The sequence below is a fragment of the Pseudomonas carassii genome (assembly GCF_036324045.1).
Taxonomy (GTDB): domain Bacteria; phylum Pseudomonadota; class Gammaproteobacteria; order Pseudomonadales; family Pseudomonadaceae; genus Aquipseudomonas; species Aquipseudomonas peradeniyensis.
On record NZ_JAZDCT010000001.1, the window covers coordinates 1 to 57,671 of the forward strand.

Annotated in this window: 44 protein-coding genes (1 of these 44 running past the window's edge); 21 read left to right on the top strand and 23 right to left on the bottom strand. The window is 66.4% G+C overall.

What is annotated here, in order from left to right; genetic code table 11:
* Window positions 1-49 precede the first annotated feature (49 nt).
* The 4 genes from ligA to V0R62_RS00020 all read right to left on the bottom strand — a co-directional run bounded on the left by ligA (window position 50) and on the right by V0R62_RS00020 (window position 7,737).
* Complete coding sequence (gene ligA, locus V0R62_RS00005; protein ID WP_330102240.1) at window positions 50-2,392, bottom strand: NAD-dependent DNA ligase LigA; 2,343 nt, start codon at window positions 2,390-2,392, stop codon at window positions 50-52.
* A 100-nt stretch (window positions 2,393-2,492) separates the two neighbouring features.
* Entirely contained in the window at window positions 2,493-3,380 is an 888-nt protein-coding gene (gene zipA / locus V0R62_RS00010; RefSeq protein ID WP_330102241.1) for a cell division protein ZipA, read from the bottom strand.
* 205 nt (window positions 3,381-3,585) lie between these two features.
* A complete protein-coding gene (smc, locus tag V0R62_RS00015) occupies window positions 3,586-7,074 on the bottom strand; it encodes a chromosome segregation protein SMC (protein WP_330102242.1) in 3,489 nt (1,162 codons plus the stop codon).
* A 3-nt stretch (window positions 7,075-7,077) separates the two neighbouring features.
* Entirely contained in the window at window positions 7,078-7,737 is a 660-nt protein-coding gene (locus V0R62_RS00020) for a GntR family transcriptional regulator (RefSeq protein WP_050706590.1), read from the bottom strand.
* A gap of 272 nt (window positions 7,738-8,009) precedes the next feature.
* Here V0R62_RS00020 and xdhA point away from each other — a divergent pair, with 272 nt between their 5' ends.
* The 4 genes from xdhA (at window position 8,010) to guaD (ending at window position 14,168) form a co-directional block, all read left to right on the top strand.
* Window positions 8,010-9,464, top strand: coding sequence for a xanthine dehydrogenase small subunit (gene xdhA / locus V0R62_RS00025; protein ID WP_330102243.1), 1,455 nt, complete (start codon window positions 8,010-8,012; stop codon window positions 9,462-9,464).
* The gene (xdhB, locus tag V0R62_RS00030) at window positions 9,457-11,856 is read left to right on the top strand and encodes a xanthine dehydrogenase molybdopterin binding subunit (protein WP_330102244.1); all 2,400 of its coding nucleotides are present in this window, start codon (window positions 9,457-9,459) and stop codon (window positions 11,854-11,856) included. Before xdhA ends, xdhB begins: the two co-directional genes overlap by 8 nt.
* A gap of 151 nt (window positions 11,857-12,007) precedes the next feature.
* Entirely contained in the window at window positions 12,008-12,853 is an 846-nt protein-coding gene (xdhC, locus tag V0R62_RS00035) for a xanthine dehydrogenase accessory protein XdhC (RefSeq protein WP_330102245.1), read from the top strand.
* A gap of 10 nt (window positions 12,854-12,863) precedes the next feature.
* Window positions 12,864-14,168 carry a guanine deaminase gene (guaD, locus tag V0R62_RS00040; RefSeq protein ID WP_330102246.1) on the top strand — a complete coding sequence of 435 codons (1,305 nt, stop codon included), beginning with the start codon at window positions 12,864-12,866 and terminating at the stop codon, window positions 14,166-14,168.
* On the opposite strand, the gene aqpZ is transcribed toward guaD, so the two are convergent.
* Window positions 14,165-14,863: an aquaporin Z gene (gene aqpZ, locus V0R62_RS00045; protein ID WP_028692850.1), complete on the bottom strand. Its 699-nt coding sequence runs from the start codon at window positions 14,861-14,863 to the stop codon at window positions 14,165-14,167. The genes guaD and aqpZ overlap by 4 nt on opposite strands.
* A 149-nt stretch (window positions 14,864-15,012) precedes the next feature.
* Window positions 15,013-15,768, bottom strand: a complete 756-nt coding sequence (locus tag V0R62_RS00050) for a GntR family transcriptional regulator (RefSeq protein ID WP_330102247.1) — start codon at window positions 15,766-15,768, stop codon at window positions 15,013-15,015.
* 358 nt (window positions 15,769-16,126) lie between these two features.
* Here V0R62_RS00050 and V0R62_RS00055 point away from each other — a divergent pair, with 358 nt between their 5' ends.
* The 10 genes from V0R62_RS00055 (at window position 16,127) to V0R62_RS00100 (ending at window position 30,059) form a co-directional block, all read left to right on the top strand.
* Entirely contained in the window at window positions 16,127-17,476 is a 1,350-nt protein-coding gene (locus tag V0R62_RS00055; protein WP_330102248.1) for an NCS2 family permease, read from the top strand.
* A gap of 211 nt (window positions 17,477-17,687) precedes the next feature.
* Window positions 17,688-18,647: an AAA family ATPase gene (locus V0R62_RS00060; RefSeq protein ID WP_050706542.1), complete on the top strand. Its 960-nt coding sequence runs from the start codon at window positions 17,688-17,690 to the stop codon at window positions 18,645-18,647.
* A 4-nt stretch (window positions 18,648-18,651) separates the two neighbouring features.
* A complete protein-coding gene (locus V0R62_RS00065) occupies window positions 18,652-19,596 on the top strand; it encodes a DUF58 domain-containing protein (RefSeq protein ID WP_330102249.1) in 945 nt (314 codons plus the stop codon).
* Window positions 19,593-20,087 (top strand): DUF4381 domain-containing protein, encoded by a 495-nt coding sequence (locus V0R62_RS00070; protein ID WP_050706544.1) that lies wholly within the window; start codon window positions 19,593-19,595, stop codon window positions 20,085-20,087. The genes V0R62_RS00065 and V0R62_RS00070 overlap by 4 nt, the downstream gene beginning before the upstream one ends.
* Complete coding sequence (locus V0R62_RS00075; protein WP_186714801.1) at window positions 20,080-21,156, top strand: vWA domain-containing protein; 1,077 nt, start codon at window positions 20,080-20,082, stop codon at window positions 21,154-21,156. Before V0R62_RS00070 ends, V0R62_RS00075 begins: the two co-directional genes overlap by 8 nt.
* On the top strand, window positions 21,153-22,871 hold the full coding sequence (locus V0R62_RS00080; RefSeq protein ID WP_330102250.1) for a vWA domain-containing protein: 1,719 nt from the start codon (window positions 21,153-21,155) through the stop codon (window positions 22,869-22,871). The genes V0R62_RS00075 and V0R62_RS00080 overlap by 4 nt, the downstream gene beginning before the upstream one ends.
* Entirely contained in the window at window positions 22,868-24,493 is a 1,626-nt protein-coding gene (locus tag V0R62_RS00085; protein ID WP_330102251.1) for a BatD family protein, read from the top strand. The genes V0R62_RS00080 and V0R62_RS00085 overlap by 4 nt, the downstream gene beginning before the upstream one ends.
* 96 nt (window positions 24,494-24,589) lie before the next feature.
* Window positions 24,590-25,828 carry an exonuclease SbcCD subunit D C-terminal domain-containing protein gene (locus V0R62_RS00090; protein ID WP_096049703.1) on the top strand — a complete coding sequence of 413 codons (1,239 nt, stop codon included), beginning with the start codon at window positions 24,590-24,592 and terminating at the stop codon, window positions 25,826-25,828.
* The gene (locus V0R62_RS00095) at window positions 25,825-29,469 is read left to right on the top strand and encodes an SbcC/MukB-like Walker B domain-containing protein (protein ID WP_330102252.1); all 3,645 of its coding nucleotides are present in this window, start codon (window positions 25,825-25,827) and stop codon (window positions 29,467-29,469) included. Before V0R62_RS00090 ends, V0R62_RS00095 begins: the two co-directional genes overlap by 4 nt.
* Window positions 29,466-30,059: a glutathione S-transferase gene (locus V0R62_RS00100; RefSeq protein WP_330102253.1), complete on the top strand. Its 594-nt coding sequence runs from the start codon at window positions 29,466-29,468 to the stop codon at window positions 30,057-30,059. Before V0R62_RS00095 ends, V0R62_RS00100 begins: the two co-directional genes overlap by 4 nt.
* A 157-nt stretch (window positions 30,060-30,216) precedes the next feature.
* Here the strand turns inward: V0R62_RS00100 and V0R62_RS00105 are convergent, their stop codons facing one another.
* The 11 genes from V0R62_RS00105 to V0R62_RS00155 form a co-directional block, all read right to left on the bottom strand.
* Window positions 30,217-30,393 (bottom strand): hypothetical protein, encoded by a 177-nt coding sequence (locus tag V0R62_RS00105; protein ID WP_167388412.1) that lies wholly within the window; start codon window positions 30,391-30,393, stop codon window positions 30,217-30,219.
* A 251-nt stretch (window positions 30,394-30,644) separates the two neighbouring features.
* Complete coding sequence (locus V0R62_RS00110) at window positions 30,645-31,772, bottom strand: lactonase family protein (RefSeq protein ID WP_330102254.1); 1,128 nt, start codon at window positions 31,770-31,772, stop codon at window positions 30,645-30,647.
* Window positions 31,738-32,028 carry a DUF5629 family protein gene (locus tag V0R62_RS00115; protein WP_330102255.1) on the bottom strand — a complete coding sequence of 97 codons (291 nt, stop codon included), beginning with the start codon at window positions 32,026-32,028 and terminating at the stop codon, window positions 31,738-31,740. Before V0R62_RS00115 ends, V0R62_RS00110 begins: the two co-directional genes overlap by 35 nt.
* 108 nt (window positions 32,029-32,136) lie before the next feature.
* A complete protein-coding gene (locus V0R62_RS00120) occupies window positions 32,137-34,530 on the bottom strand; it encodes an efflux RND transporter permease subunit (RefSeq protein ID WP_110739072.1) in 2,394 nt (797 codons plus the stop codon).
* Complete coding sequence (locus tag V0R62_RS00125; protein ID WP_330102256.1) at window positions 34,527-35,543, bottom strand: WD40/YVTN/BNR-like repeat-containing protein; 1,017 nt, start codon at window positions 35,541-35,543, stop codon at window positions 34,527-34,529. The genes V0R62_RS00120 and V0R62_RS00125 overlap by 4 nt, the downstream gene beginning before the upstream one ends.
* A gap of 277 nt (window positions 35,544-35,820) precedes the next feature.
* Window positions 35,821-38,478: an aminopeptidase N gene (pepN, locus tag V0R62_RS00130; RefSeq protein ID WP_330102257.1), complete on the bottom strand. Its 2,658-nt coding sequence runs from the start codon at window positions 38,476-38,478 to the stop codon at window positions 35,821-35,823.
* 13 nt (window positions 38,479-38,491) lie between these two features.
* Window positions 38,492-39,322, bottom strand: a complete 831-nt coding sequence (locus V0R62_RS00135; RefSeq protein WP_330102258.1) for a DUF2797 domain-containing protein — start codon at window positions 39,320-39,322, stop codon at window positions 38,492-38,494.
* Complete coding sequence (locus V0R62_RS00140) at window positions 39,319-39,579, bottom strand: YeaC family protein (RefSeq protein WP_011532970.1); 261 nt, start codon at window positions 39,577-39,579, stop codon at window positions 39,319-39,321. Before V0R62_RS00140 ends, V0R62_RS00135 begins: the two co-directional genes overlap by 4 nt.
* A gap of 13 nt (window positions 39,580-39,592) precedes the next feature.
* Window positions 39,593-40,477: a rhomboid family intramembrane serine protease gene (locus V0R62_RS00145; RefSeq protein WP_330102259.1), complete on the bottom strand. Its 885-nt coding sequence runs from the start codon at window positions 40,475-40,477 to the stop codon at window positions 39,593-39,595.
* Window positions 40,474-41,445 carry a metallophosphoesterase gene (locus V0R62_RS00150; RefSeq protein WP_028692913.1) on the bottom strand — a complete coding sequence of 324 codons (972 nt, stop codon included), beginning with the start codon at window positions 41,443-41,445 and terminating at the stop codon, window positions 40,474-40,476. The genes V0R62_RS00145 and V0R62_RS00150 overlap by 4 nt, the downstream gene beginning before the upstream one ends.
* Window positions 41,445-42,335 carry an NAD(+) kinase gene (locus tag V0R62_RS00155; RefSeq protein WP_023632574.1) on the bottom strand — a complete coding sequence of 297 codons (891 nt, stop codon included), beginning with the start codon at window positions 42,333-42,335 and terminating at the stop codon, window positions 41,445-41,447. The genes V0R62_RS00150 and V0R62_RS00155 overlap by 1 nt, the downstream gene beginning before the upstream one ends.
* Window positions 42,336-42,379: 44 nt before the next feature.
* Here V0R62_RS00155 and V0R62_RS00160 point away from each other — a divergent pair, with 44 nt between their 5' ends.
* On the top strand, window positions 42,380-43,360 hold the full coding sequence (locus V0R62_RS00160) for a DUF1853 family protein (RefSeq protein ID WP_330102260.1): 981 nt from the start codon (window positions 42,380-42,382) through the stop codon (window positions 43,358-43,360).
* A 41-nt stretch (window positions 43,361-43,401) separates the two neighbouring features.
* Here the strand turns inward: V0R62_RS00160 and V0R62_RS00165 are convergent, their stop codons facing one another.
* Window positions 43,402-45,021 (bottom strand): WG repeat-containing protein, encoded by a 1,620-nt coding sequence (locus tag V0R62_RS00165; RefSeq protein WP_330102261.1) that lies wholly within the window; start codon window positions 45,019-45,021, stop codon window positions 43,402-43,404.
* Window positions 45,022-45,195: 174 nt separating this feature from the next.
* On the opposite strand from V0R62_RS00165, the gene V0R62_RS00170 reads away from it, so the two are divergent.
* Window positions 45,196-45,741 carry a cytochrome b gene (locus V0R62_RS00170; RefSeq protein WP_050704781.1) on the top strand — a complete coding sequence of 182 codons (546 nt, stop codon included), beginning with the start codon at window positions 45,196-45,198 and terminating at the stop codon, window positions 45,739-45,741.
* On the opposite strand, the gene V0R62_RS00175 is transcribed toward V0R62_RS00170, so the two are convergent.
* From V0R62_RS00175 to rlmKL, 4 genes are all read right to left on the bottom strand, one after another.
* The gene (locus V0R62_RS00175) at window positions 45,732-46,625 is read right to left on the bottom strand and encodes a 1-aminocyclopropane-1-carboxylate deaminase/D-cysteine desulfhydrase (RefSeq protein WP_330102262.1); all 894 of its coding nucleotides are present in this window, start codon (window positions 46,623-46,625) and stop codon (window positions 45,732-45,734) included. The two genes, V0R62_RS00170 and V0R62_RS00175, sit on opposite strands and share 10 nt — an antisense overlap.
* Window positions 46,626-46,634: 9 nt before the next feature.
* Window positions 46,635-46,832, bottom strand: a complete 198-nt coding sequence (locus V0R62_RS00180; RefSeq protein ID WP_330102263.1) for a hypothetical protein — start codon at window positions 46,830-46,832, stop codon at window positions 46,635-46,637.
* 733 nt (window positions 46,833-47,565) lie between these two features.
* Window positions 47,566-49,962 (bottom strand): sensor domain-containing diguanylate cyclase, encoded by a 2,397-nt coding sequence (locus V0R62_RS00185; protein ID WP_330102264.1) that lies wholly within the window; start codon window positions 49,960-49,962, stop codon window positions 47,566-47,568.
* A gap of 95 nt (window positions 49,963-50,057) precedes the next feature.
* Window positions 50,058-52,256: a bifunctional 23S rRNA (guanine(2069)-N(7))-methyltransferase RlmK/23S rRNA (guanine(2445)-N(2))-methyltransferase RlmL gene (gene rlmKL, locus V0R62_RS00190; RefSeq protein WP_330102265.1), complete on the bottom strand. Its 2,199-nt coding sequence runs from the start codon at window positions 52,254-52,256 to the stop codon at window positions 50,058-50,060.
* Window positions 52,257-52,806: 550 nt separating this feature from the next.
* Here rlmKL and rmf point away from each other — a divergent pair.
* Complete coding sequence (gene rmf, locus V0R62_RS00195) at window positions 52,807-53,031, top strand: ribosome modulation factor (RefSeq protein ID WP_186714826.1); 225 nt, start codon at window positions 52,807-52,809, stop codon at window positions 53,029-53,031.
* Between the two features lie 214 nt (window positions 53,032-53,245).
* Here the strand turns inward: rmf and V0R62_RS00200 are convergent, their stop codons facing one another.
* A complete protein-coding gene (locus V0R62_RS00200; protein WP_330102266.1) occupies window positions 53,246-54,271 on the bottom strand; it encodes a quinone-dependent dihydroorotate dehydrogenase in 1,026 nt (341 codons plus the stop codon).
* Window positions 54,272-54,337: 66 nt separating this feature from the next.
* On the opposite strand from V0R62_RS00200, the gene V0R62_RS00205 reads away from it, so the two are divergent.
* The 4 genes from V0R62_RS00205 to V0R62_RS00220 form a co-directional block, all read left to right on the top strand.
* Window positions 54,338-55,612 (top strand): CmpA/NrtA family ABC transporter substrate-binding protein, encoded by a 1,275-nt coding sequence (locus tag V0R62_RS00205; protein WP_408005611.1) that lies wholly within the window; start codon window positions 54,338-54,340, stop codon window positions 55,610-55,612.
* Window positions 55,613-55,622: 10 nt separating this feature from the next.
* A complete protein-coding gene (locus V0R62_RS00210; protein ID WP_330102268.1) occupies window positions 55,623-56,198 on the top strand; it encodes an ANTAR domain-containing response regulator in 576 nt (191 codons plus the stop codon).
* A gap of 204 nt (window positions 56,199-56,402) precedes the next feature.
* A complete protein-coding gene (locus V0R62_RS00215) occupies window positions 56,403-57,614 on the top strand; it encodes a nitrate/nitrite transporter (RefSeq protein WP_330102269.1) in 1,212 nt (403 codons plus the stop codon).
* A 9-nt stretch (window positions 57,615-57,623) separates the two neighbouring features.
* On the top strand, window positions 57,624-57,671 hold the start of the coding sequence (locus tag V0R62_RS00220; RefSeq protein ID WP_330102270.1) for a bifunctional protein-serine/threonine kinase/phosphatase. 1,611 nt of this gene lie beyond the right edge of the window; the window shows 48 of its 1,659 coding nt (coding positions 1-48); the start codon lies at window positions 57,624-57,626; the stop codon falls past the right edge of the window.

Here is a 57,671-nt window from a genome sequence, read left to right on the forward strand (position 1 = left end):
CAACCCCCCCGGGCGCCCCCCCCCCCGCCCCGCGATGAGGCCTGCGGGTTCAGACGCTGATACCACGCTCCGCCAGGAAGCCCACGAACGCCTCCTCGTCCATCACCGCGACACCCAGCTCCCCGGCCTTGGCCAGCTTGGAGCCGGCGCCGGGCCCAGCGACCACGCAGTGGGTCTTGCCCGACACGGAGCCCGCCACCTTGGCCCCCAGGCTTTCCAGCTTCTCCTTGGCGATATCGCGGCTCATACGCTCCAGGGTGCCGGTCAGCACCCAGGTCTGGCCGGCCAGCGGCAAGCCCTCGGCGGACTTCTTCTCGCACGACCAGTGCATGCCGAACTCCAACAACTGGGCCTCGATGGCACGGGCCAGCTGCTGGTTGGCCTCGACCTTGAAGAACTCGCGCACGCCTTCGGCCTGCTTGGTGTTCAGGGCTTGGCGCAAATCGATACCGTCAGCGGCGATGATCCGCTCCAGGGTGCCCAGCTTGTCCACCAGCTTCTCGGCGCCGGTCGGACCAACCGAGGGGATGTCGAGCTTGGCCAGCATCCCGGCCAACGTGGTACTGGCGGCGAACTCGGCGCCCAGCTCGCCCTCGTCCTGCAACTGCATGCCGCTGGCCAGCAACTGCGCGATGACCTCGCGGTTGTGCGCGTCCTCGAAGAAGTTGTGGATCTCGTGGGCGACCTCAAGACCGATGTCCGGCAGGTAGGTCAGCACCTGCGGCAATGCCACCTGCACCCGCGTCAGGCTGCCCAGGGAGCGGGCCAGCACCTTGGCGGTCTCCTCGCCGACATCGGGGATGCCCAGCGCATAGATGAAGCGCGCCAGGCTCGGGCGCTTGCTCGCCTCGATGGCGGCCAGCAACTTGTTGCTCGACACCTCGGCAAAGCCTTCCAGCGCCACCACCTGGTCGAAGGTCAGGTGGTAGAGATCGGCCGGCGAGCGGATCAGGTTCTCGTCGACCAGCTGCTCGACGCTCTTCTCGCCCAGGCCGTCGATGTCCATGGCCCGGCGCGACACATAATGAATGATCGCCTGCTTGAGCTGGGCGGCGCAGCTCAGGCGCCCCACGCAACGGTACACCGCGCCTTCGCTGGTGGTTTCCTTGCCCTTGCTGCGCTTGACCAGCTGGGTACGCTCGACCTGCGAGCCGCACACCGGGCACTGCGTGGGCACCTCAACCGGCCGGGCGTCCTGCGGGCGGCGCTCGAGCACCACCTGCATCACCTGCGGGATCACATCGCCAGCACGGCGAATGATCACCGTATCGCCGATGCGCAGGCCCAGACGGGCGATCTCGTCCATGTTGTGCAGGGTGGCGTTGGACACGGTCACGCCGGCCACCTTGACCGGCTTGAGCCGCGCCACCGGGGTCACCGCGCCGGTGCGCCCAACCTGGAACTCGACGTCGAGCACCTCGGTGAGCTCTTCCATGGCCGGGAACTTGTGGGCGATCGCCCAGCGCGGCTCACGGGCGCGGAAGCCCAGTTCACGCTGGGAGGCCAGGCTGTTGACCTTGAACACCACGCCATCGATCTCGTAGGGCAGGCCATTGCGGCGAGCGCCAATGTCGCGGTAGTAGGCCAGGCACTCCTCGATGCCGGCGGCATGGCGCAGCTCGCGGCTGATCGGCAGCCCCCAGGTCTTGAGCTTCTCGAGGATGCCGATATGGCTGTCGCCAAAGGCTTCTGACACCTGGCCTACCCCATAGCAGCAGAACTCCAGCGGGCGACTGGCGGTGATCTTCGAGTCCAGCTGGCGAAGGCTGCCGGCCGCAGCGTTGCGCGGGTTGGCGAAGGTCTTGCCGCCAGCCTCGGCCTGGGCGGCGTTGAGCCGGTCGAAGCCAGCCTTGCTCATGTACACCTCGCCGCGCACCTCCAGCACCGCCGGCCAGCCCTCACCCTGCAGCTTGAGTGGGATGTTGCGCACAGTGCGCACGTTGGTGCTGATGTCCTCGCCGGTGGTGCCATCACCGCGGGTGGCACCCTGCACCAACTGGCCATCACGGTACAGCAAGCTCACCGCCAGGCCGTCGAGTTTCGGCTCGCAGCTGTAGTCCACCGCCGCCTGATCGCCACCCGGCAGATCCAGGCCTTCCACCACGCGGCGGCCGAAATCGCGCAGGTCGTCCTCCTCGAAGGCGTTGCCCAGGCTGAGCATGGGCACTTCGTGACGGACCTGGCTGAACGCCGCCAGCGCTGCGCCACCAACGCGCTGGGTCGGCGAGTCCGGGGTCACCAGGTGCGGGTGCTCGGCCTCCAACGCCTTGAGCTCATTGAACAGGCGGTCGTATTCGGCATCGGGCACGCTGGGTTCGTCGAGCACGTAGTAGCGGTAGTTGTGCTGGTCGAGTTCGGCGCGCAGGGCATGGATTCGGGATTCGGCGTTCATGGGTCGTCTTCTCTTGCAAAGCAAAAGAGCAGCCCCTGGCTGCTCTTTTGCTTGTATCAGTGCGGCGCGGATCGAGGCTGGATCCGCCCGCTCGTAAACATCAGCGTTTCTGGGTCAGGGCGCGGCGCTCGAACTCGACGATACGCTGGCGGTAGTGCTCGATGGTCTGGGCAGTCAGCACGCTGCGCTGGTCGTCCTTGAGCTCACCGTTGAGCTCGTGGGCCAGCTTGCGGGCGGCGGCCACCATCACGTCGAAGGCCTGCTTGGGATGGCGCGGGCCGGGCAGACCGAGGAAGAAGCTCACCGCACGGGTGCTGAAGTGGTCGATGTCGTCCAGGTCGAACACGCCGGGTTTGACCGCGTTGGCCATGGAGAACAGCACTTCGCCGTGACCGGCCATGCTCTCGTGACGATGGAAGATGTCCATCTCGCCGAAGCGCAGGCCGCTTTCGAGGATGTTCTGCAGCAGTGCCGGGCCCTTGAAGCCACCCTCGTCACGGGAAATGACGCTGATCACCAGCACTTCCTCGGCCGGCGGCAGCTCCTTGGCCGGCGTGCTCGGCGCGGTGAAGCCGTTGGCGCGGGTGTTGTCGGCGGCGAAATCGTCGTCGCCACCCTCGAACAGGTCAGGCTCGCGGGGCTCGGCGGCCAGGTTCAGGTCACCCTGCTGCGGCTCGCTGTGGTTGCGCTTGCCGCGCTTGGCCTTGGCCGGCTTGGGTTCGCGCTCGCGCTCCCGTTCGCGCGCAGGGGCGCTCACCGACGGCAGGTCGGACTCGTCCAGCTCGGGCTCTTTGTGGGTTTCCAGCACACGCGCAGGGCCGAGCACCTCGGCGCTGCCTTCATCGTCCGGGGCGTTGGCGTAGCTACGGTCCAGACGGAACTTCAACTTGCCCTTGCCGCCGCGCATGCGGCGCCAGCCGTCGAAAAGAATACCGGCGATGACAATGATGCCGATGACGATCAGCCACTCGCGCAGACCGATTTCCATGTAATCCCGTGCCTCTATAAAAAATATGCTTGAAAACAAAGGCTTCAAAGGCCTTTAACACGTGGCGCCAACTCTATGTTCTGACAGGCGTTTTACCCACGCAAAAAATAAGTGACATTAAGCTAGCACGACCAAAGGCAACTTTACACCGTCTGTCGCGTCTGCTGAGGCATTTGCCTACATGTTCACACCCTTTCTTTACCCCTTACGCATCGACCATGGCCATCGCCTCTTCCACATCGACTGCTACAAGACGTGAACAGCCCGGCTCGTGCATGGTCACCCCCATCAACTGGTCGGCCATTTCCATGGCGATCTTGTTGTGGGTGATGTAGATGAACTGCACGGTCTCGCTCATTTCCTTGACCAGGCGGGCATACCGCCCGACGTTGGCGTCATCCAGCGGCGCGTCGACCTCGTCGAGCATGCAGAACGGCGCCGGGTTCAGCTTGAAGATGGCGAACACCAGGGCCAGGGCCGTCAGTGCCTTCTCGCCGCCGGACAGCAGATGGATGGTGCTGTTCTTCTTGCCCGGTGGACGCGCCATGATCGTCACCCCTGTATCGAGTAGATCTTCGCCCGTCAGTTCCAGATAAGCGCTGCCGCCACCGAAAACTTTTGGGAAAAGTGCCTGTAATCCGGCATTTATCTGATCAAAGGTATCCTTGAAGCGGTTGCGGGTTTCCTTGTCGATCTTGCGGATGACGTTTTCCAGGGTCTCCAGCGCCTCGACCAGATCGGCGTCCTGGGCATCCAGGTAACGCTTGCGCTCGGACTGCTGCTCGTATTCCTCGATGGCCGCCAGGTTGATCGCGCCCAGGCGCTGGATGCGCGCCTCGAGCTGCTCCAGCGCCTGCTCGGTACCCTGCTCGCTGGCGTCGGCCTGGAGCGTGGCGAGCACGCCCTGAAGATCGTAGCCGTCGGCGAGCAGTTGTTCCTGCAACGTCTTGCGCCGCACGTCCAGCCCCTGGGACTCCAGGCGCTGCTGCTCCAGTTGGCCGCGCAGCAGCTGCGACTGCTGCTCGGCCTGGGTGCGGCGCCGTTCGGCATCGCGCAGCTCGCGGTCGGCCTCGTCCATGTGCAGGCGCGCCTGGCGCATTTCCTCGTCGACGCTCATGCGTCGCTCCAGCAGCTCTTCGAGCTTGAGGCGCAATTCTTCCAGCGGTGCCTCGCCCTCTTCCAGGTTCAGGTTCAACTGTTCCTGGCGCTCGCTCAGGCGCGCGGCCTGCTGTTCCAGGCGTTCGAGGGCCTGGCGGGTCGAGTCGTGCTGGGCGCGCAGCGAACCCAGGCGCACGGCCAACTGGTGGGCGTGATCCTTGTGCTGGCGAGCTTCCTGGCGGATGCGGTCAAGGCCTTCGCGCAGGGTGTCGCGGCGCGCCATCAGCAGCTCGCGCTGCTCGGTGTCCTGGGCCATCAGTTCCAGGGCTTCCTGCAGCAGCAGGCGCGCCTCGCCCAGTTGCTCGTGCTCCAGGGCACGCTGCTCCTGAAGCTCGGCCAGTTCTTCCTGCAGGCGGCGGCGGCGCAGCTCCAACTGCTCGGCACGCGCGCGGCCGGCGGACAGGCGCGCCTTGAGCTCGCCATGTTGGCGGCTTTCGTCCTGGCTGCGTCGGCGCAGTTGCTCGCGCAGCTCTTCCAGGTCGAGCTGCTGCTCGCGCAGGCGTTGCAGCTGCTCGTCGAGCTGTTCGAGCAAGGCCTCCTGCTCCAGCTGCTCCTGGCCCAAGCGCTCGATCTCCTGGCCACGGGCCAGTACGCCACCCTGGGCCTCGCCACCGCGGCTGACCCGCAGGAAGTGCCGCCCGACCCAGTAGCCGTCGCGGCTGACCAGGCTCTGCCCAGCGCCCAGCGACGCCCGCCGGGCCAGGGCCTGCTCCAGGGTGTCCACCGGCATGACCTGGCCCAGCCAGGGCGACAGGTCGACGCGTCCTTCTACCTTGTCGAGCAGGCTGCCGGCGATGGCCGTGCCCTCTCCCCCCGCCATCAGCAGGCGCAGTTCACCCTGCTCCAGCGCGACGAACTCCAGGCCGGTGAAATCATCCAGCAGCACCGCCTGCAGATCGGCGCCCAGCACCGTTTCCACCGCCAGTTCCCAGCCGGGCTCGACCCGCAGCCCCTCGGCCAGCCGTGGGCGCTGTTCCAGGCCCTGGGCGCGCAGCCAGTCGGCGGCCCCGACACCGGGCTCCAGCGCGGCCTGCTGCAAGGCTTCGAGGGATGCCAGGCGTCCACCCAGGCGCTGCAGGTCACCCTGCTGCTGTTGCTGCGCCTGGGTGGCCTGCTGCATCTGCTCGCGCAACGCGTCCAACTGCTCGACCACCTGCCGCTCCTGCAGCTGGAGGTCTTCGAGCAGCAACTCGCTGCTGGCTACCTGCTCGTCCAGGTCGCTGGTCTCGGTATCCTGCGAATCGCCGCCGAGCTGGTCACGCTCTTCACCCAGCTTGCGCTGGCGCTCGGCCAGGCGTTCCAGGCTGGCCTCCAGCTGCGCCAGGCGCGCCTGCTGCACTTCTGCCTGGCGGCGCGGTTCGGCGGAGCGGGTGTTGAAGCTGTCCCACTGCTCCTGCCAGCCGTGCATGCCCTGCTCGGCCTCCTCCAGGGTCGCCGCGGCCTCCTCGGCCGAGGCCAGGGTCAGTTCCTGCTCGGGCTCCAGCATCGCCAGCTCTTCACCCAGGGTCGCCAGCAAGGTGCGGTCGTGCCCCAGATGCGATTCGGTTTCCAGGCGGCTGCGTTCGGCTTCCTTGAGGTCGTCCTGCAACTGGCGCAGGCGCTGCTGGCCGTGTTGGATGCTCTGCTCGACCCGGGCGATATCACCGGCCACCGAATAGAAGCGGCCCTGCACCTGGTTGAAGCGTTCGGACAGCTCATGATGGCCGTCGCGCAGGCGCTCGATGCTGGCATCGGCGTTGCGCTGCTCGGCCACCAGCGCCTCGAAGGCGATCTCCTGGTCGCCGATGACCGTCTCGCGCTGGCGCACCCGCTGGTCCAGGTCGCGCCAGCGCAGGGCCGCCAGGCGCGCCTTGAGCTGGCGCTCCTCGGCCTTGTACTCGCGGTACTTCTCGGCGGCCTGGGCCTGGCGGTGCAGGCGCTCGAGCTGGCGTTCCAGCTCTTCGCGCAGGTCAGTCAGGCGCGCCAGGTTCTCCTGGGTGCGGCGGATGCGGTTCTCGGTCTCGCGGCGGCGCTCCTTGTACTTGGAGATGCCTGCCGCCTCCTCGATGAAGTTGCGCAGCTCCTCGGGCTTGGCCTCGATCAGCTTGGAGATCATGCCCTGTTCGATGATCGAGTAGCTGCGCGGCCCCAGGCCCGTGCCGAGGAAGATATCGGTGATATCACGACGCCGGCACTTGGTGCCGTTGAGGTAATAGGTGTTCTGCCCGTCGCGGGTGACCTTGCGGCGGATCGAGATCTCGGCGTAGGCGGCGTACTCGCCGACCAGCGAGTTGTCGCTGTTGTCGAACACCAGCTCGATGCTGGCCTGGCTGACCGGCTTGCGGCTGGTGGAGCCGTTGAAGATGACATCGGTCATCGACTCGCCGCGCAGGTTCTTGGCCGAGCTTTCGCCCATCACCCAGCGCACCGCGTCGATGATGTTGGACTTGCCGCAGCCATTGGGGCCGACCACGGCCGCCATGTTACTGGGGAAGTTGACCGTGGTCGGGTCGACGAAGGACTTGAACCCGGCCAGGCGGATGCACTTCAGGCGCATCGATCAGACCCGCGCCAGCGCCGCCAGCACCAGTTCGCAACTGCGCTGGCAATAGGCGGTGAGCACCTCGCGGATGCGCGGCAGGTCGCGGGCGACCACGGCTTCGAGCAAGCGGGCGAACAGCTCGAGGTAATCGACCATGTTGGCCTGGCGCTGGTCCAGGGCCAGGTAGTAGGCGCGGCTCATGGCCGGCTGCAGGTTCTCGACGGTTTCCTGCAGGTATGGGTTGTTGGCGAACGGGTAGGCGGCGCGCATCACCGCGAAGCTGTCGCCGACGAAGGCCTTGATGTCCTTGGCAGCGTGGGCCTGCTTGAGGCGCTGCTGGATGTCCAGGAACGGGCGCAGGTCGCTGTCGCTGCGCCAATGCTGGGCAACGGCGTTGCCCAGCAGGATGTAGAACTCGCCCATCAGGGTGCACAGGCTGCGCACGCTGTTCTCGTCCAGCTCGGTCACATGGGCGCCGCGGCGCGGCAGGATCGCCACCAGGTGGCGGCGTTCGAGGATGAGCAGCGCCTCGCGCACCGAGCCGCGGCTGACGTTGAGGGCCTGGGTGACCTTCTGCTCCTGGATGCGCTCGCCGGGTGCGAGTTCGCCGCGGATGATCCGCTCGGCCAGGTAGTGGGCAATTTGCTCGGAGAGGCTGTCCGGCGCCTTGAACGTCATGGTTTTCCTTCGCGATCTGGGTAGCTGTGCACAAGGGCGCGATTGTAGCGCACTTGTCCCGTGCCCGCGCAGCGGCGCGACGCGCTTTGTGCGACTGGCGGGTCAACTTTCCCACTCGGCGCGAACTATGCTTGGGAAAAGGCTCGATGAAGCGGTTCGGAAGGCCTCTGGACAAAATCTTGACCTTTGAGTCAGAAAATTATTGACCTCAGGGTCAAGCGTTGCTTAGAGTCCGCCCGAACAACAATAAAACCATTGCGAGGCCCTCCCCCGTGATCCAGTTTCTCGTCAACCAGGAGCTGCGCAGCGAGCACGCCCTGGACCCGAACATGACGGTGCTGCAATACCTGCGCGAGCACCTGGGTAAACCCGGCACCAAGGAAGGCTGCGCCAGCGGCGACTGCGGCGCCTGCACCGTGGTCGTCGGCGAGCTCGTCGAGGACGACCAGGGCGGCGACGGTATCCGCTACCGCAGCCTCAACTCGTGCCTGACGTTCGTGTCCTCCCTGCACGGCAAGCAGCTGATCAGCGTCGAGGGCCTCAAGCACCAGGGCGAACTGCACAGCGTGCAGAAAGCCATGGCCGACTGCCATGGTTCGCAGTGCGGCTTCTGCACCCCCGGCTTCGTCATGTCGCTGTTCGCCCTGCAGAAGAACAGCGAGGGCCACGACCTGCACCAGGCCCAAGAGGCCTTGGCCGGCAACCTGTGCCGCTGCACCGGCTACCGGCCGATCCTGGCCGCCGCCGAGCAGAGCTGCGCCCAACCCTGTCGCGACCAGTTCGACGCCCAGCAGGCGCAGACCATCGCCCGCCTCAAGGCCATCGCCCCGCAACAGACCGGCGAACTCAACAGCGGCGACAAACGCTGCCTGGTGCCGCTGACCGTGGCCGACCTGGCCGACCTCTATAGCTCGCACCCCGAGGCGCGCCTGCTGGCCGGTGGCACCGACCTGGCGCTGGAGGTCACCCAGTTCCACCGCACCCTGCCGGTGATGATCTACGTCGGCCATGTCGCCGAGCTCAAGCGCATCGACAAGACCGCCACCCACCTGGAGATCGGCGCCGCCACTCCGCTGACCGACTGCTACACCGCGCTCAACGAGGAATACCCTGACTTCGGCGACCTGCTGCACCGCTTCGCCTCGCTGCAGATCCGCAACCAGGGCACCCTGGGCGGCAACATCGGCAACGCCTCGCCGATCGGCGACTCGCCGCCCCTGCTGATCGCCCTGGACGCGCAGATCGTCCTGCGCCAGGGCGAACGCCAGCGCACCCTGGCCCTGGAAGACTACTTCATCGACTACCGCATCACCGCGCGCCAGGACAGCGAGTTCATCGAGAAGATCATCGTGCCGCGCGCCAGCAACGACTGGACGTTCCGCGCCTATAAAGTGTCCAAGCGCCTGGACGACGATATCTCCGCCGTATGCGCGGCGTTCAACCTGAGCATCGAGAACGGCGTGGTCAGCGGCGTGCGCATCGCCTTCGGCGGCATGGCGGCGATTCCGAAACGCGCCCGCGCCTGCGAGGCCGCGCTGCGCGGCAAGCCGTGGACCCAGGCCAGCGTCGAGCGCGCCTGCCAGGCCCTGGCCGAGGACTTCACCCCGCTCAGCGACTTCCGCGCCAGCCGCGAGTACCGCCTGCTGACCGCGCAGAACCTGCTGCGCAAGTACTTCATCGAACTGCAAACGCCGCACATCGAAACCCGGGTGACCGCCTATGTCTAACCATCACGCCGTCAAGAGCCAGGCCGAGATGGCCGCACTGTTCAGCCAGGACCTGACCAGCGGGGTCGGCCGCAGCCTCAAGCACGACAGCGCCGACAAGCACGTGGCGGGCGAGGCGGTGTACATCGACGACCGCCTGGAATTCCCCAACCAGCTGCACGTCTATGCGCGCACCGCGGACCGCGCCCATGCGCGCATCCTGCGCATCGACACCACCCCCTGCTACCAGTTCGAAGGCGTACGTATCGCCATCACCCACGAGGACATCCCGGGGCTCAAGGACATCGGCCCGGTGGTGGCCGGCGACCCGCTGCTGGCCATCGACAAGGTCGAGTTCTTCGGCCAGCCAGTGCTCGCCGTGGCCGCCCGCGACCTGGACACCGCCCGTCGCGCCGCCATGGCCGCCATCGTCGAGTACGAAGACCTGGAACCGGTGCTCGATGTGGTCGAAGCGCTGCGCAAGAAACACTTCGTGCTCGACAGCCACACCCACAAGCGCGGTGACTCGGACGCAGCCCTGGCCAGCGCCCCGCACCGCATCCAGGGCAGCCTGCACATCGGCGGCCAGGAGCACTTCTACCTGGAAACCCAGATCAGCTCGGTGATGCCCAGCGAAGACGGCGGCATGATCGTCTACTGCTCCACGCAGAACCCCACCGAGGTGCAGAAGCTGGTCGCCGAGGTGCTCGACGTGCCGATGCACAAGATCGTCGTCGACATGCGCCGCATGGGCGGCGGCTTCGGCGGCAAGGAAACCCAGGCCGCCAGCCCCGCCTGCCTGTGCGCGGTGATCGCGCGCCTGACCGGCCAGCCGACCAAGATGCGCCTGCCCCGCGTCGAAGACATGATGATGACCGGCAAGCGCCATCCGTTCTACGTCGAGTACGACGTCGGCTTCGACGACAGCGGCCGCCTGCACGGCATCAACTTCGACCTGGCCGGCAACTGCGGCTACTCGCCCGACCTGTCCGGCTCGATCGTCGACCGCGCCATGTTCCACTCCGACAACGCCTACTACCTGGGCGACGCCACGGTGCACGGCCACCGCTGCAAGACCAACACCGCGTCCAACACCGCCTACCGCGGCTTCGGCGGCCCGCAAGGCATGGTTGCCATCGAACAGGTGATGGACCATATCGCCCGCCACCTGGCGCTCGACCCGCTGGCGGTGCGCAAGGCCAACTACTACGGCAAGACCGAGCGCAACGTTACCCACTACTACCAGACCGTCGAGCACAACATGCTCGAGGAGATGACCGCCGAGATCGAGGCGAGCAGCGACTACCACGAGCGCCGCGAATCGATCCGCCGCTTCAACGCCAACAGCCCGGTACTGAAAAAGGGCCTGGCGCTGACCCCGGTGAAATTCGGCATCTCGTTCACCGCCACCTTCCTCAACCAGGCCGGTGCCTTGATCCACATCTATACCGACGGCAGCATCCACCTCAACCACGGCGGCACCGAGATGGGCCAGGGCCTGAACACCAAGGTCGCGCAGGTGGTGGCCCAGGTGTTCCAGGTCGACTTCAACCGTATCCAGATCACCGCCACCAACACCGACAAGGTACCCAACACCTCACCGACCGCGGCCTCCAGCGGCGCCGACCTGAACGGCAAGGCGGCGCAGAACGCCGCCGAAATCCTCAAGAAGCGCCTGACCGAGTTCGCTGCCCGGCACTACAACGTCACCGAGGAAGACGTCGAGTTCCGCAACGGCCATGTGCGCGTGCGCGACCAGATCGTCAGCTTCGAGCAACTGGTGCAGCAGGCCTACTTCGCCCAGGTGTCGCTGTCGACCACCGGTTTCTACCGCACGCCGAAGATCTTCTACGACCGTTCCCAGGCCCGCGGCCGGCCGTTCTACTACTTCGCCTTCGGCGCGGCATGCGTGGAAGTGATCGTCGACACCCTGACCGGCGAGTACAAGATGCTGCGCGCCGACATCCTGCACGACGTCGGCGACTCGCTGAACCCGGCCATCGACATCGGCCAGGTCGAGGGCGGCTTCGTCCAGGGCATGGGCTGGCTGACCACCGAGGAGCTGGTGTGGAACGCCAAAGGCAAGCTGATGACCAACGGCCCGGCCAGTTACAAGATCCCGGCGGTGGCCGACATGCCGATCGACATGCGCGTCAAACTGGTGGAGAACCGCAAGAACCCCGAGGACACGGTGTTCCATTCCAAGGCCGTGGGCGAACCGCCGTTCATGCTCGGCATCGCCGCCTGGTGCGCGATCAAGGACGCGGTGGCGAGCATCGCCGACTACCGGGTGCAGCCGAACATCGACGCGCCATCGACGCCGGAGCGGGTGTTGTGGGGATGCGAGCAGATGCGCAAGGCGGTGGCAGCGCAGCAGCCTGTGGAGCCCGCATTGGAAACCGTCACCCACTGATAACGCGGGACCCTGTAGGAGCGGCCTTGTGTCGCGAATGGGGCGCGAAGCGGCCCCACGATCTGTGCCGCAATCAAGATTTCTGGGGCTGCTACGCAGCCCTTTCGCGACACAAGGCCGCTCCTACACGGGCACGAGGAGGATTCAAATCATGCACCAATGGATCAACGCCCTCGCCGACCATCAAGCCCGCGGCGAACCCTGCGTCCTGGTGACCATCATCGAGGAACGCGGCTCCACGCCACGCAATGCCGGCTCGAAAATGGTGGTCAGCGCCAGCGCGCTGTACGACACCATCGGCGGCGGCCACCTGGAGTTCAAGGCCCTGCACATCGCCCGGCAGATGCTCGATGAACACCGCAGCACCCCGCACCTGGAGCGCTTCAGCCTCGGCGCCAGCCTCGGCCAGTGCTGTGGCGGCGCCACCGTGCTGCTGTTCGAGCCGATGACCGGCGTGCAGGCCGAGATCGCCGTGTTCGGCGCGGGCCATGTCGGTCGCGCTCTGGTACCCTTGCTCGCCGCGCTGCCCTGCCGGGTGCGCTGGATCGACTCGCGCGAGCAGGAGTTCCCCGACGTCATCCCCAACGGGGTGAGCCGGATCGTCAGCGAAGAGCCGGTCGACGAAGTCGCCGACCTGCCCGCCGGCAGCTACTGCATCGTCATGACCCACAACCACCAGCTGGACCTGGAACTGACCGCCGCGATCCTCAAGCGCAACGATTTCACCTGGTTCGGCCTGATCGGCTCGAAGACCAAGCGGGTCAAGTTCGAGCACCGCCTGCGCGAGCGCGGTTTCGACGACGCGCTGATGGCGCGGATGCGCTGCCCGATGGGCCTGGCCGAGGTCAAGGGCAAGCTGCCGATCGAGATCGCCGTGTCCATCGCCGCCGAAATCATTGCCACCTACAACGCCTGCTTCGGCCAGCACGACGCTGCCGCCAACTCAGGCCCCATCGCCCAGTTGCTGCCGTCCTCGCGACGCAGCCAGACCCTTTGACGAGAGCCCCATGAGCGCAACCCGCAAAGCCTACCGAGCCGCCATCCTGCACAGCATCGCCGACCCCGCCGAGGTCGGCCTGGAGGCGTCCTGCGAATACTATGAAGACGGCCTGCTGGTGGTCGACGACGGTCGCATCAGCGCCCTGGGCCATGCCAGCGAGCTGCTGCCGACCCTCGATGCCGACATCCCGGTGCAGCATTACCCGGACGCCCTGATCACCCCGGGCTTCATCGATACCCACATCCACTTCCCGCAGACCGGCATGGTCGGCTCCTACGGCGAGCAACTGCTGGACTGGCTGAACACCTACACCTTCCCCTGCGAGAAGCAGTTCGCCGACAAGGCCCATGCCGACCAGGTGGCGAAGATCTTCCTCAAGGAACTGCTGCGCAACGGCACCACCACCGCCCTGGTGTTCGGCAGCGTGCATCCGGAGTCGGTCAATGCCCTGTTCGAGGAGGCCGAGCGCCTTGACCTGCGCATGATCGCCGGCAAGGTGATGATGGACCGCAACGCCCCCGACTACCTGACCGACACCGCCGAATCCAGCTACCGCGACAGCAAGGCGCTGATCGAACGCTGGCACGGCAAGGGCCGCCTGCACTACGCGGTCACCCCGCGTTTCGCGCCGACCAGCACGCCGGAGCAATTGAGCGTGGCCGGCCAGTTGCTCAAGGAGCACCCGGGCGTGTACATGCACACCCACCTGTCGGAGAACCTCAAGGAGATCGACTGGGTCAAGTCGCTGTTCCCCGAGCAGAAAGGCTACCTGGACGTCTACGACCACTTCGAGTTGCTCGGCGAGCGCTCGGTGTTCGCCCACGGCGTGCACCTGTGCGACGACGAATGCCAGCGCCTGGCCGAAACCGGCTCGGCCATCGCCTTCTGCCCGACCTCCAACCTGTTCCTCGGCAGCGGCCTGTTCAACCTGCCCCAGGCCGAGCGCTTCAAGGTCAATGTGGGCCTGGGCACCGACGTCGGCGCCGGCACCAGCTTCTCGCTGCTCAACACCCTGAACGAGGCGTACAAGGTGATGCAGCTGCAAGGCGCGCGCCTGCACCCGTACAAGTCGCTGTACCTGGCCACCCTCGGCGGCGCCCGCGCCCTGCGCCTGGACGATCGCATTGGCAGCCTGCGCCCAGGCAATGACGCCGACTTCGTGGTGCTCGACTACAAGGCCACCCCGCTGCTGGACTACCGTCTGCAGCAGTCGAAGAACATCGAGGAGACCTTGTTCGTGCTCACCACCCTGGGCGACGACCGCACCGTGCGTGAAACCTACGCCGCCGGGCGTTGCGTGCACCAGCGCTAAGGCTGTTTAGCCAGGCCTCGATAGAGCGCACCGCCGATCGCCGCGCCGATCAGCGGTGCCACCCAGAACAGCCACAACTGCTGCACGGCCCAGCCACCGACGAACAACGCCGGCCCCGTGCTGCGTGCCGGGTTCACCGAGGTATTGGTCACCGGGATCGAGATCAGGTGGATCAAGGTCAGCGCCAGGCCGATGGCGATCGGCGCGAACCCCGCTGGCGCCCGGGCATCCGTGGCGCCCATGATGATCACCAGGAACATCGCGGTCATCACCACTTCGCTGGCAAAACCCGCCGCCAAGGTATAGCCGCCGGGCGAGTGCTCGCCGTAGCCGTTGGACGCCAACCCGTTGGCCAGCTCGAAACCGGCCTTGCCACTGGCGATGAAGTAGATCACCGCCGCGGCGAGGATCGCGCCGATCACCTGGGCGATCACATAGGGCAGCAACTCTTTGGCCGGGAAGCGCCCGCCCACCACCAGGCCGAACGACACGGCGGGGTTGAGGTGACAACCGGAAATATGACCGATGGCAAAGGCCATGGTCAGGACCGTCAGGCCGAAGGCGAAGGCGACACCGAGGACACCGATGCCGACCGGAGAGCTTGCGGCCAGCACCGCGCTGCCGCACCCGCCGAGGACCAACCAGAACGTGCCGACCAACTCGGCACCCATGCGCACACCCAGGGACGAACTCATGGATCATTCCTCAAGTAATTGGACGCAACGACTGCGCAAGCCCAACTGCCTGATGAAGGTTTGCTGAAGAGAAATCTAGCAGAGCTTTGGCCAGTGGCCAGAAACGACAAAGGGCCGCGAAGCGGCCCCTTGTTCATCCAGGCAAACGATCAACCCTTGGCGGTGGCCTTGGGCTTTTTCAGCAGGTGCGAGAACACCGCGTGCAGATCGTCCGAGGCGCTCTCCTCGTCGAGGTTGAGCTTGCTGTCGATATGGTCCATGTGGTGCATCATCAGGCTTACCGCCTGTTCGGCGTCACGGGCCTCGATGGCGTCGATCAGCTGCATGTGCTCATCGTACGAGCAGTGCGAGCGGTTGCCGCTCTCGTACTGGGCGATGATCAGCGAGGTCTGCGACACCAGGCTGCGCTGGAAGCTCACCAGCGGCGCGTTGCCCGCGGCCTCGGCCAGCTTGAGGTGGAACTCGCCGGACAGGCGGATACCGGCGCCGCGATCACCGCGGGAGAAGCTGTCGCGCTCCTCGCGGACCATCTGGCGCAGTTCGTTGAGCTGCTCGACGGTGGCGTGCTGCACGGCCAGTTCGGTAATGGCGCGCTCGACCATGCGCCGGGAGAAGAATACCTGGCGCGCCTCTTCCACCGTCGGGCTGGCCACCACCGCGCCACGGTTCGGCCGCAGCAGCACCACGCTTTCATGGGCCAGGCGCGACAACGCGCGGCGGATGATGGTGCGGCTGACGCCAAAGATCTCGCCCAATGCTTCCTCGCTCAACTTGGTGCCCGGGGCCAGACGCTGCTCGAGGATCGCCTCGAAGATGTGCGCGTAGACGATGTCGTCCTGGGTACCGCTGCGGCCGGCCTTGCCGGTACGCGCAGGTTTTTTCAGAGGTTGCAGCTGTTCGTTCATGGGCGCTCGAGCACAAAGGATCTGCCAGTCGGACCGTGACTGTAATGCCCGTCGACGGGGGGATGGCAAGTCCGGGAAGAAGATAATGGTCCAAGGTACGGCGCCATTGTACACAGGCTGACCCGTTTCTGCAGGTGGCCTTTTACCTATATAGCCGTTGTACGACCGTTTGTACGCACAAAAGATAAAACATTATTTGCATTATTTGTACACAAAAGCATAATCCTGCGAGCAACTTCCTGACCCAGAAGTCAACAAAATGGTCGGACGTCTGCCACACCCTCCCTCGCGAAGCCCCCAAGTGCATCGGCTCAGGACCAGGCTTCGAACAACAAGAAAGACTTGAGGAGTACTCGCTGTGGAAAGCCGCAAATCCGAAGCACCTACGCTGGATCTCGCCCCACCGCTCGAAACGGGCTGGCTGGAGCGGATTTTCAAACTCAAGCGACATGGCACTACCGTCAGGACCGAACTGATCGCCGGGGTGACCACCTTCATCACCATGGCCTACATCATCTTCGTCAACCCCAACATCATGGCCGACGCCGGTATCGACCACGGCGCCGCGTTCGTTGCCACCTGCATCGCCGCCGCCCTGGGCTGCCTGCTGATGGGCTTGTACGCCAACTGGCCGGTGGGCCTGGCGCCGGGCATGGGCCTGAACGCCTTCTTCACCTACACCGTGGTCGGCACCATGGGCTACAACTGGGAAACAGCATTGGGGGCGGTGTTCGTCTCGGGCGTGCTGTTCATGTTCCTGACCCTGTCGAAAGTGCGCGAATGGCTGCTCAACAGCATCCCGGTGAGCCTGCGCCATGCCATGGGGGCCGGCGTCGGATTGTTTCTCGGGCTGATCGGCCTGAAGACCGCCGGCATCATCGTCGACAGCCCGGCCACCCTGGTCAAGCTGGGCTCGCTGCATGAGCCCGGCCCGCTGCTGGCGGCCGTGTGCTTCCTGCTGATCGCCATCCTCAGCTACAAGCGGGTGTTCGGCGCGATCCTGATCAGCATCATCGGCGTCACCCTGGCCGGCTGGGGCCTGGGCCTGGTCAAGTTCGGCGGGGTGATGTCGATGCCGCCGAGCCTGGCGCCGACCTGGATGGCCATGGACGTGGCCGGGGTGTTCAACGTCAGCATGATCAGCGTGGTGCTGGCGTTCCTGTTCGTGCACATGTTCGACACCGCCGGCACGCTGATGGGCGTGGCCCAGCGCGCCAACCTGGTGGCGCCGGACGGGCGCATCGAGAACCTGTCGCGGGCCCTGAAGGCCGACAGTACCTCCAGCGTGTTCGGCGCGGTGGTCGGCGTACCGCCGGTGACCAGCTACGTGGAAAGTGCCGCGGGCGTGGCGGCGGGCGGGCGTACCGGCCTGACCGCCGTGGTGGTGGGCGTGCTGTTCATTGCCGCGATGTTCTTCGCCCCGCTGGCCGGAATGATTCCGGCCTATGCCACCGCCGGCGCGCTGATCTATGTGGCGATGCTGATGATGGGCAGCATGGCGCACATCCACTGGGACGAGGCCACCGACAGCATTCCGGCGATCGTCACGGTGATCATGATGCCGCTGACCTTCTCCGTGGCCGACGGCATTGCCCTGGGCTTCATCAGCTATGTGGCGTTGAAGGCGGGTACCGGGCAGTTCAAGGACATCTCGGCGAGCCTGTGGGTGCTGTGCCTGATCTTCATTGCCAAGTTCGTGTTCCTCTGACTTGAATCGACACCGGGAAGGGGCGCCACTGGCGCCCCTTTTCCGTTCAGGTCGCCAGCACCGGCGCTGTCGCCCGGCCCCCCACACCCCTGCTTTACACGAATTTTGCAAAGCGCCATTGGTCCCCGCCCCCCCGGATGGATTAAAGTATCCACCCCCGCCCGGTCAGCGCTCCCAGCGCGCCAGGGCCCATCCCCAGGAACCGTCGACGATGGAACACCGTGAGGCGCTGATCGCGCTGCGCACCTTTCTCTCCTCCCAGATCCTCGGCCAGGAAAAACTGGTCGAGCGCCTGCTGATCGTGCTCCTGGCCGACGGCCACATGCTGGTCGAGGGCGCCCCGGGCCTGGCCAAGACCAAGGCCATCAAGGAGCTTGCCGAAGGCATCGAGGCGCAATTCCATCGCATCCAGTTCACCCCCGACCTGCTCCCGGCCGACATCACCGGCACCGAGATCTACCGCCCGGAAACCGGCAGCTTCGTGTTCCAGCAAGGGCCGATCTTCCACAACCTGGTGCTGGCCGACGAAATCAACCGCGCCCCGGCCAAGGTGCAGTCGGCGTTGCTCGAAGCCATGGCCGAGCGCCAGGTCAGCGTCGGGCGCAGCACCTACGAACTGTCGCCGCTGTTCCTGGTGATGGCCACGCAGAACCCGATCGAGCAGGAAGGCACCTATCCGCTGCCCGAGGCCCAGCTCGACCGGTTCCTGATGCACGTGAAGATCGGTTTCCCGGATGCCACCGTCGAGCGGCGCATTCTCCTGCAGGCCCGCGGCGAAGCCCTGGGCGGCGAAGTGAAGCCCGAGCGCCGGGTCAGCCAGCAGGCGATCTTCGCCGCGCGCAAGGAGATTCTCGGCCTGTACATGGCCGATGCGGTGGAGGAATACCTGGTGCAGCTGGTCATGGCCACCCGCACCCCGGCCAAGTTCGACAGCGAACTGGCCGACTGGATCGCCTACGGCGCCAGCCCCCGCGGCTCGATCGCCCTGGACCGCTGCGCGCGCGCCCACGCCTGGCTGGCCGGGCGCGACTTCGTCAGCCCCGAGGATATCCAGGCGGTGCTGTTCGACGTGCTGCGCCACCGCATCATCCTCTCGTTCGAGGCCGAGGCGGCCGGGGTCGACCAGGACCGCGTGGTCCAGCGCATCCTCGACGTCGTCGCCGTCGCCTGACCCCATGCCCACCTCGCAGCTGGCCGAACCCGGCATCCGCATCGGCCTGGCCGACCTGATCGACATGCGCCACCGCGTGCGCGAGATCCAGCTGTTCTCCCGGCCCGGCCAGCGCAGCCCGCTGGTGGGCCTGCACCACTCCAAGCTGCGTGGCCGCGGGGTGGACTTCGACCAGGTGCGGGTCTACCAGGCCGGCGACGATGTGCGCAACATCGACTGGCGCGTCACCGCGCGCACCCAGGAGCCGCACACCAAGCTCTTCCACGAGGAGCGCGAGCGGCCGATCTTCATCATGGTCGAGCAGAGCCAGCGGCTGTTCTTCGGCTCCGGGCTGATGTTCAAGTCGGTGCTGGCGGCCCAGGCCGCAGCCCTGTTCGGCTGGGCGGCGCTGGGCCACAACGACCGCATCGGCGGGCTGGTGTTCGGCGACAGCGAGCCCCACGAGATCAAGCCGCGGCGCAGCAAGCAGAGCCTGCTGCAACTGCTCAACCGCCTGGCCAAGGTCAACCAGGCCCTGCACACCGAGGCCGTGCCGCAGCCCGACAGCCTGGGCCTGGCCCTGCGCCGGGCGCGCGAAGTGCTGCGCCCGGGCAGTCTGGCCATCGTCATCTGCGACGAACGCGCCCTCAGTGCCGGCGTCGAGCAGCACCTGGCCATGCTCTCACGGCATTGCGACGTGCTGCTGATGCCGGTCAGCGACCCGCTCGACCATGCCCTGCCCGCCGCCGGCCTGCTGCGTTTCGCCCAGCGCGGCGCGCAACTGGAACTCGACACGCTGGATGCCAACCTGCGCCAGAGCTATCGCCAGCAGGCCGAGGCGCGCATCGAGCGTTGGGAACTGCTGGCGCAGAAACTGCGGGTGGTGCTGATGCCATTGAGCACCCAGAGCGAGATGATCGAGCAACTGCGTGAGTACCTGAACGCGCAGCGCCCCGGGAGTGCCCGATGAATCCGCTGGACCAGCTGCAACCGCTGATCGCGCCGCCGGCCATCGGCCTGTGGCCGCCCGCGCCCGGCTGGTGGCTGCTGCTGGCCCTGCTGCCGCTGCTCGGCTGGGGCGCCTGGCGCCTGCGTCGCTGGCGCCCGGGCAAGCGCAAGGTGGTGCGCGCCGAACTGCCGCTGGACCCGATCCGTGTCGAGGCCCTGGCCGAGCTGGCACGCCTGCCACGCCCTTACGACGGCGCACCGGCCGGCGCCTGGCTGCAGCAGATCAACGCTCTGCTCAAACGCCTGTGCCGTAACCAGTACCCCGGCGCCAACAGCCACACCCTCAGCGGCCGGAAATGGCTGGCGTTTCTCGACAACCGCTGCCCGGCCGCCGGCCTGACCCGCTGGATGGTACTGGTCGAAGGCACCTACAAACCCGAGTGCAAGCTCGACGACAAGGCCATCGCCGGGCTTGCCCAGGCGGTCGAAACCTGGATCCGCAAGCATGTTTGAACTGGCCTGGCCGTGGATCTTCCTGCTGTTGCCGCTGCCCTGGCTGGCGCGCCTGGCGCTGCCCGCCGCCGACAGTGGCGAGCCGGTGCTCAAGGTGGGCTTCCTTGATGAACTCGAAGGCCTGGCCGGGCGCCGCGCGCGGCTGAACCTGCCCACCTGGCGTCAGCAGGCGCCGTTCATCCTGATCTGGCTGCTGCTGTTGCTGGCCGCCGCCCGCCCGCAGTGGCTGGGCGATCCGCTGCCGGTGTCGGCCAGCGGGCGCGACCTGCTGGTGGCAGTGGACGTGTCCGGGTCCATGGACTTCCCCGACATGCAGTGGAAGGACGACGAGATCAGCCGCCTGGACCTGGTCAAGGCGCTGATGGGCGACTTCCTCCAGGACCGCCAAGGCGACCGCGTCGGCCTGATCCTGTTCGGCAGCCAGGCCTACCTGCAGGCTCCGCTGACCTTCGACCGGCGTACCGTGCGCACCTTCCTCGACGAGGCACAGATCGGCATCGCCGGCAAGAACACCGCCATCGGCGACGCCATCGGCCTGGCGGTCAAGCGCCTGCGCCAGCGGCCGGCGCAGAGCCGAGTGCTGATCCTGATCACCGACGGCGCCAACAACGGCGGGCAGATCCACCCGCTGACCGCCGCCCGCCTGGCCGCCCAGGAAGGCGTGCGTATCTACACCATCGGCATCGGCGCCAACCCCGAGGCCAGCGGCACGCCGGGCCTGCTCGGGCTGAACCCGAGCCTGGACCTGGACGAAGCCTCGCTCAAGGAGATCGCCGAGATCACCCACGGCAGCTACTTCCGCGCCCACGATGGCGCCGAGCTGGGCGCCATCGGCGACACCCTCGACCAACTGGAACCGGTGGCTCAGCAGCCGACCCAGGCACGCACCGCCCATGCCCTGTACGCCTGGCCGCTGGCCCTGGCGCTGCTGCTCAGCGTGCTGCTGGTGGTGGCCGTGCAGTGGCCGGACAACCTGTTGCAACGCCTGCTGCGCAAGCCACGCTTCCTGCAGCCCCACCCAGAATGGCGCCAGCGCCTCAAGCGCCTGCGCCTGAGGAGGCGGCGATGATCGAACTCTGGCCCCAATGGCTGCGCCCGCTCTGGCTGCTGGTGATCCCTCTGCTTGGCTGGCTGCTGTTCAAGCTCTGGCACCGGCGCAAGCGCGCCGGGCGCTGGCAGCTGATCCTGCCGCAACCGTTCCACGCGGTCTTGCTCGGCGGCGGCAGCGGCAGCACCAGCAAGCTGCCGTGGATCGCCCTGGGCCTGGCCTGGCTGCTGATCGTCCTGGCCCTGCTCGGGCCCAGCTGGCAGCGCCTGGAGGAAACCCGCCAGCGCCCGGCCGACCCGCTGGTGATCCTGCTCGAGCTGACGCCGCAGATGCTCGCCGAGGACAGCACGCCGAACCGCCTGGAACAGGCCAGGCGCAAGATCCTCGACCTGCTCGAGCACCGCCGCGACAGCCAGACCGCGCTGATCGTCTACGCAGGCTCCGCCCACACCCTGGTGCCGCTGTCCGATGACCTGGGCACCACGCGCAACCTGCTCGAGGCCGTCGACCCGTCGATCATGCCGCAGCCCGGCCAGCGTGCCGACCTCGCCGTGCACAAGGGCCTGGCCCTGCTCGCCCAGAGCGGTCTCGGCCAGGGTCGCCTGCTGCTGATCGGCTCGTCATTGAGCGAGCCGGAGCGCGAAGGCATTCGCCAGGCCCTCGGGCGCCAGGGCCCGAGCCTGCTGATGCTGGGCGTCGGCAGCGCCGAGGGGGCGCCGGTGCGCCAGGCCAATGGCGAATACCTGAAGGACGACCAGGGCGGCATCCTCCTGCCACGCCTGGACAGCGCCTCGCTGAAGAGCTTCATCGGCTCGACCGGCGGGCGCTACCGCCACGCCCGCATCGACGACCTCGACCTGCGCGGCCTGGGCCTGTTCGACAACCCGCGGCTGCTGCACAACGATGGCCAGACCCTGCAACTGGACAGCTGGGCCGACCAGGGCTACTGGCTGCTGCTGCCCCTGCTGCTGCTCGCCGCCTGCGCAGGCCGGCGTGGCTGGCTGTTCTGCCTGCCGCTGCTGCTGGCCTTGCCGCAACCGAGCCAGGCCTTCGAGTTCAACGACCTGTGGCTGCGCCCCGACCAGCAGGGCCAGCGCCTGCTGAAGCGGCAACGCCCGGCCGAGGCGGCCCGCCACTTCGAGGACAGCCAGTGGCGCGGCATGGCCCTGTACCAGGCCGGCGATTTCGAAGGCGCCGCCGCCGCCTTCGCCCAGGCCGGCACCGCGGCCGCCCACTACAATCGAGGTAACGCCCTGGCCCACGCCGGCGAACTGGAGGCGGCGCTGGACGCCTATGAACAGGCCCTGGAACGCCAGCCCGACCTGAAGGCGGCACTGGACAACCAGGCCCTGGTCCAGCAACTGTTGCAGCAGCGCCAGGCCAGCGCCGAGACACAACCGAACAATGCCGATGCCCAAGGCACCCCCGGCAACGAGACCGAAGGCAACAGCAGCTCGACCAGCAGCCAAGCCCAGGGCACGCCCGGCAGCGACGAACAGGCCCAAGGCCAGCAGAACGGCGACAACCAGGGCAACACCCAAGCCCCGCCCGGCGCTGCCGGCGGCGATGACGACAGCCTCACCCAGCCGCCCCAGCGGCCGCTCTCCACCAGCCTCGACGCCGAACAGCGCCAGGCCCTGGAACAATGGTTGCGGGAGATCCCCGACAATCCATCGGAACTGCTGCGGCGCAAATTCTGGTACGAACAGCAATTGCATCAGGAAACACCACGATGAGTCGCCTCGGCGTCTTTCTCCTAGGCCTGCTATGGGGCCTCGCGGCACAGGCCGAACCGATCCTGCAGGCCAGCGTCGACCGCACGCGCCTGGAAGCCGGCGAAACCCTGGAGCTCACCCTCGAGAGCCAGGACGTCACCCAGTTCGGCAAACCCGACCTGCGCACCCTCGAACCCGACTTCGAGGTGCGCGGCACGCGCCAGCTCAACAGCCTGCACACCCTGGACGGCGAGACCCGCGCCAGCACCCGCTGGATCATCACCCTGCTGCCCCGGCGCAGCGGCAGCCTGCGCATCCCCGAGCTGCAGCTGGGTCAGTCGCGCAGCCAGGCCATCGAACTGCAAGTGCAGCAGGCCGACAGCCAACGCCCGGACGCGGCGGCGCAGGTGTTCGTCGAGGCCACCCTGGACAGCAGCGAGGTCTATGTCCAGGCCCAGGCCGTGCTGACCCTGCGCATCTACCATTCGGTGGCGCTGTACGACGACAGCAGCCTCAGCCCGCTGCAGCTGGAAAACGCCAAGGTCGACCCGCTGGGCGAGTCGCGCACCTACGAGAAGGACATCAACGGCGTGCGCCACGGGGTGATCGAGACCCGTTATGCGATCTATCCGCAACAGAGCGGCAGCCTTGAAGTGCCGCCGCTGCGTTTCACCGCCACCGCCGCCGACAATGGCGAACAGCCAGCCGGCACGCCGCGGGTCGGCCGCCAGGTGCAGGTCAGCTCGCTGCCGCTGCGCCTGACGGTCAAGCCGATCCCGGCCAGCTACCCGGCCGACCGCCCCTGGCTGCCGGCCCGCAGCCTGACCCTGGAAGAGCACTGGAACCCCGACCCGGAGCGTCAGCCGACACAAATTGGCGACTCGCTGACGCGCAACATCACCGTACGCGCCGAGGGCCTGTCGAGCACCCAACTCCCGCCACTGCCGGCCACCGAGGTCACCGGCCTGCGCCGCTACCCCGACCAGCCGTTGCTACGCAACGAGATCGGCGAGCGCGGCATGGTCGCCAACCGCGAGGAGCGCGAGGCGCTGGTGCCGACCCACGCCGGCGACCTGGCCCTGCCAGCGCTGGAGGTGACCTGGTGGAACACCCGCGAAGACCACCTGGAGCACAGCAGCCTGCCGGCCCGCACCCTGAACGTGCAGGACAACCCGGCGCTGAGCGCCGACACGCCAGTCGGCGGCGGCAACCTGAGCCCCGGCCCGCTCTGGCCCTGGCAGCTGGCCACGCTGGTCCTGGCCCTGACCACCCTGCTCGGCTTCACCCTGTGGTGGCGGGCCCGCTCGCAACCGGCGGTGCTGCGCGCGGCACAGACCGGCCCGAGCCCGCGCACGCTGCTCGACGACCTCAAGCGCGCCTGCCAGGCCAACGACCCGCAGGCCACCCGCCAGGCGCTGGACGCCTGGGCCCGGCAGCAGCCGGAAACCCTGGCCGAGATGGCGGCGCGCTTCGTGCCGTTGTCGGATGCACTGGACGGGTTGAATGGGGCGTTGTACAGCGAGAGCGGGCAATACTGGCACGGCGACGAGCTATGGCGAGCGATCGGCGCGATTCCGCCGGCCGAGCAGGTGCTGGCGCCCTCGGGCGACGCGGGTAGCCTGCCGCCGCTGTATCCCAAGTAGCCTCATCGCGGGGCAAGCCCACTCCCACGGCCCCGCGATGAGTTACCATAGCGCCCTAATCCAAACGCCCCCTGCCGCCCACCCAACGGATCTTCCATGCGTCTGTTTCACACCTCCGACTGGCACCTGGGCCAGAGCCTGCATGGCCAGGAACGCGATTTCGAACACGCCTGCTTCATCGACTGGCTGCTCGGCCAGCTGCGCCTGCGCCAACCCGACGCGCTGCTGATCGCTGGCGACATCTTCGACACGGTCAACCCGCCGGTCAAAGCCCAGGAGCGTCTCTACGACTTCATTGTCCAGGCCCACGAGCAACAGCCCAAGCTGGACATCGTGATGATCGCCGGCAACCACGACTCAGGCTCGCGCATCGAGCTGCCGGCGCCACTGATGCGCCGCCTGCGCACCCACGCCCTGGGCCGGGTGCACTGGCTCGACGAGGGCCAACTGGACACCGAGCGGCTGCTGATCCCGTTGACCAACGCCCGTGGCAAGGTCGGCGCCTGGTGCCTGGCCCTGCCCTTCCTGCGCCCCGCCGAAGTCACCGGCCCCGCGCTGGGCGACGACTACCTGCAGGGCATCAACCAGGTCCATGAGCAACTGATCGCCGCGGCGCAGAAGAAGCGCAAGAAGGACCAGGCGCTGGTCGCCATCAGCCACGCGCACATGGCCGGCGGCAGCATCTCGGAGGACTCCGAGCGCAGCCTGATCATCGGCAACGCCGAAGCCCTGCCGGCCAAGTTGTTCGACAAGGCCATCAGCTACGTCGCCCTCGGCCACCTGCACAAGCCGCAGAAGGTCAACCGCGAGAACCGCATCCGCTACAGCGGTGCGCCGATCCCGTTGTCGTTCGCCGAGATCAACTACCCGCACCAGGTCCTGGAAGTGGAGCTGGACGGCGCCGAGCTGGTCAGCGTCGAGCCGCGTCCGGTGCCCCGTGCGGTCGCCCTGCAACGGGTCGGCCCGGCGCCATTGGGCGAATTGCTCGAACAGCTCGGACAACTGCCGGTGATCGACCTGCTCGAAGACCCCAACCGCCAGCCCTGGCTGGAGGTGCGGGTGCGCCTGGACGAGCCACAGCCCGACCTGCGCCAGCAGATCGAAGGCGCCCTGCAGGGCAAGGCCGTGCGCCTGGTGCGCATCAGCGCCGAATACGCCGGCAGCGGCCGCGCCGAGGACGACGAGCAAGCCTTCGTCGAGCTGGCCCAGATGACCCCGCAGGACCTGTTCGGCCGTGCCTGGGAGCAGGCCTACGGCAACCCCGCCGACGACCAGGCCCTGGCCGATTTCGCCGAATTGCTGCAGGACGTCCTGCAAGAGGAGGAGCAGGCATGAAGATCCTCGCCATCCGCCTGAAGAACCTGGCCTCGCTGGCCGGCCCGATCGATATCGACTTCACCGCCGAGCCCCTGGCCAGCGCCGGCCTGTTCGCCATCACCGGACCCACCGGCGCCGGCAAGAGCACCCTGCTCGACGCCCTGTGCCTGGCGCTGTTCGGCAGCGTGCCGCGGCTGAACGACATCGCCCGGGAAGCCAAGGTGCCGGACGCCGACGGCGAGATCCCCACCTCGGATCCGCGCAACCTGCTGCGCCGCGGCACCGGCAGCGGCTTCGCCGAGGTCGATTTCGTCGGCATCGACGGCGGCCGCTACCGCGCCCGCTGGGAAGCCAACCGCGCCCGCGAAAAGGCCAACGGCAAGCTGCAGAACAGCCGCCAGAGCCTCTACGACCTGGACAGCGAGCAACTGCTGGGCAGCGGCAAGAACGAATACAAGCAACTGGTCGAGGCGCGCCTGGGCCTGAACTTCGAGCAGTTCACCCGCGCGGTGATGCTGGCCCAGAGCGAGTTCGGCGCCTTCCTCAAGGCCGACGACCGTGAGCGCAGCGAACTGCTGGAAAAACTCACCAACACCGCGATCTACACCCGCCTGGGCCAACGCGCCTTCAGCAAGGCACGGGAAACCGGCGAGGTTCACAACGACCTGAAGAAACAGGCCGAGCACCTGCTGCCGATGGAGGCCGAAGCCCGCGCAGCCCTCGACCAGGCACTGGAACAGGCCCAGCAGCAGTTCAAGGCCGAGCAGACGCGCCAGCGCCAGCTGGAACAGCAGCGCACCTGGTTTGCCGAACAGCAGCGCCTGCAGGCCCAGCACAGTGAAGCCGGCACGGCCCTGCAAAACGCGGAACACGAATGGCAGCAACTGGCCGAACAGCGCGTCGACCTGCAACGCCTGGAGCGCCTGGCGCCTCAGCGCCACCAGTTCCACCGCCAGCAGCACCTGGCCGGGCAACTGGCCCCGGTGCTGGCCGATATCGACCAGCAACAGCGCCAGCAAACCGAACTGCAGCAACACACCGACGCGCTACAGCAGGCCCTGGAAACGGCCCGCCAGCACCTGGTCCAGCACCAGGCCCTGCACGGCGAAAACGGCCCGCGCCTGCGTCAGGCCTTCGCCGCCCAGGGCGACCTGGCGCGCCTGGACAAGGAGCTTGCCGAACAACGTGAAGCCTGCACCCAGGTCGAACAGGAGGTCGGTGCAGCCCTGCAGCAACTGCAGCAGCTGGAAGACAACCAGCAGCGCAGCCTGCAGCAACTGGCCCGGATCGACAGCGCGCTGGCCGAAAGCGAACCACTCGGCAGCCTGGCCGACGCCTGGCAAGCCTACCTGCCGCAACTCAAGCAGGTGATGCTGATCGGCGGCCGCCTGGCCAAGGGCCGCGAAGAGCTGCCCGGCCTGCAGGCCCAGACCAGCCAGGCAAACGCCCAGCTGCAAGCCCAGCGCGAGCATTTCGAGCTGCTGTTCCGCGAGGCGGGCGCCGAGCCCCAGGCGCTGGCCGAGCAGATCGACCTGCTCGGCGCCATGCTCCAGGACAACCGCAGGCAGCAACGCGCGGTCGAGGAACTGTCGCGCCTGCATGGCCGCGAAATGGAACTGCGCAACGGCCTCGATGCGCTGCGCGAGCGCCAACAACAGGCCATGCAGCAGCGCCAGCAACTGATCGGCGAAGGCACGGCGGCCAAGGCCGAACTGGAAAACGCAGAGCAGGCGCTGACCCTCACCCGCCAGTTGCTCGAGCGCCAGCGCCTGGCGCGCAACACCAGCGTCGAGGAACTGCGCGCCCAGCTGCGCGATGGCGAGCCCTGCCCGGTGTGCGGCAGCGCCGAGCACCCGTTCCATCAACCCGAGGCGTTGCTGCACAGCCTCGGGCGCCACGACCAGGCCGAGGAAGCGGCGGCGCAACAGCAGGTCGAACAGCTCAATACCAGGCTGGTGGAGCTGCGCACCCAACTGGGCGTGGTCAACGCCCAGTTAAAGGACTACCAGCAGCAACAGCAGCAGTTGGGCGAGCAGTTGCAGCCCGTGCTCGAGCAGGTCCAGGCCCATGCCCTGTGGCCAGCGCTGGCGCCGCAGGACGACAGCGCCCGTGGCAAGTGGCTCGACGGCCAACTGCGCCGACTCGGCGACGAGATCGACCGCGACGAGAAACGCCAGGGCGCCCTGCTCGCCCTGCAAAAGGATGCTGCCCGCCTCACCCAGCAATTGCAGGCCGCCGGCGAAGCCCAGCGACAGGCTCAGCAGCACCTCGACCAGCAGCACCAGGCCCTGGCCGCCGACGAGCAGCAACTCGCGCAGGCCCTCGAAAGTCTCGAAAGCGTGCTGCCCCCGGACATTCTCCAGGCCCTGCGTGACGATCCGGCCAATGCGTTCCTCGGCCTCGACCAGCAGATTGCCCAACGCCGTCAGCAACTCGACCTGCGCAAGGACGAGCTGGAAGAACAGCAGGCTCGCCAGGTCCAGCTGGACAAACAGCGCGATCAGCAACAGGCACGCCTGCACAGCCAGCAGCAGCTGCAACAGAAGCTCGCCGTGCTGGACGAGCAACGCCGGCAGGCCCAGGCCACCCTGCGCGAGCTGCTCGGTGATCAGCCCAGCGCCGAAGCCTGGCAGCAGCACATGGACACCCAGCTGGAGCAGGCCCGCACCGCCGAGGCAGACAGCGCCCGGCAACTGCAGGCGCTGCACACCCAAGGTGTGCAACTGGCCGGCGAGCTCAAGGCCAACCAGCAACGCCAGCAGGCACTGGAGCAGGAACACCAGCAGTTGCAGGGCGAAATCGCCCAGTGGCGCAGCGAACACCCGGAGCTGGACGACGCCGGCCTCGACCGCCTGCTGGCCATCGACGACAGCCAGGTGAGCGAACTGCGCCAACGCCTGCAGGCCGCGGAAAAAGCCGTCGAGCAAGGCCGCGTGCTGGTCCTGGAGCGTGAGCAACGGCTGCAGCAACACACTGCCCAGGCCCACGGCGAGCTGCCCGTCGAAGCGTTGGAAACCGCCCTCGCCGAGCTGGCCGCACAGCTGGCGGCCCAGGAGCAGCAATGCGCCGAGCTGCGCGCCCAACAGGCCGAGGACCAGCGCCGGCAACAGGCCAGCCAGGCCCTGGCCGAACAGATCGACCAGGCTTACCAGCAATGGCAACGTTGGGCACGCCTGAACCAGCTGATCGGCTCGGCCTCGGGCGATGTGTTCCGCAAGATCGCCCAGGGCTACAACCTCGACCTGCTGCTGCACCACGCCAACAGCCAGTTGCGCCAACTGGCCCGGCGTTATCGCCTCAAGCGCGGCGGCAGCGCCCTGGGCCTGCTGGTGCTGGATACCGAGATGGGCGATGAGCTGCGCTCGGTGCATTCACTGTCGGGCGGCGAGACCTTCCTGGTGTCGCTGGCCTTGGCTCTGGGCCTGGCGTCCATGGCGTCGAGCACCCTGCGTATCGAATCGCTGTTCATTGACGAAGGCTTCGGCAGCCTCGACCCCGAGTCGCTGCAACTGGCCATGGACGCCCTCGACGGTCTGCAGGCCCAGGGGCGCAAGGTGGCGGTGATCTCCCACGTGCAGGAGATGCACGAACGCATTCCGGTGCAGATCCAGGTGCGCCGCCAGGGCAATGGCCTGAGCGACGTGGAGGTGTGCGGGTGATCCTCTACTCGTTCCGCCGCTGCCCCTGGGCCATGCGCGCGCGCCTGGCCCTGCGCTACGCCGGCTGCGACGTGCAGGTCCACGAGGTGAAGATGAAGGAAAAGCCGGCCGAGCTGCTGGCACTGTCCCCCAAGGGCACGGTGCCGGTGCTCGATACCGGGGATGCAGTGCTGGAGGAAAGCCTGGACATCATGCGCTGGGCGCTCGCCCGACACGACCCCGAGGACTGGCGCCTGCAGGCCGACCCCGCCGCGGCGCAGCAGGCCGAAACGCTGATCGCGCGCAACGACGGCACCTTCAAGGCGCAGGTGAACCTGTACAAGTACGCCGAGCGCTACCCCGAGCACACCCGGGCGCACTACCGCGCCCAGGCCGAGCCCTGGCTGGCCGAGCTGGAATGCCTGCTCGAAGGCAGACCCTACCTACTGGCCACTCACCCAAGCCTGGCCGACGCCGCCTTGTTGCCCCTGATGCGCCAGTTTGCCGGGGTCGAACCCGAATGGTTCGCCGAGGCTGCTTATCCGCGATTGCGGAGCTGGTTGCAGGGCTGGCTGGCATCGCCGCTGTTCAAGGCCGTGATGGCCAAGTGAGACAGCGTGTCGCTCAAAGCGCCAGGATCGGCGCGGACATCAACAACAGCACTACCGCCGTGATACGCCACATCATGCTCTGCCCCTTTGGCGAGTCAAAAATTTAGCGTCAAATTAAATCACATGGCTTTGTGCTATTACCAATGCCTTTACACACTCAATTGGCATGCTTGCTCAAGGCCGCGTGGAAATGCGCGCTCTGTTGAAGGTATTTCTGGGTGTAGCTGTGGGTGTTGGACGCCTTGGCGCTTTGCTCCAGCTGGGCATGGGCCGGCAGGACGACGGAGGCGGAGATGGCGGATGCGGCGATGACCGGGAAGAGATTGAAGTTCATGTGGGCTGACCTCGACTTCGGTGATTGACGTTGGCCCGTCGGGGGCCTTGGGTCAAAACTTACGCCGATGCGTCTGCCTGGAAAAATTCATTGCAGCAGTAGCGAATATCACCCCCATCGATAATTGGACGCACGCCCCCTGTAGGAGCGGCCTTGTGTCGCGAAAGGGCCGCAGAGCGGCCCCAGGATTTCAGCGTTTGGCATCAATCGCCGGGGCCGCGTTGCGGCCCTTTCGCGGCACAAGGCCGCTCCTACAGGAACTTGAGATCCGAAGGCGCCTGCTGGGGCAGCTTCTGCACCGTCTCACCCAACTTGCCGCTGCGCGGATCGCGGCGCATAACCACGATCTGGTTGCTCTTCTGGTTCGCCACCAGCAGGTAGTTGCCATCCGGATCGAGGGCAAACTCCCGGGGATGATCGCCCTCCACCGAACGGCGCTGCAGCAGGGTGAGCCGGCCATCGTCCTTGCCCACGGCATACACCACGATCTCGTTGGTGGTGCCACGGTTGCTGACATAGAGGAAACGCCCATCAGCCGACAGGTGCAGGCCGCCAGCGGCCTTCGCCGCAGCGTCCGTGCTTTCGGTCAGCGGCAGGCGCTGGCGCTCGGTCAGCGCGCCGTCACGCACATCGAACACCACCACCTCGGCGCTCATCTCCAGGGTCAGGTAGGCATGCCGCCCCTTGGCGTCGAACAGCAGGTGACGCGGGCCGCTGCCAGGCGGCAACTCGACCGCAGGCGGGATCGCCGGGCTCAGCGGATGCTCGGGGCTGGCGCCGTCGTAGCGGTAGATGAACACCTTGTCGGCGCCCAGGTCGCTGGCGTACAGGTGGCGGCCATCGGGCGACAGCACCAGTGAATGCACATGGGCACCGGCCTGGCGTTCGGGGTTGACCTTGCTCGGCGCATGCCGGGTCTGTTGCACCACCGGCTTGAGCTTGCCGTCCCGGGCCACCGGGATCACCACCAGGCTGCCGCCGGGGTCGGGGGCAACGGCGTAGTTGGCGACGAACAGGTAGCGCTGGTCGTGGCTGAGGCTGGCGTGGGTCGGCTCATCACCCTGGCTGGGCACCTGGTTCAGCAGCTTGATCTCGCCCTGCTTGCCCAGCGAGAAACTGCTGACCTGGCCCTTGGGCGTTTCATTGACCGCGAACAACTGGCGCTGGTCGGCGGACAGCACCAGCCACGAAGGGCTGACGCTCTTGACCACCTGCCGGGGTGTGGCGTCGATCTGCCCCGTGCGGGTATTGAAGTCGTAGCGGTAGATCCCTTCGCTGCCGTTGTCGGTGTAGCTGCCCACCAGCAACGTGGCGGCCTGGGCGTTGACTGACAAAGCCATGAGGCTAGCGGTCAGCAGGCGTGTCCATTTCCTGTTCATCGTCTTCTTCATCCGGGGCACGAAAAGCACTCATACAGACTAGACGATGCTCGCCTTCGTCACTGGCCAGGCTCCAGTCGTCGCCCGTGCCGGTGGCGGCGGCGACCTGGTCGGGGGTGAAGTTCCAGCGACGCAGCTGGCGGCCGTCCATGCATTCGATGGTGAGGCCGGATGCGTCGAAGGTGAAGTCGAAGGCGTGCAGGCCGTCGATCAGGAGCATGTCGCAGGATGCGAGGGCGGTGGCGAGGGTGGTCATGGAGGCACCGATTGAGAAAAATGGCCGCCATTATACGCATCGCGGGGCAAGCCCGCTCCCACGCCAGGTAGGTCGTGGGAGCGGGCTTGCCCCGCGATCAGGCCTCGGTCAGTGAGCGAAGATCGAACCACCCTCCTTGCCCGCCAGCTTCTCCGGCTTGATCAGGAACCGCGCCAGCGCCGGCAGCAGCCACAGGGCGCCGAACATGTTCCACAACAGCATGAAGGTCAGCATCAGGCCCATGTCGGCCTGGAACTTGATGGCCGAGAAGATCCAGGTGCACACGCCGATGGCCAGGCACAGGCCGGTGAACAGCACCGCCTTGCCGGTGGAGCGCAGGGTCTCGTAGTAGGCCTCCTGCAACGGCAGGCCGGCGCGCAGGAAGCTCTCCAGGCGGCTGTAAATGTAGATGCCGTAGTCCACGCCGATGCCCACGCCCAGCGCCACCACCGGCAGCGTGGCGACCTTCACGCCGATGCCCATGAACGCCATCAGCGCGTTGCCCAGCACCGAGGTCAGCACCAGCGGCAGGACGATGCACAGCGTCGCGGCGAAGGAGCGGAAGGTGATCATGCACATCACCGCCACGCAGATGTAGACCAGGATGAGGATGGTCAGCTCGGCCGACTTGATCACCTCGTTGGTGGCCGCCTCGATGCCGGCGTTACCCGCCGCCAGAAGGAACTGCAGGCCGTCCTTGTTGTGACTGTCGGCAAAGGCCTTGGCCGCGGCGGTGACCCGCTCCAGAGTCTCGGCCTTGTGGTCGTTGAGGAACACCAGCACCGGCGCCAGCGAGCAGTCGGCGTTGTACAGGCCGTCGGCGCGGGCGATGGAGTTGTTGAGGATGTCCGGGTTGCGCGACAGGGTCTCCCATTTCAGGCTGCCCTCGTTCATGCCCTTGATGACCTGTTTCGACACGGTCACCAGGGAGATGGTCGACTGCACCCCCGGGGTGTTGTCCATGGTCCACATCAACTCGTCGATCGGCGCCATGGTCGAGTGGATCGAGCAGCTCTCGGCCGGGGTCTTGACCATGATCACCAGCACGTCGGAACTGGTCGAATAGTTGCTGATGATGAAGCTGTTGTCCTGGTTGTAGCGCGAGTCCGGGCGCAGCTCCGGCGCGCCCTGGTCGAGGTCGCCGATCTTCAGGTTCTGGCTGTACCAGAGGCCGCCGGCGAAGGCCAGCAGCGCCAGCACCACCGACACCGGCGCCACCTTGGCGCTGGCGAAGTTGGACAGCAGGCGCCAGAACGGGTGTTCGCGGGTGGCGTCCTTCTTGCTGCGGGCGATGGCCTTCTGGCTGATGCCGACGTAGCTGATCGCCACCGGCAGCAGGATCAGGTTGGTGAAGACGATCACTGCCACGCCGATCGAGGCGCCGATGGCCAGTTCGCGGATCACCCCGATGTCGATGATCAGCAGGGTGATGAAGCCCACGGCGTCGGCGAGGATGGCGATCATCCCCGGCAGGAACAGCTGGCGGAAGGTACGCCGCGCCGCGGTCAGGGCGTTGTCGGCGTCACTGGACTGCAGGGCGATGCCGTTGATCTTCTGCACCCCGTGGGAGATGCCGATGGCGAAGATCAGGAACGGCACCAGCATCGAGTACGGGTCCAGGCCGAAGCCCACCGCATGCATCAGGCCCAGCTGCCAGACCACCGCCACCAGGGTGGTGATGAGCACGGCGATGGTGCTGCGGATGCACCAGGTGAACCAGTACAGCAGCGCCCAGGTGATCACCAGCGCCACGCCGAAGAACATTGCCACCATCACCAGGCCGTCGATCAGGTCGCCGACCTTCTTGGCGAAGCCGACGATATGGATCTTCACGTCGGGGTTCTGCGCCTGGAACTTGTCGCGGATCTTCTCTTCCAGCTGGTGCGAGAACTGCTGGTAGTCGAGCTTGACCTGGCGCCCCGGGTCCTGCGGGTCGGGGTAGCTTTCCAGCAAGGGGATGTCGATGATGCTGGACTTGAAATTGTTGGCCACCAGGCGCCCGACCTGGCCGGACTTGAGCACGTTGTCGCGCAAGGTGTCGAGGCTGTCCTGGGAGCCGTTGTAGGTATTGGGGATCACCTCGCCACCGGAGAAGCCTTCTTCGGTGACCTCGCTCCAGCGCACGCTGGGGCTCCACAGCGACTTCAGCCCCGCGCGGTCGACGCCGGGGATGTAGAACACCTCGTCATGGATCTGGCGCAGTGTCTCCATGTAGTCCTTGTCGAAGATGTCACCCTTGGTCGACTCCACCGACACACGCACGGTGTTGCCGAGGTTGGCCAGGTCGTTGCGGTGCTCGAGCATCTGTTCGATGAACGGATGCTGCAGCGGAATCATCTTCTCGAAGCTGGTGGAGGGGCGGATCTGCGTGGCCTGCCAGAACAGGAAGATGCTCACCAGCACGCAGATGGCGATGACGATGGGGCGGTTGTTGAAGATCAGGCGTTCCAGCAGGGTGGCCTTGTCCTTGTGCTGCATGTCGAAACTCTCCCGGCTGGTCATGGACGCGCCTCCTGGGTACCGTCGGCCGAGGCCAGGTGCACGCCCCCTTGCCCGACCAGCAGCAGGCCGCCACCGCCCAGGCCGCTGACGCCCGACAGGGCGATGCGGTCGGCGCGGTTGCGCACGCTGAAGGTCTGCCCGTCGTCATGGCTGCGCAGCACGCTGCCGCCGTTGCCGACCAGCACCAGGCTGCCGTCTTCGAGAAGCGTAGCGCTTGCCAAGCCGAATTCGAGCGGGCCGCGGTCGGCCTTGAGCTCGATCGGCTGCCAGCTGTCGCCGAAATCGGTGGAGCGGAACAGGTTGCCGCGCAGGCCGTAGGCCAGCAGGGTGTTGGGCTGGGCGGTGCCGATCACGCCGAACAGCGAGCCCTCGTAGGGACCCTGGACCTTGGTCCAGCTCTGGCCGGCGTCGCTGGAGCGGAACATGCCGCCCTGCTCGCCGACGATGAACAGGCCGGCGTCCTTCACCAGGGTGATGGCGTTAAGGTGCAACTGGTCGGGGTTGTCCAGGCGCTCGGCGACATCCTGCCAGTGCTGGCCGCCGTCGAGAGTTTCCAGCAGGGCACCGTAGGCACCCACGGCGAAGCCGTGCTGCGGGTCGAGGAAGCGCACATCGAGCAAGGGGGCCTCGCGGGACAGGTCTTCGAACTGCTTGCTCCAGGTCGCGCCGCCGTCGCTGCTGGCGAGGATCTGCGCGTCATGGCCGACGGCCCAGCCGCGCTTGTCGTCGAGGAAGAACACGGCGGTGAGCAGTTGCCGGGTGGGGACCCGGGCCTGGGTCCAGGTCTTGCCCTGGTCGTCGGAGAACAGAATGTGGCCGCGATCGCCGACCACCACCAAGCGTTGCCCGGCGTGGGTGGCGCCGATCAACAGGCTCTGGCTGGCCTTGGCCGACTCCACCGAGTATTCCTCGGCGGCCACCGCCGCCAGGACTTGCCCGGCCCCGATACCCAGCGTCAGCGCCAGCATCGCGCTGGCCGCCAGGCTGTAGCGTGCCCTTGCCCGCTCTCTCATGACTGCCCCCTGTTGTGTTCTTGTGGTGGGTCAATCTATTGCCAGGCACTGCGAAAACCCTGTTCCAGAGCCCTGGAATAGCTTCAGGTCATCGTATCGGGGTTGTTCGGCGGAACACAACGAGCGGGACGTTATGTTTTGTTAACCATAAAAACAATTGGGGCCGCTGCGCGACCCTTTCGCGGCACAAGGCCGCTCCGACAGAGGCTCGCGGTCCCCTGTAGGAGCGGCCTTGTGCCGCGAAAGGGCTGCGCAACAGCCCCAATGTCTACCAGGCTTACGCCAGGCTCTTGCTCACCACCTCATACACATCGCTGGACAACGCCCCGGACGCGAGGATCCGCTCCAGCTCGCCCTTCATCAGCACCTGGCGCTTATCGTCATACTTGCGCCAGCGGGTCAGCGGTGCGAGCTGACGCGAGGCAATCTGCGGGTTCAGCGCGTTCAGCTCGATCACCAGGTCCGCCAGGAAGCGGTACCCCGAACCATCGGCGGCATGGAAGTTGACCAGGTTCTGCCCGGCGAAGGCGCCGACCAAGGCGCGTACCTTGTTCGGGTTCTTCAGGGTGAAGGCCGGGTGCTCCATCAACGCCTGGACCCGCGCCAGGCCGCCCGGCAGTGCACTGGCCGCCTGCACGCTGAACCACTGGTCCATGACCAGCGGGTTGTCCTTGAAATGCTCGGCAAAGGCTTCCAGCGCCTTGGCGCGCTCGGCCTCGAACGGTGAGTTGACCAGCACCGCCAGGGCGGTGAGGCGCTCGGTCATGTTGTCGCAGTGCTCGAACTGCTCCAGGGTCGCCTCGAGCACCGGCGCCTTGGCGGTCAGCATCAGGTACGACAGGGCGATGTTCTGCAGGCTGCGGCGGGCGAAATGCTCGGCCGAGGCCACATAGGCGGTCTTGCGCGAGACCTCGCGGTTGGCCTGGTAGCGCGCCCACAGGGCGTCGAACAACTGCTCGGCGATCTGCTGGCGGGCGAACTCGCGGGCGGCGTGGATCGCATCGACATCGGCCACCTGGCTGATCTCGGTGAGGTACGCCTCGCCCGGCAGCGAAAGCATCTCGGCAACCATGGCAGGGTCCAGCGCTTCGTTGCCCAGCACAGTGCCCAGGGCAGTGATCAGGCGCTGGTCGAGTGTGAGCGCTTCGCCGCGCTGGTGCTGGCCGATCAGTTCCTGCAGCACCTGCACCGACAGTTGCTGGCCCGCTTCCCAGCGGTTGAAACCGTCGCTGTCGTGCTGCATGAGGAACATCAGCTGGTCGCGGTCGTACGGGAAGCTCAGCTTGACCGGCGCGCTGAAGCCGCGCAGCAGCGACGGCAGCGGCTTGGCCTTGATCCCCTCGAAGGTGAAGGTCTGCTCGGCCTCGGTCACCGACAGCACGCGGCTGCTGCCGACGGCCTGCGCCTCGCCCACCAGGCGCAGCGGCAGGTCGTTGCCTTCGGCGTCCAGCAGGCCCAGGGCCACCGGGATCACGAACGGCAGCTTCTCGACCTTGTCCGGAGTCTGCGGGCAGCTCTGGCGGAAGGTCAGGCTGTAGGTCTGCGCGGCGGCGTCATAGGCCTCGCTGACTTCCAGGCGCGGCGTGCCGGCCTGGCTGTACCAGCGCTTGAACTGGGTCAGGTCGACGCCGTTGGCGTCTTCCATGGCCTTGATGAAGTCGTCGGTGGTCACCGCCTGGCCATCGTGGCGCTCGAAGTACAGGTCGCTGCCCTTGCGGAAGCCCTCGGCGCCCAGCAGGGTATGGACCATGCCCACGACCTCGGCGCCCTTCTCGTACACGGTCAGGGTGTAGAAGTTGGAGATCTCGATGAAGCTCGCCGGGCGCACCGGGTGGGCCATGGGGCCGGCATCCTCGGCGAACTGGTGGGTGCGCAGATAGGCGACATCCTCGATGCGCTTGACCGTGCGCGAGTTCATGTCGGCGCTGAACTCGGCATCGCGGTACACCGTGAAGCCTTCCTTGAGCGACAGCTGGAACCAGTCGCGGCAGGTCACGCGGTTGCCCGACCAGTTGTGGAAGTACTCGTGGGCGACCACCCCCTCGACCCGCTGGTGGGCAGCGTCGGTGGCGGTCTCGGCGCGGGCCAGCACACAGCTGGAGTTGAAGATGTTCAGGCCCTTGTTTTCCATGGCGCCCATGTTGAAGTCGTTGACCGCGACGATCATGAAGATGTCCAGGTCGTACTCGCGACCGTAGACTTCCTCGTCCCAGCGCATGGACTTCTTCAGGCTGACCATGGCGTGGTCGCACTTATCGAGGTTTTCCGGCTCGACATAGATGCGCAGGGTCACATCGCGGCCTGACTGGCGAACGAACGTGTCTTCCTTGCACCAGAGGTCACCGGCCACCAGGGCGAACAGGTAGGCCGGCTTCTTGAACGGGTCTTCCCAGGTCGCCCAGTGGCGGCCGTCATCACCCGGACCGCTGCCGACCGGGTTGCCGTTGGACAACAGCACCGGATAGCGATGCTGCTCGGCGATCACCGTGGTGGTGAAGGTGCTCATCACGTCCGGGCGGTCGAGGTAGTAGGTGATCTTGCGAAAGCCCTCGGCCTCGCACTGGGTGCAGAACATCTTGCCGGACTTGTACAGGCCTTCCAGCGCGGTGTTGCTCTCAGGGTGGATCTTCACGCTGGTGTCCAGGGTGAAGCGCTCGCTCTTCGGCTGCACGGTGAGGCTGTCGTCGTCGAGCTGGTAGTCGTCGGCGCCCAGCGCCTGGTCGTCCAGCTGCACGCTCAGCAGTTCCAGGTGCTGGCCATCGAGCACCAGCGGCGGCAGGCCGGCGCCGCGCTCGGGGTTGCGGCGCATGACCAGCTGCGCATGGACCAGGCTGTGGTCCTCGAACAGTTCGAAGGTCAGGTGAGTCTCGTCGATCAGGTACTCGGGGGCCTGATAGTCCTTGAGGTAGATCACTTGCGGTTGTTCGGTACGCATGGTGACGATCCTTTTACTGGAGCACGGCCAGCTGGTAGGCCGTGTACTTGCGAATGTTGATCACGCCGGTGTCGAAGATCAGGTACTGGCCCTTGATGCCCAACAGTGTGCCTTCCACGACCGGGTCCTTGTCGAGGTTGAAGCTGACGATCTTTTTCGGGTAGGCCTCGACCGGGTAGCGCATCTGCACCACCTCGGCGTCAGGCAGCGGCTGGATGGCCTGCAACCCGAAACGTTCCTGCAGGCCACGGATACCGTCGGCGCAGGCGTCGAAGATCTGTTCGCGGATGGCCGGCAGGTCGAGCACCTCGGCGTCGCCCTTGAGCAGCGCGCGCCAGTTGGTGCGGTCCGGCACCTGGCTGCGCAGCACGTCCTCGACCAGCCCGGATTGCTGGCGGGTGGCCACGCGCATGATCGGCAGCGCCTGACTGGCGCCCTGGTCGAGCCAGCGGGTGGGCAGCTGGGTGGCGCGGGTGATGCCGACCTTGATGCCCGACGAGTTGGCCAGGTAGACCACGTGGTCGGTCATGCAGAACTGCTCGCCCCACGACGGCTCGCGGCAGGTGCCGGCGTCGTAGTGGCAGCGTTCCGGGGCCATGATGCACACATCGCACTGGGCCAGCTTGGTCATGCACGGGTAGCAGTAACCCTGGCTGAAGCTGGTCTTGGTGCGCTTGCCGCAGTGGGTGCAGTGGATCGCGCCAAGGTATTCCAGGCGGATCGCCTGGCCGATCAGCGGGTTGACCGGCACCTCGGCGTCATCCAGGCGGAAACTGTATTGAACGACCGGCGCGTCCAGGCGCACCGCCATCTTGCTCAAAGAGCCACGAGCGAGTTCGATCAATGTACCGAGTCCGACTTGAACAGGATGTTGGCGATCGGCGCCGACTTCGAGGCGCACTCCTGCGGGCCCATGTAGCCGGTGCGCTGCTCTTCGGGGAGGTTCTTCATCTCCCAGGCGATCACCGCCTGCAGCGACAGCTCCTTCTGTTCGGCGGTCAGCTTGCGGCCGTCGGACCATTTGCCGATCTCCACGGCCGTCTTCAGGCTCTCGTAGATCTCGGGGGTGATGTTTTCGATCATTTGCGCGAAAGTGGACATGCTGTCTCCTCAGTCAGGTGGTCAGTTTACGCCGGGCCAGCGCGCCACCCAAGAGCCCTGTCAGGCATCCGATGAGCAACCCGCCGACATGGGCGGCATTGGCGATCTGACCGAAGCCCAGTTGGCCGACCACGCCGCTCAGGCAGATCACCAGCCAGATCAGCATCATCACCAGCACGCCTTTGGGCAGGTTGAACTGCGGATTGGGCGCCAGCCACTGGTACAGCCAGACATGCCCGAGCAAGCCGTAGAGCACCCCGGACAGGCCGCCGAACAGGCTCGGGCCGCTGGTGAAATGCTGGGCCAGGTTGGATACCAGGCTGAACAGCAAGGTCAGCCCCAGCAGCATCCACGGCCCCTGCCGCAACTCGATGCGTTTGCCCAGTTCCCAATACCACAAGCCGTTCATCGCCAGGTGCAACACGCCGAAATGCAGCAGCATCGGCGACACCAGGCGCCACCACTGGCCTTCGGCCAGGCCTTGGAGCAACGGGGTGAAGTGCAGGTAGTCGCCCTGCACCTTGAACGACAGGAAAGTGAACCAGCCGATGGTCGACAGGTTGTCGCCCAGGCCGGTTACCCCGGCGACCACCAGGCTCAGGATCAGCACCGCGGCGGTGACCTTGCAGGCCAGGGCCTGCTCCTTCAGCGAAGGAGGCGCCGGGGCATTCGTAGGGCCGGCTGTCACAGGTTCGGGCAGGGCTTCAAGATCGGCATTGCCATCAGGGAAACGCCGGTAGAGTTCGAGTACATCCCCGGCCATGGCCGGCGGCGCCCACAGCACCTGCTCTTCGCCCTCCTCCACCACCCGGTGCGGCACCTGCAGGCGCCGCAGCAAGGCAACGAAACCACTGAGATCGACCGCCAGCGGCAGGCGCAGCACTTCGATCACGTTCATTGGCTGGCCTGCGGACGGTCGACGTCGACCCAGACGAACTTGTGCGGGTCGATGCGGGTCTCGTCGTCCAGGCGGTAGGCCGCCAGCTTGCCGTAGAGCACGGCGCTGTAGTCCAGGCACGCCAGGTTGGCGCGGATCGGTGCCGGGCGCCCGCTGCGCCAGTAGTGGCCGACGAACAGCAGCGGCTCGTCCTCGTCGTAGCGCAGCAGGGCGTTCTTCTGGCTGTGGCTGAGGGGCGTGCGGGCCACCTCGTCGGGCAGCGCGTCGGGCTGGAAGACGATGTCGCCGTAGGTCTGCGGGTCTTCCTCCCAGAACTTGGTGCGGAAGAAGGCGCGGGTCAGGCCGTCGCCGCCGGTCAGCGTCAGGCCGTCCGGCAGGCGCATGTCGGTGCCGCGCAGCAGGCGGTTGCACACCGTGGCGGCGAAACTGCCGGACACCGCCGACGCCTGCACGAAGTGCTCGTCGATACGGCCCGTGGGGTACTGCTGGCGCAGCGGCTCGATCAGCCGCGGGTCCCAGCAGGCGTGCACCAGGCGGAAACGCCCGGCGTCGACGAACAGCGGTAGCTCATAGAACCACTGGATGAAATCGTGCCAGTCGCCGGGGTGCTGGGCGAACTGTGTGAGGGTCTCGTCGATCAGCCGGGCATGGCGCGGGGTGTGCTCGCGCACGAAGGCCTTGCCGCTGCCGGGCAGTGCCGGGGTGACCCAGCCGAGGGCGTTGTACTCGTGGTTGCCCATGATGCAGAAGGCCTGGCCGGCCTCGACCATGTCGTGGACGATGTGCAGCGCCTCGCGGATGCGCGGGCCGCGGTCGACGATGTCGCCGAGGAACAGCGCCTGACGCCGAGGATGGCGCCAGACCCCGCCGACCCGCTTGTAGCCGAGCGCGTCGAGCAAGCGTTCGAGGGTGAGCGCACAGCCGTGCACGTCACCGATGATGTCGAAACTGCGCGCCGGATCGAGCATCAGTCGTCCCTGCCGCCCAGGCGGCTGCCCCAGCCGAGCTTGGTGCGGCAGACCTCGTAGTAGTTGTGGTCCAGCGGGTGGATCAGGCGCAGCTTCTGCGGCTTCTTGCTGACCGTGATGGTGTCGCCGGGCGCACAGGTGAAGTGGTTCTGGCCGTCGCAGGAGACCTGCGGGTAGATCTGCAGGTCCTTGGACACGACGATCTTCAGCTCGCTGTTGCCGTCCACCACGATCGGCCGGCCTGACAGCGTGTGCGGGTACATCGGCACGATGACGATGGCGTCGAGCTTGGGATGCATGATCGGTCCGCCGGCCGACAGCGCGTAGGCGGTGGAACCGGTCGGGGTGGCGACGATCAGGCCGTCGGCCTTCTGGCTGCAGACGAACTGGCCGTCGATATAGATCTCGAACTCGATCATCCGCGTCGACTTGCCTGGGTGCAGCACCACATCGTTGAGCGCATCGCCCTGGCCGATGGCCTCGTGGTGACGGCGCACCTCGGCCTGCAGCAGGAAGCGGTTCTCCACCAGGTAATGGCCGTCGAGTACCTCGGCGACCTTCTCTTCCAGCTCGTCGGGACGGATGTCGGTGAGAAAGCCCAGGTTGCCGCGGTTGATGCCCAGCACCGGGATGTTGTGCCGGGCCAGGGCGCGGGCGGCGCCCAGCAGGCTGCCGTCGCCGCCGACCACGATGACCAGGTCGCAGACCTCGCCCAGCAGCTTGCGCGTGGAGGTCTGCAGGCCATGGCCAGGCAGGACTTCTGCGATGGTGTCCTCGAGGATCACGTGCAGGTGGCGCTCGAGGAGGAATTTTTTCAGTCGGCGAATGGTGTCGAGCACCTGGGAGCTACCAAGGCGTCCGATGATACCGATATTGCGAAATTGCTCCATGGTGCTCCTGCAAGGCTCTGCGGCGGGGTGACAATGCCGGGATTATGGGCGAAAGGACCGGCCAGCGGCAAACCGGCTATGCTCGCAGGATGATGCCCTTCGCCGACCTCGAGTCCCTGCCCCGCCAGCTGCGCCACCCTGCCGTGCGCGACCTGGCGTGGGTGCTGCTGTCGCCACCGCTGCTGGCCCAGGCCGGCTGCCCCCAGCGCCATCCGCTGCAGGGCAGCGCCTGGGCCGATGATCCGCAGCGCCTGGGCCACTGGCTCGCGGCGCTCGACCAGGCGCCCACGCCGCTGCTGAGCTGGCTGGCACGCCTGAACAGCCGGCGGCTGGGCCTGTACTACGAAAGCCTGTGGCAGTTCGCCCTGCAGCAGGCGCCGGGCATCGAGCTGCTGGCGGCCAACCTGGCGATCCGCGACGGCGGGCACACCTTGGGCGAACTCGACCTGTTGCTGCGCGACCGTGACGGCGATCATCACCTGGAACTGGCCATCAAGCTCTACCTGGGCCCCCCGAGCGGTGACGGCGGCGACCCGGACCTCTGGCTCGGCCCCGGTTGCCATGACCGGCTGGGGCGCAAGCTGGCGCACCTGGCACAGCACCAGTTGCCCATGTCGAGCGCAGCGCGCAGCCGCTCGGTGCTGGCCGGACTGGGCCTGGATCGGGTGCAGGCCCACCTGTGGCTTGGCGGCTACCTGTTCTACCCACGGTCAGGACAGATCCGCTCGCCTGAAGGTACCAACCCCCGGCACCTGCGCGGTGGCTGGTTGCGTCAATCGCAATGGAGCGAGGCCGAAAGCGGCTGCTGGCAGCCCCTGCCCCGCCACGCATGGCTGGCGCCAGCGCGGCTTGAAGCACAGGACTGCTGGAGCGCAGCGCGCTTCAACACCTGGCGGGAAGGGCTGGAGCCCGATGCCCACGCACACCTGCTGAGCAGGGTGGAGGAACAGGTGGACGGGACATGGGAAGAGGTCGAACGGATGTTTCTGGTGGCCGACAACTGGCCGGACCTCCCCCCACGCTGAAGCAGACTGTCGCCGGTTCACCGGCGACAGAAGACCGGGCCTCAGGACGCCTCGGCCACCGGCTCAGGCGCCGGGCAATGCGCCTGGGCATCCTTCGGCCACAGCACCTGGCCCTTGCCGTCGACCACCTGTTCCGCGCCGCAAGGCAGACGGTTGGTGTCGAACACCACGCTGCCATCCAGACGATACAGGGCACGCAGCGTGCGCACGGCGTCATCGCCATTGCCCTCGACCCGATAGGCGAAGATCGCGCCACGCGCCTCGTCGACCACTAGGTCCTGCCACTTGGCGGGCACCAGCAGCTTGCCATCGAGGTCGTACAGCGCACGCGCGGTGTCCGACCTGCTGCCTTCGGCAGCCAACAGGTGGCGGCCGTCAGCCAGCAGCTTGAACGCCACGAACTGTTCAGGCTTGACCAGCACCTTGCCCTGCTCGTCCATCAGGCCCACGGTGTCGGTCTCGCTCGGCATGCCCAGGAACACCACCGTCTTCTTCGGCGATTTCAGCTCGGTGAAGGCATAGCGCTTGGGGGCGACCACGCCGATCTGCTTGTAGGTGGGCTGGAACACGACCTTCCCCTGGTCCAGGTCGATGGTTCCGTAGGTTGCCAGGAACATGTTCTGCAGCTTGCCGATATGGTTGAAACCGGGGCGATGGCCACTCATGCCGAGCAAGCCCATGCCGGCGTCGCCGATCGAATCGTACTCGGGCTCGATCAGCCATTTGCCGTCATGCCCGATCATCCCGGCCTTGCCCCGGTCTTCATCGGTACGCGGCAACTGCACCATGCCGCCAACCTTGCCGAAGGTCTCGCAGTTCTGGTACTTCGCCTCGATCACCACCTTGCCCTGGTAGTCCAGGTAGCCGCACGGCTTTTCGTAGCCATCGCGGAAGGCCACCAGACCACCGCCCGGCGTGCCCAGCCAACCCTGGCCAAGGGGGATCACCAGGTTACCTTCGGCATCCGCCAGCCCCTTGCCGGCAGTTCCCTCCCGGGAGACGACCAGGTGACCGTCGGCGGCGCTGACGATGGTGTCGAAATCGAGCTTGCGCAACACCTTGGTCTGCAGGTTGTACCCCCAGTTCTCACCCTGGCGCTCGGCCAGCACCCAGTTGCCGCGCTTGGCGAAATCTTCGCGCACGTACATCGAGTCGAACACCGCCTCGCTGACCTTCTCGCCCTGAGGCGAGAGGATGCCGCGCAACTCGTCGATCTCGTAGACGATGAAGTCGTTGTCGCCACCGACATAGACGGTGTCGAAGATCGGCGGCTGGACTTCCTTGCCCTGCTCGTCCATCACCCCAACCTTGCCATCGCGAACGTAGCCGAACAGACCGGGAGTCAGGGTGTAAAGCGAATCGGTGAGGTCGGCGCGAATCACCCGCTTGCCGTCACCGCTGGCCAGGTGCCAATAGTCGCCGCGTCCGAAGATGAAGGCGTCGGTGAAGGGCTGGGTGTAGAGCTGGGTGAATTCACTGCCTGGGGCAACCCGGAAAGCGCCGTTCTGGTCCAGCACGGCGCATTCGTCGTTCACACACAGTGGAATGGTCAGAGCGGCAATTGGCGGCGTCTTGACCGCCGGGACTTGCTCGCAGCCGGCGAGCAGCAGGGACAGGGCGCCGAACAGCGCGACCCGGGGGGTACTGATGAAGTGTTTCATTGACACAGGATCCTTGTGCGATGGTCATCAGGTGCAGGCTAAAAGCCATCACCCAGATTGCTGTGTCGGCCATCCTTGATAGATCTGAAGCAAACAAATTTCCACGCCAGCGATTAGAGTGAAGGTCAGGCGCCGGCAAGAGCGCCCTTTCCGACCTGATGACGAGGACCCACCATGGTTTCATCCACTCCCGCGGCCCATTACGCGCGGCTGTCGATCGCCCTGCACTGGCTGATGCTGGTGCTGCTGGCCGCCGTCTACGCCTGCATCGAGCTGCGCGGCCTGTTCCCCAAGGGCAGCGCCGAACGCGACCTGATGAAAGACCTGCACTTCATGCTCGGGCTGACGGTGTTCGTGCTGGTCTGGCTGCGCCTGGCCCTGCGCCTGTCGCGCCCCACCCCGCCGATCGTGCCCAGGCCACCGGCCTGGCAGACGGGCCTGTCGCACCTGGTGCACCTGCTGCTGTACCTGATGATGATCGGCCTGCCGCTGGCCGGTTGGGCGATCCTCAGTGCCGCCGACAAACCGATCCCGTTCTATGGCCTGGAGCTGCCAGCCATCGTCGCTCCGGATCCGGACCTGAGCAAGTTCATCAAGGGCTGGCACGAGCGCATCGGCAGCTGGGGCTACTGGCTGATCGGCCTGCACGCGCTGGCCGGGCTCTATCACCACTACGTGCGGCGCGACAACACGCTGCTGCGCATGCTGCCCTACAAGTAACCGCGTCGTCCCTGCAGGCCTCCGGTGTGCAGGAACACCAGGCGGGTACCGGAGGCAAAGCGCCCGGCCACGACCTGATCGCGCAGGGCCAGCAGGGCCTTGCCGGTGTAGAGCGCCTCCAGCGGCATGCCGGTTTGCCGTTCGGTGTCGGCGATGAACGCCAGCAGCGCGTCGTCGATACGGGCAAAGCCGCCGCGGCTGGCGTCGTGCAACTGGTAGCCGTGCACGCCGGCCAGCGCCGCGACGGTCTCCGGCACGCCGTGGTCCTGTGGCACGGCGAGGGCGCCATGGACGGCATGCCTGCCCGCCTCCTCCAACACCAGCCCCGCCAGGGTCGTGCCGGTTCCCGCCGCCAGCCACCAGGCGTCGTAGTCCGTCCAGCCGAGCGTTGCCAGTTGCGCCCGGCATTGCTCGACGATCAACCCACAGCCCTGCGCACCGGCCAGGCCGCCACCGCCTTCGGGGATGCAGTGCCAGCCCGGATACCGGGCCTGCCAGGGCTGCCAGAAATCGGCCTCATGGCGGGCACGGTAGCCGCCGAAACCGAGCCAGTGCAGTTCCATTCCCAGGGCTCGCAGATCCTGCACCGTCGGTGTTTCCTGGGGGTGGCCACGCAACAGGCCGGCGGTGGCGACGCCGAAACGCTTGCCGGCGGCCGCCAGGGCGTGGAGGTGGTTGGAATGGTTGCCGCCCAGGCTGATCAGGCCCGGGGCATCGGCCTTGCGGGCCTGGAGCAGGTGATGACGCAGCTTGAACCATTTGTTGCCGCTGATCAGCGGGTCGATCAGGTCCAGGCGCAGGACCGCAGCTTCGACTCTCGCGTGGCGTAACCAAGGCAGGTCGAGGCGTTGCAGGGGGGCTTGGGAGAGAGAAAAATCAGACATGAAGGCAGTTTATCTGATCGCGCAGATGCAGATGTGCTGCTCGTTGCCGTTGCCGTTGCCGTTGCCGTTGCCGTTGCCGTTGCCGTTGCCGATCAGGAGTCTAGCGCCATAGCCCGCTAGCGACAGCTGCGTCAGCCCAGGCGCCGCCCGTACCTTCGCGACTTCAGGAGGCCGAACGCAGGCCTTGCGGAGGGAGGTGACGGGCATGGATGCCCGTCAAGCACTGGGGCCCAGGATGGGCCCTGCAGCGCGGTCCTCCCGGGAGCAAGGCCAGAGTGAGGGGACCCGGAGCGAAGCGTAGGGCCGGATGAATGGAGCGCATGTACGTTTTTGGTTACTTTTTGTCGCGTTTGACAAAAAGTGACTCGCCGTAAGGGCGAAAAGGTGACTATGCGTCATTATGGCAAATGAATGCGCTTACAACTGTAGAGACCCATGCCGACCGCATTTGACTTTGACTTTGACTTTGACTTTGACTTTGACTTTGACTTTGACTTTTAAATAGTTTGTTTTGAAAGTTATATGTGCACTCATTTGCGATGGCGACGCATAGTCACCTTTTCGCCTTTACGGCGACCTTCTTTTGCACGCGGGCAAAAGAAGGCAAAAACCGCTGGCTCCATTCATCCGGCCCCTGCGCTTCGCTCCGGGGTCCCCTCACTCCGTTCTTGCTCCCGGGAGGACCGCGCTGAACGCCCCATCCTGGGGCGCAGCGCTTGACGGGCATCCATGCCCGTCACCTCCCTCCGCAAGAACTCCACTCGGCCTCCTGAAGTCGCAATTGGCGGCGCCTGAACTATCGCGCACTTAGAAGCAAGAGCAAGAGCAAGAGCAAGAGCAAGAGCAAGAGCAAGAGCAAGAGCAACTATCCATCCAACCCATTAACCCATTAACCCATTAACCCATTAACCCATTAACCCATTAAAATATATAACCCATTTCAAGAAAACTCTCCCTCAACCCGATCCCGCCCCCCCTGCTTGGCCACATAAACCCCAGCATCCGCCCGCAACAACAACGCATCCGCCCCCTCCCCAACCCGCCACCCCGCCACGCCAAAGCTCGCCGTCACCCGCCCAACCCCCTCGACCGGCACACTCCGCACCCCCTGCCACAACTCCTGCGCCAGCATCCGCGCCTGATCGGCATTGCTCCCCGGACACAACACCATGAACTCCTCCCCCCCCAAACGACAAAACACATCGGTCCGCCGCAACCGCTGCCCGATTCGCTGGCACAGGCTGCGCAGCACATGATCCCCCACCGCATGCCCGAACTGATCGTTGATTCGCTTGAAGTGATCGATATCCAACATGATCACCGCCAGGTCCAACCCATCCCGCTGTGCCCGATCCAGCTCGTTACGCAACCGCTCCTGGAAATACCGTCGGTTGTAGATCCCGGTCAGCGCATCGGTCACCGACAGCGCCCGCAGCTCCTCCTCCACCCGCTTGAGGTCCGAGATGTCGGTCAGGTAACCATGCCAAATCGTGCTGCCCTGCTCGCCGATTTCCGGAGTCGCCTCCCCTCGCACCCAACGCAACCCCGCCCGTGGCAAGCACACCCGGTACTCCTCACGCCACGGCGTCAGGTACTCCGCGGAATAACGCACTGAACGCCGCACCCGCTCCAGGTCGTCCGGATGGATACGCTCGAACACCGCCGCGGCGTCCTGGCGCAACAACGCCAGATCCACCTCGTAGATGTCATGCAGACCCTGGCTGGCATAGGGGAAACAGGAATGACCATCGGCGTCCAGGCGATACTGGTAGATCCCGCCAGGCACCTCGGCGCTGAGCTTTTCCAACAACCGGTCGCGGGCCGCCAGGGCCTCGTGTACCCGCCGCCGCTCGGTGACATCGATGCAGATCGCCAGGTAACCCACCCACAGCCCCTGCTCGTCCAGCACCGCCGTCACCAGCATGTTGGCCAGCAGGTGACTGCCATCCTTGCGCACCAGCGTCCAGTCCGCCGGCTCCGCGCCGCCCTCCTGCACCGTCTCGGCGAACATCGCCTGACCCGCGCCGACCTCACGACCGAAGCGCACGCTCAAGGCATGGGCACGCTGGTGCAATTCTTCGGGCAAGACCAGATCTTCCAGCCGCAACTGGCCCAGCGCTTCGCTGGCCGAATAGCCCAACATGCGTTCGGCACCTGCGTTGAACGTGCCGATCACCCCGCGCAGACTGGTGGCGATGATCGCCACCTGCGTCGCGGCATCGAGCACGCTGCGCAACTGATTGTGGGTCTCGCGCAATGACTGCTCGCTGATGCGCAGCTCGGCGGTGCGCCGGGCCACCAGACCCAAGGCGCGTTGGCGCTGACTGAACAAGCTGTACAGCAGCAACGCCAGCAACACACTGAGCAGACCGCCGAGCAACGCCACCACCGGCACCGCCGACGAGCGATTGGCGGCGAGAAAACCCTGGCTGGGGCGAATGTCGAGCTGGTAGTGGTGATCGGCAAGGTGCAGCAGATGACTGCTTGCAAGGCCCATGCGCGCCGGTGGCATTCCTGAATCGAACAGCACCTCGTGCCCACCCTCCGTGGACAGGTCTAGGATCCGCACCACCAGGTTGTCGTCAGCCACCGTCGGCAGGCTCTCAGCGATCAGCTGATGCAGGCTCAGCAAGGCCATGACGTAACCTCGGGGAGGCTCGCCCCTGGGCGCCGCATCGGCGAACACCGGGGCGACAACCAACAGGCCGCGAGTATAGTCCGGCTCGACATTGATCATGTCCAGCGGCGCCGACACCGCCATGCTGCCGGGGCTCACGGCCCGGGCCAGGGTCGCGGCGCGCAGCGGCTGCCCACCAAGATCGAAACCATAGGGCTGGGCCTGGCGGCTCGCCGCCTGGGTGTACAGGACCGGATAGTAGTGATCGCGCGCGGGCGCGGCCTGCCAATCGCCTTGGCCGTCCAGGTCGCGGATCTGATAGGGCTGGCCCAGCCAGGCACTGGCGCGCCGCTCGAAGTCCTCGCGCTGCGCCGCCGCTACCCGCGGTGCCCAGGAGTATGCCTGGGTGCGGTGCAGCAAGGGACGTGCGTAGCCATCGAACTCGCGGGGAGTGATTTCAGTGGAATAGGCGAAGAACCGGCGCAGGCCATCCAGGCGCTGCTCCTGTTCCTCGAAACGCTCGGCGATACGGCTGTAGCGCTCACTGGCCAGCAGCTCGAAGCGCTGGCGCAGTTGCTGCTGGTAGAAGGTCTGGGTGGCGATCGCCAGGGCCGCCGTCAGCAACGCCCCGGCGACCAGCGCCGCCAGGGCCACGCCCCAGGCCGACAACTCGTCGCCGAGCAGGCCAAGCCGCTTCGCAGGTACGCCCGGGTTCGACATAGAGGACTCCAACCAAGGTCAGCGTCCTGCGTATTGTCCCGCCCTGTCCTGATTTATAGCCACTGGCCAGCAGGCGTGCCACGTACCTCGTCGGTTCAGCGCAGACGCAGCTGCCAGGCGCGGTGGATGCGGTTGTTGCGGGCGAAGTCCGGGTCCAGGGTCTGGGCGCTGATCTCCTCCACTACGTACCGCGTCGCCAGGTGCTCGTCGAGCTGGAACTTGCGGAAGTTGTTGGAGAAGTACAGCACACCGCCGGGGGCCAGGCGCGCCATGGCCAGGTCGAGCAGCTGAACATGGTCGCGCTGCACGTCGAACACGCCTTCCATGCGCTTGGAGTTGGAGAAGGTCGGCGGATCGATGAAGATCAGGTCGTGGCTGTCCTGGGCGCTCTCCAGCCAGGCCATGACATCGCCCTGCTCCAGGCGGTTGCGCTCGGAGAAGCCGTTGAGCGACAGGTTGCGCCGCGCCCAGTCCAGGTAGGTCTTCGACAGGTCCACGCTGGTGGTGCTGCGCGCGCCGCCCTTGGCCGCGTGCACGGTGGCCGTGGCGGTGTAGCAGAACAGGTTGAGGAAGCGCTTGCCCGCCGCCTCACGCTGGATGCGCATGCGCATCGGGCGGTGGTCGAGGAACAGCCCGGTGTCCAGGTAGTCGGTGAGGTTGACCAGCAGCTTGACGCCGCCTTCGTTGACCTCCTGGAAGCGCCCTTCGGTGGCCTGGCGCTCATACTGACGGGTGCCGGTCTGGCGTTCCCGGCGTTTGAGCACCACGCGCTGCGGATCGACGCCCAGGGCCTGGGGAATCGCGCTCAGCGCGTCGAGCAGGCGCGCCTGGGCCTTGTCCGGATCGATCGAGCGGGGCGCGGCGTATTCCTGCACATGCACCCAGTCGTGATACAGGTCGACCGCCAAGGCGTACTCAGGCATGTCGGCATCGTACACACGGTAGCAATCGACCTTCTCGCGGCGGGCCCATTTGCCCAGCTGCTTGAAGTTCTTCTGCAGGCGGTTGGCGAACATCTGCGCGCCTTCCGACAGGCGCGCCGGCTCGCTGGCCACCGGGGCCTGGCGACGAGGCTCGCCCTCAGCCGCCTCGGCCTGGGCCGAACGACGATCACCGGTAACGAACTGGTCGGGCTGGACCTTGAACAGCAGCAGCTTGCACGGCAGCGCGCCGTTCCAGAAGGCATATTGCTTGTGGCTGCGAATGCCCATGCGCTTGCCCAGTTCCGGCGCACCGGTGAACACCGCCGCCTCCCAGCCCATGCAGGCCTGACGCAGGCGCTCGCCGAGGTTCTGGTAGAGGTACAGCAGGCTGGCTTCGTCACCCAGGCGCTCGCCGTACGGCGGGTTGCTGATCACCAGGCCTTTCTGGTTCTGGTCCGGACGCGGCTCGAAGCTGGCGACCTCGCCCTGGTAGATCTTCACCCAATCGCCCAGGCCTGCGCGCTCGACGTTGTTGCGCCCCGGCTGGATCAGCCGCGGGTCGGCCTCGTAGCCGCGGATCCACAGCGGCGGCTTGGCCAGGCCGGCCTGGGCACGGGCCTGGGCCTCGTCGTGGACCTTGCGCCACAGCGCCGGCACATGGCCAAGCCAGGCGCTGAAGCCCCAGCGCTCGCGCTTGAGGTTGGGAGCGATATCGGCGGCGATCATCGCCGCCTCGACCAGGAAGGTGCCGACGCCGCACATCGGGTCGGCCAGGGCACCGCCCTCGGCCGCGATGCGTGGCCAGCCAGCGCGGATCAGCACCGCCGCCGCCAGGTTTTCCTTCAAGGGTGCCGCGCCCTGCTGCAGGCGATAGCCACGCTGGTGCAGGCTGTGCCCGGACAGGTCGAGGGACAGGATCGCCTCGCCACGGTCCAGGCGCAGGTGCACGCGCACATCCGGATCGACCTTCTCCACCGACGGGCGCAAGCCTTCGCGGTTGCGCAGCTTGTCGACGATCGCATCCTTGACCTTGAGCGCGCCAAAGTGGGTGTTGTCGATGCCCGAGCCATGGCCGCTGAACTCCACCGCCAAGGTGCCGTCGGCCGCCAGATGATCGGCCCAGTCGACGGCGTGCACGCCGTCGTACAGGTCGTCGGCGTTCTTCATCGAGAAGCGCTTGAGCACCAGCAGTACGCGGTTGGCCAGGCGCGACCAGAGGCACAGGCGGTAGGCGGTTTCCATGTCGGCGTCGCCGCGAATGGCCGAGGTGTGCTCACGCACCTCGTTCAGGCCCAGTTGACGGGCTTCCTCGGCGAGCAGGCCTTCAAGACCCTTGGGGCAGGTAAGGTAAAGTTCGAAACGGTCCGACATGTGCAATCCAGAGCCTTTGGCTAGGTAGATGGCGAGCCGACGCATCGGCTGCCGCTGTTTGCCCGGACACCTTTTCAGCAGGCGTTCGGGTGGCCCGGCGAAACGTTTGCCAGGCCTGGCCGTCCGGTCGATCATGCCTTTGCCGGGTGGCGTAGAAGGCTTTGATCGTCGGGCAGTATGAAAATTGCGCGAACGTTAGGCTCAGATGTGACCCTTCGTCGCATTACCAAATATTACTGTCATCAACCAGCAACGCTGGCCAATTGACGTCAAGGTTGGGTAAACCCTGATCATAGCGGGCTCAACGGCAAACAAGGTTGAGTCGCATTTATTTACTTATCCCCTCACCCTCGGAAAGGTTACGTCCTTATGACAAATCGATCATTCACACTGTGACCCGCATTCGTTAGAACTGATCTCAGGCCGCACCGCAAAGGGGCGGCACTTTCAACCCGCCACGCCAGCAGCGGGTGCACTTCGGCAGAACGACTCTGCCCGGCCTCGGAGAGGTCGACGGGACATTTCAGTCAACAAGTGAGGGCAACACCTTATGAGTGATAGAAGAATGAAGCGTAACTCGTCGGAGAAAGATTTTTCACGCGGCTTTCAATACGGCATGCAAGGTAAATCCCGAGAACTGTGCCCAAAACAGGAAGGTACAGCTGGCCATCAAAACTGGATGAACGGTTGGCGAAACGGCCGTGAAGCTTACTGGAACGCTGAAACCGGCATCGCTGGCATTTCTACCCGAAACGAAAACCACGCACTTGGCTGAACGAGGACACTGAATTCGAGTCACCATGCGCGCCCTATCCGGGCGGCGGGCTGCGGCCCAGGGGCCCCTTTGAAGGGGCCCTTTTTTATGCCCCTTTTTTCACCCCACCCAACGGGCAACGTGGGAGCGGGCTTGCCCCGCGATGACGTCCGCCCAGACAACGTGTCCTGGCACCATCGCGGGACAAGCCCGCTCCCACAGTTACCGGTTCATTTCATGGTTTCGGCATCGCGGCAATGGCATCAACCGCCTCACGAATCAGCGCCGGACCTTTATAGATGAAGCCCGAATAGATCTGCACCAGGCTCGCCCCTGCGGCGATCTTCTCAGCCGCATGGCGTCCCTCGGTGATCCCGCCTGCCGCGATGATCGGCAGCTTGCCGCCCAGCTCACCCGCGAGCACCTTCACCGTGTGGGTGCTCTTCTCCAGCACCGGCGCACCCGACAGGCCGCCTGCCTCTGCGCCATACGGCAGGCCTTCGACGCCCTCACGCCCCAGGGTGGTGTTGGTGGCGATGACCGCGTCCATCCCCGACTCGACCAGCGCCGCCGCCACCAGGGCGGTTTCCTCATCGCTCATGTCCGGCGCGATCTTGATCGCCAGCGGTACGCGCTTGCCGTTCGCCTGCGCCAGCTGCTCACGGCGCTCGGCCAGGGCATCGAGCAGTTGCTTGAGCGAATCGCCGAACTGCAGCGAACGCAGGCCCGGGGTATTCGGCGAGCTGACGTTGACGGTGATGTAGCTGGCGTCGTTGTAGACCTTCTCCAGGCAGATCAGGTAGTCGTCCTGGGCCCGCTCGACCGGGGTGTCGAAGTTCTTGCCGATGTTGATGCCCAGCACGCCGGTGTACTTCGCGGCACGCACCCGCGCCAGCAGATGGTCGACACCCAGGTTGTTGAAGCCCATGCGGTTGATGATGGCCGTTGCTTCCGGCAGGCGGAACAGTCGCGGCTTGGGGTTGCCCGGCTGCGGACGCGGCGTCACGGTGCCGATCTCGACGAAGCCGAAGCCCAGCTGGGCAAAGCCGTCGATGGCCGCGCCGTTCTTGTCCAGGCCGGCGGCCAGGCCGACCGGGTTGGCGAAGTTCAAGCCCATCACCGTCACCGGCAACGCCGCCGGCTGCTTGCACAGCAGGCCGTTGAGCCCAAGGCGGCCACCGGCGCCGATCAGGTCCAGCGAGAGGTCGTGGGAGGTTTCCGGGGAGAGCTTGAACAGCAGCTGGCGGGCCAGGGTATACATGGGCGGGCGGACTCGCGGTGTGTGAGGGGGCGATTATAGCCAGCGCGCCGCCGGGGCAACAGGGCCATGGCACATGGGTTGCTATATCTGCTGCATGCAGCCATCCGCGAATGCCCGAGGATTCTCGTGAACACACCCCTCCCGACTACGCCCCTGGCCTGGGTCAACGGCAGCGACGCGCCGGAAAAGCCCAGCCTGGACATCGGTTTCATGGCCCTGACCGACTGCGCCTCGGTGGTGGTCGCCGCCACCCAGGGCTTCGCCCAGCAGTTCGGCCTGGCCCTCAACCTGCGCCGCCAGGCCTCCTGGGCCGGGCTGCGCGACAGGCTGGTCAGCGGCGAGCTGGACGCCGCCCACTGCCTCTATGGCCTGGTGTACGCGGTGCACCTGGGCATCGGCGGCGTGCCCGCCAGCCCCCTGGCCGTGCTCATGGGCCTTAACCAGAACGCCCAGGCCATCAACCTATCCCCTGCACTGCAACGCAAAGGCGTGACCAGCCCCGAGGCACTGGCGCGATTGGTGCACCAACAGGGCGCACGACTGACATTCGCCCAGACCTTCCCCACCGGCACCCATGCCCTGTGGCTCTACTACTGGCTGGCCAGCCAGGGCATCCACCCGCTGCGCGACGTGACCAGCGTGGTGGTGCCCCCGGCGCAGATGGCCGCCCACCTGCAGGCCGGGCGCATCGACGGTTTCTGTGTCGGCGAACCCTGGTCGGCGGACGCACTCGCCAATGGCCAGGGCTTCACCCTGGCCACCAGCCAGTCGATCTGGCCCGACCATCCGGAAAAGGTCCTGGCCTGCGCCCGCGGCTTCGTCGAGCAGTACCCCAACAGCGCCCGGGCGCTGATCAAGTCGGTACTCGCCGCCGCGCGTTTCATCGAGCAGAGCCAGGAGAACCGCCGCGGCACCGCGCAACTGCTCAGTGGCAGCGCCTACCTGGACGCTCCGGTCGGCAGCATCGAGCCGCGCCTGCTCGGCGACTACCAGGACGGCCTGGGCCATCGCTGGCACGACCCTCACGGTTTGCGCCTGTTCGACCAGGGGCGGGCCAACCTGCCGTACCTGTCCGACGGCATGTGGTTCATGACCCAGTTCCGCCGCTGGGGCCTGCTGCGTGACGACCCGGACTACCTGACGGTCGCCAGCCAGGTGCAGCAGCTGGCGCTGTACCGCGAGGCCGCCACGTCGCTGGGTGTACCCTGCGCTGACCCGCCCATGCGCAGCAGCCTGCTGATCGACGGCAACCGCTGGGACGGCAGCGACCCCCATGGTTATGCGCGCAGCTTCGCCCTGCACGCCCTGGACGCGGCGCCTGACGCCCGCGCCCATCGCTGAGGGCCCAGCCATGTTGCGCATCCTGCTGATCGACGACACGGAAAAGAAAGTCGGTCGCCTCAAGGCCGCCTTGATCGAGGCCGGCTTCGAGGTGATCGAGGCGGGCAGCCTGAGCATCGACCTGCCCGCCTGTGTCGAAACGGTGCACCCGGACGTGGTGCTGATCGATACCGAGTCACCGGGCCGGGACGTGATGGAACAGGTGGTAATGGTCAGCCGCGACCGCCCGCGCCCCATCGTGCTGTTCACCGATGAGCATGACCCCGGCGTGATGCGCCAGGCGATACAGGCCGGGGTCAGCGCGTACATCGTCGAGGGTATCCAGGCCACGCGCCTGCAACCGATCCTCGACGTGGCCATGGCCCGCTTCGAAAGCGACCTGGCGCTCAAGGCCCAGCTGCTGGCCCGCGACCAGCAGTTGGCCGAACGCAAGCGCATCGAGCAGGCCAAGGGCCTGCTGATGAAGATGAAGGACTGCAATGAGGAACAGGCCTACACCCTGATGCGCCGCCAGGCCATGAGCCGCCAGCAAAAGCTGATTCAGGTGGCGGAACAGATCATCGCCATGTCGGAAATGCTGGGGTAGTCACGAGGTAGCTGTAACGCCGTCCATGCCGGCGAAATGCCTTCCCTGTAGGAGCGAGACTGGAACATTGGCCCGCCTCTTGCTCTGAAAACCCCGGTAGCCAACGGCGGTTGCCCCATACCCTGACAAAGACGTCGCTTGCCCTGCCACAGCCGTGGACCGGGCAGCGGCGTCTTTTCGTTTCCGCGCCCAACGAGGTGTTCGATGAATACGAGCTTCTGGAAATCCGGGCATGTGCCCACGCTGTTCGCCGCCTTTCTGTACTTCGATCTGAGCTTCATGGTCTGGTACCTGCTCGGCCCCCTGGCGGTGCAGATCGCCGCCGACCTGCAACTGAGCGCACAGCAACGGGGCCTGATGGTGGCCACGCCGATCCTGGCCGGCGCGGTACTGCGCTTCGCCATGGGCCTGCTGGTCGATCGCCTGTCGCCCAAGACCGCCGGGCTGATCGGCCAGGTCATCGTGATCGTCGCCCTGGCCTGCGCCTGGCACCTGGGGGTGCGCAGCTACGAGCAGGCTTTGCTGCTGGGCGTGTTCCTCGGCTTCGCCGGGGCCTCGTTCGCCGTGTCCCTGCCGCTGGCCTCGCAGTGGTATCCACCCCAGCACCAGGGCAAGGCCATGGGCATCGCCGGCGCCGGCAACTCCGGCACGGTGTTCGCCGCCCTGCTAGCCCCGGCGCTGGCGGCGGGCTTCGGCTGGAACAATGTGTTCGGCTTCGCCGTGCTGCCCTTGCTGCTGACGCTTGTGCTGTTCGCCCTGATGGCGCGCAATGCCCCGCAACGGCCCAGGCCCAAGGCCATGGCCGACTACCTGAAGGCCCTGGGTGACAGGGACAGCTGGTGGTTCATGTTCTTCTACAGCGTGACCTTCGGCGGTTTCATCGGCCTGGCCAGCGCCCTGCCCGGCTACTTCAGCGACCAGTACGGCCTGAGCCCGGTAACCGCCGGTTACTACACTGCCGCCTGCGTGTTCGCCGGCAGCCTGATGCGCCCCCTCGGCGGTGCCCTGGCCGACCGTTTCGGCGGGATCCGCACCCTGCTGGCGATGTACGGCGTGGCCGCCGTGTGCATCGCCGCGGTGGGCTTCAACCTACCCAGCGCGGCGGCGGCCCTGGCGCTGTTCGTCAGTGCCATGCTCGGCCTGGGCGCCGGCAACGGCGCGGTGTTCCAACTGGTACCACAGCGCTTCCGTCAGGAGATCGGCGTGATGACCGGACTGATCGGCATGGCTGGTGGCATCGGCGGCTTCCTGCTCGCCGCAGGCCTGGGCACCATCAAGCAGCACACTGGCGACTACCAGCTCGGCTTGTGGCTGTTCGCCAGCCTCGGTTTGCTGGCCTGGTTCGGCCTGCACGGGGTCAAGCAACGCTGGCGCACCACCTGGGGCTCGGCTGCAGTGACTGCGGCACGGGTCTGAGGCCGCGCCATGAGCCTGCAATTGAGTTTTGCCCAGGCCAGCGCCACCGGACCGCGC

What these genes read in the sequence shown, in the direction of transcription:
- V0R62_RS00160 (WP_330102260.1), top strand. Translation starts at nt 42,380, where the DNA reads ATGGGCGAAAGGACCGGCCAGCGGCAAACCGGCTATGCTCGCAGGATG.
- V0R62_RS00050 (WP_330102247.1), bottom strand. Translation starts at nt 15,768, where the DNA reads ATGAACGAACAGCTGCAACCTCTGAAAAAACCTGCGCGTACCGGCAAG.
- V0R62_RS00180 (WP_330102263.1), bottom strand. Translation starts at nt 46,832, where the DNA reads ATGCCCGTCACCTCCCTCCGCAAGGCCTGCGTTCGGCCTCCTGAAGTC.
- V0R62_RS00210 (WP_330102268.1), top strand. Translation starts at nt 55,623, where the DNA reads ATGTTGCGCATCCTGCTGATCGACGACACGGAAAAGAAAGTCGGTCGC.
- rlmKL (WP_330102265.1), bottom strand. Translation starts at nt 52,256, where the DNA reads ATGTCGGACCGTTTCGAACTTTACCTTACCTGCCCCAAGGGTCTTGAA.
- V0R62_RS00140 (WP_011532970.1), bottom strand. Translation starts at nt 39,579, where the DNA reads ATGTCCACTTTCGCGCAAATGATCGAAAACATCACCCCCGAGATCTAC.
- V0R62_RS00120 (WP_110739072.1), bottom strand. Translation starts at nt 34,530, where the DNA reads ATGACCAGCCGGGAGAGTTTCGACATGCAGCACAAGGACAAGGCCACC.
- ligA (WP_330102240.1), bottom strand. Translation starts at nt 2,392, where the DNA reads ATGAACGCCGAATCCCGAATCCATGCCCTGCGCGCCGAACTCGACCAG.
- zipA (WP_330102241.1), bottom strand. Translation starts at nt 3,380, where the DNA reads ATGGAAATCGGTCTGCGCGAGTGGCTGATCGTCATCGGCATCATTGTC.
- xdhB (WP_330102244.1), top strand. Translation starts at nt 9,457, where the DNA reads ATGTCTAACCATCACGCCGTCAAGAGCCAGGCCGAGATGGCCGCACTG.
- V0R62_RS00155 (WP_023632574.1), bottom strand. Translation starts at nt 42,335, where the DNA reads ATGGAGCAATTTCGCAATATCGGTATCATCGGACGCCTTGGTAGCTCC.
- rmf (WP_186714826.1), top strand. Translation starts at nt 52,807, where the DNA reads ATGAGTGATAGAAGAATGAAGCGTAACTCGTCGGAGAAAGATTTTTCA.
- V0R62_RS00125 (WP_330102256.1), bottom strand. Translation starts at nt 35,543, where the DNA reads ATGAGAGAGCGGGCAAGGGCACGCTACAGCCTGGCGGCCAGCGCGATG.
- V0R62_RS00205 (WP_408005611.1), top strand. Translation starts at nt 54,338, where the DNA reads ATGGCACATGGGTTGCTATATCTGCTGCATGCAGCCATCCGCGAATGC.
- smc (WP_330102242.1), bottom strand. Translation starts at nt 7,074, where the DNA reads ATGCGCCTGAAGTGCATCCGCCTGGCCGGGTTCAAGTCCTTCGTCGAC.
- V0R62_RS00165 (WP_330102261.1), bottom strand. Translation starts at nt 45,021, where the DNA reads ATGAAACACTTCATCAGTACCCCCCGGGTCGCGCTGTTCGGCGCCCTG.
- V0R62_RS00090 (WP_096049703.1), top strand. Translation starts at nt 24,590, where the DNA reads ATGCGTCTGTTTCACACCTCCGACTGGCACCTGGGCCAGAGCCTGCAT.
- V0R62_RS00115 (WP_330102255.1), bottom strand. Translation starts at nt 32,028, where the DNA reads ATGACCACCCTCGCCACCGCCCTCGCATCCTGCGACATGCTCCTGATC.
- V0R62_RS00075 (WP_186714801.1), top strand. Translation starts at nt 20,080, where the DNA reads ATGTTTGAACTGGCCTGGCCGTGGATCTTCCTGCTGTTGCCGCTGCCC.
- V0R62_RS00105 (WP_167388412.1), bottom strand. Translation starts at nt 30,393, where the DNA reads ATGAACTTCAATCTCTTCCCGGTCATCGCCGCATCCGCCATCTCCGCC.
- guaD (WP_330102246.1), top strand. Translation starts at nt 12,864, where the DNA reads ATGAGCGCAACCCGCAAAGCCTACCGAGCCGCCATCCTGCACAGCATC.
- xdhC (WP_330102245.1), top strand. Translation starts at nt 12,008, where the DNA reads ATGCACCAATGGATCAACGCCCTCGCCGACCATCAAGCCCGCGGCGAA.
- V0R62_RS00060 (WP_050706542.1), top strand. Translation starts at nt 17,688, where the DNA reads ATGGAACACCGTGAGGCGCTGATCGCGCTGCGCACCTTTCTCTCCTCC.
- V0R62_RS00175 (WP_330102262.1), bottom strand. Translation starts at nt 46,625, where the DNA reads ATGTCTGATTTTTCTCTCTCCCAAGCCCCCCTGCAACGCCTCGACCTG.
- V0R62_RS00080 (WP_330102250.1), top strand. Translation starts at nt 21,153, where the DNA reads ATGATCGAACTCTGGCCCCAATGGCTGCGCCCGCTCTGGCTGCTGGTG.
- aqpZ (WP_028692850.1), bottom strand. Translation starts at nt 14,863, where the DNA reads ATGAGTTCGTCCCTGGGTGTGCGCATGGGTGCCGAGTTGGTCGGCACG.
- V0R62_RS00215 (WP_330102269.1), top strand. Translation starts at nt 56,403, where the DNA reads ATGAATACGAGCTTCTGGAAATCCGGGCATGTGCCCACGCTGTTCGCC.
- V0R62_RS00020 (WP_050706590.1), bottom strand. Translation starts at nt 7,737, where the DNA reads ATGACGTTCAAGGCGCCGGACAGCCTCTCCGAGCAAATTGCCCACTAC.
- V0R62_RS00145 (WP_330102259.1), bottom strand. Translation starts at nt 40,477, where the DNA reads ATGAACGTGATCGAAGTGCTGCGCCTGCCGCTGGCGGTCGATCTCAGT.
- V0R62_RS00150 (WP_028692913.1), bottom strand. Translation starts at nt 41,445, where the DNA reads ATGCTCGATCCGGCGCGCAGTTTCGACATCATCGGTGACGTGCACGGC.
- V0R62_RS00085 (WP_330102251.1), top strand. Translation starts at nt 22,868, where the DNA reads ATGAGTCGCCTCGGCGTCTTTCTCCTAGGCCTGCTATGGGGCCTCGCG.
- V0R62_RS00170 (WP_050704781.1), top strand. Translation starts at nt 45,196, where the DNA reads ATGGTTTCATCCACTCCCGCGGCCCATTACGCGCGGCTGTCGATCGCC.
- V0R62_RS00110 (WP_330102254.1), bottom strand. Translation starts at nt 31,772, where the DNA reads ATGAACAGGAAATGGACACGCCTGCTGACCGCTAGCCTCATGGCTTTG.
- V0R62_RS00185 (WP_330102264.1), bottom strand. Translation starts at nt 49,962, where the DNA reads ATGTCGAACCCGGGCGTACCTGCGAAGCGGCTTGGCCTGCTCGGCGAC.
- V0R62_RS00095 (WP_330102252.1), top strand. Translation starts at nt 25,825, where the DNA reads ATGAAGATCCTCGCCATCCGCCTGAAGAACCTGGCCTCGCTGGCCGGC.
- pepN (WP_330102257.1), bottom strand. Translation starts at nt 38,478, where the DNA reads ATGCGTACCGAACAACCGCAAGTGATCTACCTCAAGGACTATCAGGCC.
- V0R62_RS00200 (WP_330102266.1), bottom strand. Translation starts at nt 54,271, where the DNA reads ATGTATACCCTGGCCCGCCAGCTGCTGTTCAAGCTCTCCCCGGAAACC.
- V0R62_RS00065 (WP_330102249.1), top strand. Translation starts at nt 18,652, where the DNA reads ATGCCCACCTCGCAGCTGGCCGAACCCGGCATCCGCATCGGCCTGGCC.
- V0R62_RS00070 (WP_050706544.1), top strand. Translation starts at nt 19,593, where the DNA reads ATGAATCCGCTGGACCAGCTGCAACCGCTGATCGCGCCGCCGGCCATC.